Origin of the sequence: Formivibrio citricus (genome assembly GCF_900115065.1) — a bacterium.
Lineage (GTDB): Bacteria > Pseudomonadota > Gammaproteobacteria > Burkholderiales > Chitinibacteraceae > Formivibrio > Formivibrio citricus.
This window is the reverse complement of record NZ_FOVE01000001.1, coordinates 230687-287706: the sequence shown is the minus strand read 5'-3', so window position 1 is coordinate 287706 and position 57020 is coordinate 230687. Positions and strand designations below refer to the sequence as shown.

At 55.6% G+C, this 57020-nt stretch carries 50 protein-coding genes and 1 pseudogene (1 of these 51 cut by a window edge); 10 read left to right on the top strand and 41 right to left on the bottom strand.

Annotated elements, in window-relative coordinates; translation table 11 throughout:
* The 6 genes from BMZ36_RS01180 to BMZ36_RS01155 form a co-directional block, all read left to right on the top strand.
* The coding region (locus BMZ36_RS01180; RefSeq protein ID WP_091189940.1) for a chemotaxis protein CheW at positions 1-393 on the top strand (393 nt) is incomplete at its 5' end.
* Positions 368-979 (top strand): hypothetical protein, encoded by a 612-nt coding sequence (locus BMZ36_RS01175; protein ID WP_091189937.1) that lies wholly within the window; start codon positions 368-370, stop codon positions 977-979. The genes BMZ36_RS01180 and BMZ36_RS01175, both read left to right, overlap by 26 nt.
* Positions 980-1035: 56 nt before the next feature.
* Positions 1036-1632 carry a hypothetical protein gene (locus BMZ36_RS01170; protein ID WP_091189935.1) on the top strand — a complete coding sequence of 199 codons (597 nt, stop codon included), beginning with the start codon at positions 1036-1038 and terminating at the stop codon, positions 1630-1632.
* An 88-nt stretch (positions 1633-1720) separates the two neighbouring features.
* Positions 1721-2335, top strand: coding sequence for an outer membrane lipoprotein periplasmic chaperone LolA (gene lolA / locus BMZ36_RS01165; protein ID WP_245747737.1), 615 nt, complete (start codon positions 1721-1723; stop codon positions 2333-2335).
* The gene (locus BMZ36_RS01160) at positions 2319-3653 is read left to right on the top strand and encodes a replication-associated recombination protein A (RefSeq protein ID WP_091189933.1); all 1335 of its coding nucleotides are present in this window, start codon (positions 2319-2321) and stop codon (positions 3651-3653) included. The genes lolA and BMZ36_RS01160 overlap by 17 nt, the downstream gene beginning before the upstream one ends.
* On the top strand, positions 3650-4552 hold the full coding sequence (locus tag BMZ36_RS01155; protein WP_091189930.1) for a homocysteine S-methyltransferase family protein: 903 nt from the start codon (positions 3650-3652) through the stop codon (positions 4550-4552). Before BMZ36_RS01160 ends, BMZ36_RS01155 begins: the two co-directional genes overlap by 4 nt.
* A gap of 135 nt (positions 4553-4687) precedes the next feature.
* On the opposite strand, the gene BMZ36_RS01150 is transcribed toward BMZ36_RS01155, so the two are convergent.
* From BMZ36_RS01150 to fliW, 4 genes are all read right to left on the bottom strand, one after another.
* The gene (locus BMZ36_RS01150; protein ID WP_143085940.1) at positions 4688-5194 is read right to left on the bottom strand and encodes a hypothetical protein; all 507 of its coding nucleotides are present in this window, start codon (positions 5192-5194) and stop codon (positions 4688-4690) included.
* Positions 5194-6525, bottom strand: a complete 1332-nt coding sequence (gene tilS, locus BMZ36_RS01145) for a tRNA lysidine(34) synthetase TilS (protein ID WP_091189925.1) — start codon at positions 6523-6525, stop codon at positions 5194-5196. Before tilS ends, BMZ36_RS01150 begins: the two co-directional genes overlap by 1 nt.
* Positions 6497-7462, bottom strand: coding sequence for an acetyl-CoA carboxylase carboxyltransferase subunit alpha (locus tag BMZ36_RS01140; RefSeq protein WP_091190001.1), 966 nt, complete (start codon positions 7460-7462; stop codon positions 6497-6499). The genes tilS and BMZ36_RS01140 overlap by 29 nt, the downstream gene beginning before the upstream one ends.
* A gap of 179 nt (positions 7463-7641) precedes the next feature.
* Positions 7642-8061 (bottom strand): flagellar assembly protein FliW, encoded by a 420-nt coding sequence (fliW, locus tag BMZ36_RS01135; RefSeq protein ID WP_091189923.1) that lies wholly within the window; start codon positions 8059-8061, stop codon positions 7642-7644.
* A 180-nt stretch (positions 8062-8241) separates the two neighbouring features.
* On the opposite strand from fliW, the gene flgM reads away from it, so the two are divergent.
* Together flgM and BMZ36_RS01125 are read left to right on the top strand one after the other, a co-directional pair.
* Positions 8242-8529 carry a flagellar biosynthesis anti-sigma factor FlgM gene (gene flgM, locus BMZ36_RS01130; RefSeq protein ID WP_091189921.1) on the top strand — a complete coding sequence of 96 codons (288 nt, stop codon included), beginning with the start codon at positions 8242-8244 and terminating at the stop codon, positions 8527-8529.
* A gap of 15 nt (positions 8530-8544) precedes the next feature.
* A complete protein-coding gene (locus BMZ36_RS01125) occupies positions 8545-9000 on the top strand; it encodes a flagella synthesis protein FlgN (RefSeq protein ID WP_177187725.1) in 456 nt (151 codons plus the stop codon).
* A gap of 51 nt (positions 9001-9051) precedes the next feature.
* On the opposite strand, the gene BMZ36_RS01120 is transcribed toward BMZ36_RS01125, so the two are convergent.
* From BMZ36_RS01120 to BMZ36_RS01010, 22 genes are all read right to left on the bottom strand, one after another.
* Positions 9052-9612: a C40 family peptidase gene (locus BMZ36_RS01120; protein WP_245747736.1), complete on the bottom strand. Its 561-nt coding sequence runs from the start codon at positions 9610-9612 to the stop codon at positions 9052-9054.
* A gap of 14 nt (positions 9613-9626) precedes the next feature.
* Entirely contained in the window at positions 9627-9980 is a 354-nt protein-coding gene (locus tag BMZ36_RS01115; protein ID WP_245747735.1) for an EscU/YscU/HrcU family type III secretion system export apparatus switch protein, read from the bottom strand.
* Positions 9958-11064: a flagellar hook-length control protein FliK gene (gene fliK, locus BMZ36_RS01110; RefSeq protein ID WP_143085939.1), complete on the bottom strand. Its 1107-nt coding sequence runs from the start codon at positions 11062-11064 to the stop codon at positions 9958-9960. The genes BMZ36_RS01115 and fliK overlap by 23 nt, the downstream gene beginning before the upstream one ends.
* Positions 11065-11074: 10 nt before the next feature.
* Complete coding sequence (locus tag BMZ36_RS01105; RefSeq protein ID WP_091189908.1) at positions 11075-11494, bottom strand: DUF2802 domain-containing protein; 420 nt, start codon at positions 11492-11494, stop codon at positions 11075-11077.
* A 42-nt stretch (positions 11495-11536) separates the two neighbouring features.
* Entirely contained in the window at positions 11537-11857 is a 321-nt protein-coding gene (locus BMZ36_RS01100; protein WP_091189905.1) for a flagellar protein FliT, read from the bottom strand.
* A complete protein-coding gene (fliS, locus tag BMZ36_RS01095) occupies positions 11844-12308 on the bottom strand; it encodes a flagellar export chaperone FliS (protein ID WP_091189902.1) in 465 nt (154 codons plus the stop codon). The genes BMZ36_RS01100 and fliS overlap by 14 nt, the downstream gene beginning before the upstream one ends.
* 18 nt (positions 12309-12326) lie before the next feature.
* Positions 12327-14354, bottom strand: coding sequence for a flagellar filament capping protein FliD (fliD, locus tag BMZ36_RS01090; RefSeq protein ID WP_091189998.1), 2028 nt, complete (start codon positions 14352-14354; stop codon positions 12327-12329).
* A 43-nt stretch (positions 14355-14397) separates the two neighbouring features.
* Positions 14398-14784: a flagellar protein FlaG gene (locus tag BMZ36_RS01085; protein WP_091189900.1), complete on the bottom strand. Its 387-nt coding sequence runs from the start codon at positions 14782-14784 to the stop codon at positions 14398-14400.
* A gap of 82 nt (positions 14785-14866) precedes the next feature.
* Complete coding sequence (locus BMZ36_RS14775) at positions 14867-16393, bottom strand: flagellin N-terminal helical domain-containing protein (RefSeq protein ID WP_091189896.1); 1527 nt, start codon at positions 16391-16393, stop codon at positions 14867-14869.
* A 698-nt stretch (positions 16394-17091) separates the two neighbouring features.
* Positions 17092-21798 (bottom strand): glycosyltransferase, encoded by a 4707-nt coding sequence (locus tag BMZ36_RS01070; RefSeq protein WP_091189885.1) that lies wholly within the window; start codon positions 21796-21798, stop codon positions 17092-17094.
* A complete protein-coding gene (locus tag BMZ36_RS01065; RefSeq protein WP_091189881.1) occupies positions 21795-23051 on the bottom strand; it encodes a class I SAM-dependent methyltransferase in 1257 nt (418 codons plus the stop codon). Before BMZ36_RS01065 ends, BMZ36_RS01070 begins: the two co-directional genes overlap by 4 nt.
* A 9-nt stretch (positions 23052-23060) precedes the next feature.
* The gene (locus BMZ36_RS01060) at positions 23061-23609 is read right to left on the bottom strand and encodes a GNAT family N-acetyltransferase (protein WP_091189878.1); all 549 of its coding nucleotides are present in this window, start codon (positions 23607-23609) and stop codon (positions 23061-23063) included.
* Positions 23606-24892: a DegT/DnrJ/EryC1/StrS family aminotransferase gene (locus tag BMZ36_RS01055; RefSeq protein ID WP_091189875.1), complete on the bottom strand. Its 1287-nt coding sequence runs from the start codon at positions 24890-24892 to the stop codon at positions 23606-23608. Before BMZ36_RS01055 ends, BMZ36_RS01060 begins: the two co-directional genes overlap by 4 nt.
* Positions 24893-24896: 4 nt before the next feature.
* Complete coding sequence (locus BMZ36_RS01050) at positions 24897-25940, bottom strand: UDP-N-acetyl glucosamine 2-epimerase (protein ID WP_143085938.1); 1044 nt, start codon at positions 25938-25940, stop codon at positions 24897-24899.
* Entirely contained in the window at positions 25937-26938 is a 1002-nt protein-coding gene (locus tag BMZ36_RS01045; RefSeq protein WP_091189869.1) for a Gfo/Idh/MocA family protein, read from the bottom strand. The genes BMZ36_RS01050 and BMZ36_RS01045 overlap by 4 nt, the downstream gene beginning before the upstream one ends.
* Positions 26935-27987 carry a pseudaminic acid synthase gene (gene pseI / locus BMZ36_RS01040; protein WP_091189866.1) on the bottom strand — a complete coding sequence of 351 codons (1053 nt, stop codon included), beginning with the start codon at positions 27985-27987 and terminating at the stop codon, positions 26935-26937. Before pseI ends, BMZ36_RS01045 begins: the two co-directional genes overlap by 4 nt.
* Before the next feature lie 2 nt (positions 27988-27989).
* Positions 27990-28637: a formyltransferase family protein gene (locus BMZ36_RS01035; RefSeq protein ID WP_091189863.1), complete on the bottom strand. Its 648-nt coding sequence runs from the start codon at positions 28635-28637 to the stop codon at positions 27990-27992.
* The gene (gene pseG, locus BMZ36_RS01030; protein WP_177187724.1) at positions 28637-29653 is read right to left on the bottom strand and encodes a UDP-2,4-diacetamido-2,4,6-trideoxy-beta-L-altropyranose hydrolase; all 1017 of its coding nucleotides are present in this window, start codon (positions 29651-29653) and stop codon (positions 28637-28639) included. Before pseG ends, BMZ36_RS01035 begins: the two co-directional genes overlap by 1 nt.
* Positions 29653-30354: a pseudaminic acid cytidylyltransferase gene (gene pseF / locus BMZ36_RS01025; RefSeq protein ID WP_091189858.1), complete on the bottom strand. Its 702-nt coding sequence runs from the start codon at positions 30352-30354 to the stop codon at positions 29653-29655. Before pseF ends, pseG begins: the two co-directional genes overlap by 1 nt.
* A gap of 2 nt (positions 30355-30356) precedes the next feature.
* Positions 30357-31523 (bottom strand): UDP-4-amino-4,6-dideoxy-N-acetyl-beta-L-altrosamine transaminase, encoded by a 1167-nt coding sequence (pseC, locus tag BMZ36_RS01020; protein ID WP_091189855.1) that lies wholly within the window; start codon positions 31521-31523, stop codon positions 30357-30359.
* A 90-nt stretch (positions 31524-31613) separates the two neighbouring features.
* Complete coding sequence (locus tag BMZ36_RS01015; protein ID WP_091189851.1) at positions 31614-33050, bottom strand: tetratricopeptide repeat-containing glycosyltransferase family protein; 1437 nt, start codon at positions 33048-33050, stop codon at positions 31614-31616.
* 10 nt (positions 33051-33060) lie between these two features.
* A complete protein-coding gene (locus BMZ36_RS01010) occupies positions 33061-33828 on the bottom strand; it encodes an S-methyl-5'-thioinosine phosphorylase (protein ID WP_091189846.1) in 768 nt (255 codons plus the stop codon).
* Between the two features lie 175 nt (positions 33829-34003).
* Here BMZ36_RS01010 and BMZ36_RS01005 point away from each other — a divergent pair, with 175 nt between their 5' ends.
* Both BMZ36_RS01005 and gltA read left to right on the top strand, forming a co-directional pair.
* Complete coding sequence (locus tag BMZ36_RS01005; RefSeq protein WP_091189842.1) at positions 34004-36856, top strand: DUF2135 domain-containing protein; 2853 nt, start codon at positions 34004-34006, stop codon at positions 36854-36856.
* 320 nt (positions 36857-37176) lie between these two features.
* On the top strand, positions 37177-38478 hold the full coding sequence (gene gltA / locus BMZ36_RS01000) for a citrate synthase (protein ID WP_091189839.1): 1302 nt from the start codon (positions 37177-37179) through the stop codon (positions 38476-38478).
* A 203-nt stretch (positions 38479-38681) separates the two neighbouring features.
* Here gltA and BMZ36_RS00995 read toward each other — a convergent pair whose 3' ends face one another.
* The 15 genes and pseudogenes from BMZ36_RS00995 to BMZ36_RS00925 form a co-directional block, all read right to left on the bottom strand.
* A complete protein-coding gene (locus tag BMZ36_RS00995; protein ID WP_091189835.1) occupies positions 38682-41045 on the bottom strand; it encodes an ATP-binding protein in 2364 nt (787 codons plus the stop codon).
* Positions 41042-42163 carry an ABC transporter substrate-binding protein gene (locus BMZ36_RS00990; RefSeq protein WP_091189832.1) on the bottom strand — a complete coding sequence of 374 codons (1122 nt, stop codon included), beginning with the start codon at positions 42161-42163 and terminating at the stop codon, positions 41042-41044. The genes BMZ36_RS00995 and BMZ36_RS00990 overlap by 4 nt, the downstream gene beginning before the upstream one ends.
* The gene (locus BMZ36_RS00985) at positions 42160-44385 is read right to left on the bottom strand and encodes an EAL domain-containing protein (RefSeq protein WP_091189828.1); all 2226 of its coding nucleotides are present in this window, start codon (positions 44383-44385) and stop codon (positions 42160-42162) included. Before BMZ36_RS00985 ends, BMZ36_RS00990 begins: the two co-directional genes overlap by 4 nt.
* Positions 44386-44452: 67 nt before the next feature.
* Positions 44453-46090 (bottom strand): methyl-accepting chemotaxis protein, encoded by a 1638-nt coding sequence (locus BMZ36_RS00980; RefSeq protein WP_177187722.1) that lies wholly within the window; start codon positions 46088-46090, stop codon positions 44453-44455.
* Positions 46083-46781, bottom strand: coding sequence for a cache domain-containing protein (locus BMZ36_RS00975; RefSeq protein WP_143085937.1), 699 nt, complete (start codon positions 46779-46781; stop codon positions 46083-46085). The genes BMZ36_RS00980 and BMZ36_RS00975 overlap by 8 nt, the downstream gene beginning before the upstream one ends.
* 309 nt (positions 46782-47090) lie before the next feature.
* Positions 47091-47484 (bottom strand): annotated as a pseudogene (gene tnpA / locus BMZ36_RS00970) (IS200/IS605 family transposase).
* Positions 47485-47746: 262 nt separating this feature from the next.
* Entirely contained in the window at positions 47747-48265 is a 519-nt protein-coding gene (locus tag BMZ36_RS00965) for a hypothetical protein (RefSeq protein ID WP_091189821.1), read from the bottom strand.
* Positions 48266-48320: 55 nt separating this feature from the next.
* Positions 48321-48653: a CC/Se motif family (seleno)protein gene (locus BMZ36_RS00960; protein ID WP_091189818.1), complete on the bottom strand. Its 333-nt coding sequence runs from the start codon at positions 48651-48653 to the stop codon at positions 48321-48323.
* A 129-nt stretch (positions 48654-48782) separates the two neighbouring features.
* A complete protein-coding gene (locus tag BMZ36_RS00955; protein WP_091189815.1) occupies positions 48783-50570 on the bottom strand; it encodes a carbon starvation CstA family protein in 1788 nt (595 codons plus the stop codon).
* A gap of 265 nt (positions 50571-50835) precedes the next feature.
* Positions 50836-51552 carry a two-component system response regulator BtsR gene (gene btsR / locus BMZ36_RS00950; protein ID WP_091189995.1) on the bottom strand — a complete coding sequence of 239 codons (717 nt, stop codon included), beginning with the start codon at positions 51550-51552 and terminating at the stop codon, positions 50836-50838.
* A gap of 2 nt (positions 51553-51554) precedes the next feature.
* The gene (locus tag BMZ36_RS00945) at positions 51555-53243 is read right to left on the bottom strand and encodes a sensor histidine kinase (protein WP_091189813.1); all 1689 of its coding nucleotides are present in this window, start codon (positions 53241-53243) and stop codon (positions 51555-51557) included.
* 179 nt (positions 53244-53422) lie between these two features.
* Entirely contained in the window at positions 53423-54601 is a 1179-nt protein-coding gene (locus BMZ36_RS00940) for an O-succinylhomoserine sulfhydrylase (RefSeq protein ID WP_091189811.1), read from the bottom strand.
* A 246-nt stretch (positions 54602-54847) separates the two neighbouring features.
* Positions 54848-56392, bottom strand: a complete 1545-nt coding sequence (gene purF, locus BMZ36_RS00935) for an amidophosphoribosyltransferase (RefSeq protein WP_091189809.1) — start codon at positions 56390-56392, stop codon at positions 54848-54850.
* A gap of 26 nt (positions 56393-56418) precedes the next feature.
* Positions 56419-56910 carry a CvpA family protein gene (locus BMZ36_RS00930; protein WP_091189808.1) on the bottom strand — a complete coding sequence of 164 codons (492 nt, stop codon included), beginning with the start codon at positions 56908-56910 and terminating at the stop codon, positions 56419-56421.
* Positions 56907-57020, bottom strand: partial view of an SPOR domain-containing protein gene (locus BMZ36_RS00925; RefSeq protein ID WP_177187721.1) — the end only. It continues 669 nt past the right edge of the window; the window shows 114 of its 783 coding nt (coding positions 670-783); its start codon lies off the right edge, out of view; its stop codon occupies positions 56907-56909. The genes BMZ36_RS00930 and BMZ36_RS00925 overlap by 4 nt, the downstream gene beginning before the upstream one ends.

Genomic DNA, 57020 nt, shown 5'->3' with positions numbered 1-57020 from the left:
GGCATTACCGAGATCCCGCTCACGCCGCCCTATATTCGCGGCGTGATCAACCTGCGCGGTGCCGTGGTGCCGGTGCTGGATCTGGCGGTACGCTTCGACAAACCGCTCTCGCAGGTTTCCAAGCACACCTGCATCGTGATCGTGGAGTTGGAGCAGAACGAGCAGCAGCTCGATGTCGGGCTGGTCGTCGATGCCGTCTCGGAAGTCATCGACATCCCGGCCCAAGCCATCGCGCCCCCTCCCCGTCTCGGTGCACGCATCCGCACCGATTTCATGACCGGCATCGCCAACCTTGATCAGCACTTCGTGATCCTGCTCGATCTCGGCAACATCCTTTCCCTCGAAGAACTCGCCAGCGTGGCCCAATATGAACAAGCGGCAAGAACAGGGTGAAGCCAAACGCGGCGCCTACCTAGACCCGCGCTTTCGACTACCGCTCATCAGCCTGATGCCCGGTGAATTTCAGGCCGGGCGAGGCGAAACGGGATTTACAACGCTACTCGGCTCCTGCGTAGCGGCTTGCATCTGGGATCAAGATACAGGTATCGGCGGCATGAACCATTTCTTGCTACCGGACAGCGGCGATATCGATCCAACCCATGCTGGCTGGGCCAAAGCTGCGCGTTATGGCGATCACGCCATGGAATTACTCATCAACAAACTAATCGCGTTGGGGGCCAGGCGTGAACACCTCTGTGCCAAGCTTTTCGGTGGCGGCGCAGTACTGGCTGGCAGCACCAGCCTGATTGGCGAACGCAATGCCGAGTTTGCCCGACGCTATCTGGAGATCGAAGGAATCCAGGTCATGGCCCAAGATCTTGGCGGACCACTCGCCAGGCAGGCCTACTTCTTTCCCGCCAATGGTGAAGCATTTGTCCGGCGCATCACGGGAACCAACCGCGATCTTGTCATGCGCGAAATTGCCTTCGCCAAACAACTACAACAAGAAGAGACACAAGGCTCGGTGTTTTTGTTTTAAACTTCGCGCAGTTTCTTGTAATCTTCCAGAGCCCGGTTCCCAGGAAAAATCACCGCATGATGTCTCCGACATCCGGAAAAAGCCCGGACAAATTCCATCCATCCCCCCCCTTGGTCAATCTCATGCCGGGGGAATGTGGCGTCTCGAAAGGGGAACAGGCCTTTGTCACCCTGCTGGGCTCGTGTGTGGCTGTCTGCATTCACGACAAACTGCACGGCATCGGCGGGATGAACCATTTTCTGCTCCCGGCCGGCGGCAGCATCGATCCGATGCAAGCTGCATGGGACAAGACCGCGCGCTATGGCGATTACGCGATGGAATTGCTGATCAACCGCGCAATGGCCTTGGGCGCAGAAAGACGCCACCTGGTGGCCAAGGTATTCGGCGGTGCCGCCATGTTAAGCAACGTTGCCAGCACAGTGGGCGCCCGCAACGCGGAATTCGCCCTCAACTACCTGCACGTGGAAAACATCCCCATTACGGCGCAGGATCTGGGCGGGGCCTGTGCCCGCAAAGTGTGTTTCTATCCTGACAGCGGCAAAGTGGTGCTCCGCCGCATCAAGACCACGAGCCAGACGCTGCTCGTACGCGAACAGGCTTTTGCGAAAAAAATCCAGGAAGACGACGCGCAAGGCGAGATTATTTTCTTCTGATTGCCAACTCGCCATATTTGCTCCCGTTTCTCATTGTCCGTCCAGCCGACAGCGCATAAACTTTCCCTTTTTGGCTGCGAAAATTCCGATGCGCTTCTGCCGACTTTTTCTTCCCCTGTTCTTGTTGCTTTGCGCGTTGCCGGCCCATGCCGACACCGTAACCGACCTTCAAGCCCTGCTCGGCAGCCTGCGTACCATGCAGGGCGAGTTCACCCAGACCGTGGTCAACCGTTCCGGCAAGACCCAGACCTCCAACGGCAGCTTTGCCATCCAGCGCCCCGGCAAGTTCCGCTGGCACTACCGCAAGCCCTATGAACAACTGATCGTGGGCGACGGCAAGGATGTCTGGCTTCACGATCCCGACCTCAACCAGGTGACGGTCAAGCAGATCGACAAGGCGCTCGACAGCAGCCCGGCTGCGCTGCTTTCCGGAGACAACCATCTCGAAAAGCGCTATCGGATGAAAGCGCTGCAGTCGCGCGACAATCTGAATTGGGTCGAAGCCATCCCCAGGCAGGGAGACAATAACTTCAACCGCGTGCGTATCGGCTTTTCCGGCAAGGAAATCCGTCGCATGGAACTGGAAGACAGCTTTGGCCAGACCACGCGCATCGAATTTCGCATGATAGTTGTCAACAGCAAACCGGATGCAGCCTTGTTCCGTTTCACTCCCCCCAAGGGCGCCGATGTCGTCCGGCAGTGACCTTTTCGGCGCGCCGCCGGCTCACGAGCCGCTGGCAGAACGCCTGCGCCCGAAAACGATCGGAGAAGTCGTCGGCCAGCGCCAACTGCTCGCTCCGGGCAAGCCCCTGCAATTGGCGCTCGCCAGCGGCCAGCCGCATTCGATGATCCTGTGGGGGCCGCCCGGTGTAGGCAAAACCACACTGGCGCGCCTTTTCGCCCATGCTTTCGAGGCCGAATTCATCCCGCTTTCGGCCGTGTTTTCCGGGGTCAAGGACATCCGCGCCGCGATGGACACAGCCGAGCACAACCGCCAGCGCGGCCGACGCACAATCCTGTTCGTCGACGAAGTGCACCGCTTCAACAAGGCCCAGCAAGATGCCTTCCTGCCCTTTGTCGAATCGGGGCTCGTGACCTTCATCGGTGCCACCACCGAAAACCCCTCGTTTGAATGCAACGCGGCGCTGTTATCCCGCGCGCAGGTCTACGTGCTGCAACCGCTCGCTGCCGACGACCTGAAAAGCCTGATCGAACGGGCACGCACCGAATGCTATCCCGCGCTGCAATTCGACGAGGCCGCTCTGGATACGCTGGTTGGTTACGCCGACGGCGATGCGCGACGGCTCCTGAACCTCGTCGAACAAAGCGCCAACGCAGCCGAAGCTGCCGGTACCGACACCATCAATGCAAATTTCCTCAACGAAGCGCTCACACTCAACGCACGCCGCTTCGACAAGGGCGGCGATGCGTTCTACGACCAGATTTCCGCCCTGCACAAATCGGTGCGCGGCTCCAGCCCGGACGGCGCGCTCTACTGGCTGTGCCGCATGCTCGACGGCGGCGCCGACCCGCGCTATCTCGCACGGCGCATCGTGCGCATGGCATGGGAAGACATCGGACTCGCCGACCCGCGCGCGATGCAGATCACCAACGATGCAGCCGAAACCTACGAGCGCCTGGGCAGTCCCGAAGGCGAACTCGCCCTGGCGCAAGCCGTGATCTACCTCGCCGTCGCACCCAAATCCAACGCCGGCTACAACGCCTACAACGCCGCGCGCGCCTTCGTCGCCAAGGACCAATCGCGCAGCGTACCCGTACACCTGAGAAACGCCCCAACCAAGCTGATGAAGGAACTCGGCTACGGCAAGGCTTACCGCTACGCGCACGACGAACCCGAGGCTTACGCCGCGGGCGAAACCTACCTGCCCGAAGGGCTGGAAAACCTGAAATTCTACGAACCCGTGCCGCGCGGCCTTGAAGGCAAGATCGGTGAAAAACTCAAACATCTGGCCGATCTCGACCGGGAATGGCTCAAAAACCAAGACAGGAAAAAATCATGAAGCAAGCCATCACGATTCTTGACGGCGGCACCGGCCGCGAGCTCAAACGCATCGGTGCCCCCTTCCGCCAGCCGGAATGGTCGGCGCTCGCGCTGATCAAAGCGCCGGAATACGTCGCCCAAGCCCATCGCAACTTCATCGAAGCCGGCGCCGATATCATCACTACCAACAGCTATGCCGTGGTGCCGTTCCATATTGGCGAAGAACGCTTTGCCAGCGACGGTCGCCGGCTCATCGAAATCGCCGGTCAGCTCGCGCGTCAGGCGGCCGATGCAGCACCTCATCCAGTCAGGGTCGCGGGCTCGCTGCCGCCGGTATTCGGCTCCTACCGCGCCGACCTTTTCGACGCAGGCCGGGTGCAGGACATCCTCTCGGTGCTGGTGCAAGGATTGCGCCCGTATATTGACCACTGGCAAGCCGAAACGCTGAGTTCGATTGCGGAAGCGCAAGCCGTGCGCACCGCCATCGGCAACGACGGCAAACCGCTGTGGATTTCCTTCACGCTCGATGACGAGGATGCAAACCCGGCCACGCCGCGCCTGCGCTCAGGCGAAACTGTGGCCGATGCCGTACGAGCCGTAGCCGCCCTCGGTGCCGCAGCCATCCTGTTCAATTGCAGCCAACCGGAAGTCATGGCCGCCGCCGTCGCCACCGCACGCCAGACACTGGCAGAAATCGGTGCAGACTTGCAGATCGGCGTCTATGCCAACGCCTTCCCGCCGCAACGCAAGGATGCCGAAGCCAATGCCGATCTGGACGAAATCCGCGCCGACCTGACCGCACCGGGCTACCTCAAGTTCGCCCAAGACTGGGTGGCATGCGGAGCAAGCATCGTGGGTGGCTGCTGCGGAATCGGCCCGGAACACATTGCAGCGCTGAAAGCCGCATTCAGGCCATAACAAACAACTGGCCACCTCCAACTTTGTAGAATTTGAAGAGCGAAAGCAGGATTTCCTGCCCCGCTCCTCCTCCATCAACCCTGCCGAGGTGGCAACAGTCAGACTTGCGCGCAAACCAATGACAAGAGGGGCGCCTCAGTAAGAGATGTACTTGATCTCATTCCTGCCCTGCATCAGCGGCAAGGCTATTTTGCATTCTTCCAAGACTTCGTGATTGAGCCCGCCGATTGAGACCGGGTCGCCGTTGAGCTCGACCCGGTAATAGAGCCCGTTGATTTCGTCATGATTCGCGAGGGAAATGCACTGACTGAAGCTCAATTTTTTGAGCTCAACGAAAAAACAGCCTTGCGGCAGATTGTCGCAGGGGGCCGGGCCAAGCCGGATATAATCGAGCGCCAGCCATCCATCGTCAAACCAGCCATTGGTTGCTGCGGTTTTGTTCTCCAGCCCCGCATACCGCGTTGCGGGATCGTGGGCCTTGTAATGTTCCCGGATACTGCCAGTCAAGGTCAGCAACTCTTCTGGATTGGAGATGATAGCCCGATACAGATCGAAAGCGCTTTTGCCATGCATGGCTACTTCTGCCACCTGCAGCACTGGAATGGCACAGGCAGTCAGCAAGCAAAGAAAAGCTGCCGTCATCAATCCGCGCACCAACTCGCTCTCCACCCATCGCAGGAAAATGCTTCAGCCACACCCAAGCCGGGAACGGCGGCGAGTTGCCCGTCAAGCCAAAGCAAAGGCGTCGTATCCCGCAGCCATGGCGCAATACCAGCCTCTTGCCACAAGTGCTTGACCAGTCGACTCGGACCACCAGGATGAAGGCGCAACCGCTCCCCGCCAGCACGCGGCCGCAATTCGATATTGGCCGAGACAAGACAGGATTCCGCGATCCCTCCCTGCTCTACCTTTTGCCAGTTCAAGCGCCCATGCCAAGACGGCACCGCCAAGGTTTGCCCTTCTCGCCATGTAATGGAAACCACCGGCCCCGCCTCTTGGTGAGCTGACGTAATGAACAGGTAATTGCGGTAGCGGCGAACCGCCCGGTCGCGCCAGACGAATACAGGTTCGGCATCCCTGCCGGAGCTCTCCATCATGCGCAGCAGATCATCGAATGCACGGGAATCCAGAACCAGATTTTCCTGACCGAGCCAATGCCGCAGCGCGTTGCGTTTGCGGGCAACAGACAGGTGCGCGGCACATGACAAATCAAACCCGCCCTCAGCCACGCAACGCGTCAAATCCAACTCTGCCAATTCCGCCAGCAAACCGGCGCTTTCCGCCGCATGGGCTGCGGCACGGGGCAGAGTTTGATTCAGGCCAGGAAATACAACAGCCAATTCCGGCAGGATGCGATGACGCAGAAAATTGCGGTCATAGGCGGTATCGGCATTGCTTTCGTCTTCGATCCAGCGCAAGGAATGAGTGCGGGCGTAATCCAGCAAGGTTTGGCGCGATTCATCCAGCAATGGGCGCACCAAGCGTGCGCCGCTATCCAAAAACCGGGAATGCGGCATGGCGGCCAAGCCATTCAGGCCGCTGCCGCGCAACAGATTGAAAAGAACCGTTTCGGACTGGTCGTCGCGGTGATGAGCAAGCAGCAAGGCATCGCATGCCTGCTGTTCGAACACCGCATACCGGGCCTGCCGGGCCGCAGCTTCGACACCACGGCCATCCTTCGCCACACTCACCTGTTCGACCAGGCAATCAACACCCAGCGCAGCCGCCGTTTCCTGCGCAAAAGCAGCCCAAGTATCGGCATTTTGAGAAAGACCATGATGGACATGCATCGCGTGGAGCGCAAAACCATGTTGTTCGCGCAAGCCGGCAAGCAGATGAAGGAGGACGACGGAATCAAGTCCACCGGAAAAACCGACGCACAGACGGGCATCAGGAGACAGATCAAGAAAGCGGGCAAGGCATTGCCTCACCCGCTCAGGAAGATCAAGCGGTTTCTTCCTTGAATTTGCCATAGCTCATCAGCCGCTCGAAACGGGCATCAAGCAATTCGTCGGTAGATTTTTCATGCAAGGATTTAAGCGCGTCGGCAATCGACTTCTTCATGGTCAGCATCATTTGCTGTGGATTGCGGTGTGCGCCGCCCAGCGGTTCGGTAATGACCTTGTCGATCAAACCCAGCGTTTTTAGGCGGTTGGCCGTAATGCCCAGCGCCTCAGCAGCCTCGTTAGCCCGCTCCGCTGTCTTGAACAGGATGGACGCGCACCCTTCCGGCGAAATGACCGAGTAGGTGGAATACTGCAGCATCTGCACTACGTCGCCCACGGCAATCGCCAGCGCCCCGCCCGAGCCGCCTTCGCCGATAATCGTACAGATAACCGGCACCCGTAGTTTGGCCATTTCGTACAGGTTGCGGCCGATTGCCTCCGACTGGCCACGCTCCTCAGCGCCGATGCCGGGGTAGGCTCCAGGCGTATCGATAAAAGTGATAACCGGCAGGTTGAATTTCTCGGCCAGTTTCATCATGCGTAACGCCTTGCGGTAACCCTCAGGGCGAGGCATGCCGAAATTACGGTACTGCCGCTCCTTGGTATCGCGCCCTTTCTGGTGCCCGATCACCACCACGCTCTGGCCATTGAAACGCGCGACTCCCCCAACGATAGCTGTATCATCGGCAAACGCACGATCCCCGTGCAGTTCTTCAAAATCGGTGAAGATGTCGCGAATATAGTCCAGCGTATAGGGACGTTGCGGATGGCGCGCCACCTGAGAAATCTGCCAAGGAGAAAGCTTGGCATAGATGCTCTTGGTCAGATCCTGGCTTTTCTTTTCCAGATGACTGATTTCGACAGAAATATCGACTGCGGTATCGTCCTGAACAAACCTCAATTCCTCTATCTTGTTTTCCAGATCGGCAATCGGCTGTTCGAAATCAAGGAAAGTCGTTTTCATGCACTGCTGCTCCATACTGCGCCAGATGCGCTACGCCGGCAATGAACCATGCGCGGATACAAACCTTAGGTTGTAACCGGTATGCACAGCCCAAGCCGGCGCGGTTGGCAAAATCAGGCAGATCATACAGTATGGCGCGGCAAGCGCAAAACCATCCTGTCCACCAGGACGCAATCAGTTCAGACGTTCCTGAATACGACGTCTGCCCTTACCCCCGTTTTCTGCAAAGCCCTGCGAGTGCGCAGATTGAGCACGAACGGTGCTTGGGTATTGGCCTCGATTCCGGAGCTACCTTCTTCCTTGCGTCGAAGAACCAGCAAAAGCTTGGCCTCATCGCCATCCTGCATGTCAATTTCGGCACATTCTTCATCAGACAACGTAATCTGGTAATTCAACCCCAAAATTTCGGAGTCGATCACATTAAAGAATACCGCCATGTCATCCAGCGACTGCAGCCACATCACCTGAGGGTTGGGTTTATCCTCATGCAGCAACTTGAAACGCTTGCAAGCCGGCAAACCGGGCAAGCCGGACGGAAAAGAAATCACGGTTTCCGGGTCGACCTGAATCTCGCCGAAGGGGGTGTTGTAAGTTTCCATATCTACTCCTTGTGGCACCAGACTTCAGCATAAACAAAGCGCCGCCAAACCCCAACCACAAACCGCAAAAAAACTTGCCGCCAAGGCTCAAGAAGCCCGCGCCACGGCCGATAAACACGTTATACTGCGAATGTATAGCGCGTGCATGCACTCGACGGTATCAGGAACCGGAGCCATACCATGAAGATCGACAACTCGGCCAAACCTCTTGCAGGGTCAGTCGCACGTCCCGCCTCAGGACGCGCCTCCGCCAGCAAAACCTCTGACAGCGCCCAACAAGAAAGCGTCAGCATCAACCCTTTGGCAGCAAAGCTTCAGGCCATGGAGGCCGGCAGCGCAACCGCAACCTTCGATGCCGACAAAGTTTCTGCTATTCGCCAGGCTATTGCTGAAGGGAAATTCTCCATCCGGGCCGACGCTATCGCCGACAAACTCGTCGCCAGCGTCCAGGAACTACTGCAGGAGTAACCATCAATGGTGGACATGGCGCTTCATTCTGCACTAAAGGATGAACTCGCCTGCCTGGAGCAGGTTGTTGCGCTTCTGAAGAAAGAGCAGGAGGTTCTCGCGAGCGCACGCATCGACCAGCTCTCGGATATCACAAACAACAAGACCAGACTGGTTGCCGAACTGGAAAACTTCAGCGCTGTACGCCTCGCTTTGATGCAAACCCACAATATCCCGGACGATGGCAGCGCCATCGCCGGATGGCTTGCCACCCATGCCCCCTCTTCGCTTGATCTCTGGAAAACCCTGATCGATTTGGCACGACAAGCAGCCGCCTACAACCGAAGCAACGGTCAGCTACTCTCCGGCCGCGAAGAAGCCAACCGTAACCTGATGCGCATCCTGCTGGCCGAGCAAGACGCAGAAACAGGGTACAGCGCCGACGGCCGCATTTCGCACAGCTCCACACGCCGCCCGCTCGACCGCGCCTGACACGGCGACCACCTTCGCGGATTTCATCCGCCCCTACCACTTACAAAATCCCTACCGGGCATTCATTGCCAGCAAAGTCCGCCCCCCCTCATAGCGCTGGGCAAAATACGGGGTCGCCAGCGACTCCACGCGGATTTTCCCGCGAGAGGACGGTGCATGCACGAACTTGTTGTCCCCCAGATAGATTCCCACATGGGAATATGAAAAACCGCGCGTATTGAAAAAGACCAAGTCTCCGGCCTGCAACTTCTCACGCCCAACAGGTTGCGATATCTGCGCCAGCGCCGCAGCGTTATGGGGAAGATCAAGCCCCGCAGCTTCCTTGTAAATGAAACGCACCATGCCGCTACAATCCAGCCCGGCCTCCGGATTGCTTCCGCCGAACTGGTATCCCACATCCAGCAGCCCCAAGGCGAACATCACCACCTCGCGGGCGGCGCCTTCGGCCTCTATTCTGGAAAGTGAAACAGGTTTCCCCTGCTTCGAACCCACTGCCGCTTTCGATTGCTTTACCGTCGAAGAGGTGCCGCAAGCATTCAATAAAAAGGGCAGCAAAATAAAGCCCATGGTTAAAAACCGCCGCATGATCGCTCCAGCATTTTGTTTCAACATATCCTGATCGCACTTCAGTTACCCGGAGGTTTTCCAGGGACTTCGAGCTGGGATGTCAACAGCGCGTCCAGATCGGGCGCGACAGCCTCTCCTCCTTGTTCCAGCAGATAAATGAACGCCAGCAATTCGGCGACAGCACGGTACAACTGCGGAGGAATATGCTGGTCAAGATCGACCTGCATCAACAAGGAAACCAGTTCTGGCGATTCATGCACGAACACGCCCGCATCACGAGCCCGCTCGACAATCCGCTCGGCCAGCAGACCCTGACCCTTGGCAACGACACGCGGTGCACCGTGGCCTTCCTGATAAGCCAGCGCAACCGCTTTCTGCCGATTGGCGTTTTTAGTTCCCGGTTTCATCGACATGATGATGCACCTGACTCATGACCAGCAGCAAACCCGCCGCCTCAAACCGGCCAGCCAGTATGGACTGACTGCGCTGCAGCAAGGAAACCGTATTCTCGTTACTTGCCTCAAAGCGCAACGTGAATTGACCTCCGCGCAACGTCGCCACCACGCCTACCTCGCCAAGACGAGGCAAGTTCATGTCCAGACGGGTTTGCCAGGTACGCTGCGGCTCCCCCTCTGACTGGCCAGCTTCGCGCTCGTTTTCCACTTCCAGTTGCCATTGAAGCGTCTGCCCCGGCCAAGCCTGGCCTTGCCATACCAATGGATGGCTTTCCAGCAACTGCACTTGTTGTTGGACAATATGCCTTACCGTTTGCTCCGGTTGCCCCTGCAATTGCGCCGGCTGAGGCATCACCTCAGCCTTAAGCGTTTCTCCCCCTTTTTCCTGCAAAGCGAAGGAAGCCGTATTCCCGAACTGCGCTACCTGCATTTGCTTCGCGGCATTCGTTACCTGCGCCGCATCGAGCGCTTTACGCTCTGCGAATTGGGCTTGGGGTTCGCGCAGCAAGGATTGCAGGGGGCGCTCTCCATTAACCCATTCAGCCTGGTGCGATTCATAGAAAAGCCCACTCTCAGCCAAGCGCGAAGCTAATTGTGATGCCAGCTTTTCAGGGTGAGGGATGTCTTCGAACAGGGGGGCAGACTGTTGAACCGTCGCAGCCTTGTTGCCGACCTGCTGTTGACCGACGAGATCGCCCAACAGCCGTGCCGTCTGGCTCAGCGCCACGCCTGCCGGTTGATTTTTGATTTCCGTTTGCAGCGACTGGGAAAGCAAGAAGGTCAGGCGCGGTTCCTTGCCTGCAACGACCAACTCCAGTTGCTCGCCGGGCTGGGTATTGCGTGGCAGATTGAGATCCAGCAACTGATCCTTGATCAAGACGGCAAAGCGGCCATTGGGCAATTGGTCCGTAACCGTCGCTTGGACGCGCTCGCCCACCGTCAGCAACAGTTGATCGGGGGTTGGTTTTGCAACCTCGATCACCCCTTGCTGGGTGCGCAGGTAGTTCTGAACCAGACTCACTGCGGGGTTGCTGGGAAGCATGATGGCCTGCTCAGGTTTGGGAACGGTAAAGCGCAACGATCAAATCAGCTTCCCCGCGCGAAATACCGCAGCCGGCAGCGACTTGATCGGCATCCGCACCCGACTGGGCCATGCGAATGGCCAGGTTATACGGCGTTGCATCTTCATGAAGAGCTTCTGAAACAAACCCGGTCTGAACCTCTTCTTCCTGCGGCTCGTGCCGTATCTGCTGAATTTGGAGAGATGCGAGGCGCACCTTCAAGCTTTCCATCTCTTGGCGCAGCGCGGCAATCTCTTCCGCCTGTGACTCGAGCTGCCGGCGAAATTGTGCTTCCCGGGGTTTGCCTTGTGAAGACTTGCGCAAGAACAGCAGCAACTCTGCTGCATAGAAAAGAACCAGAATCAGGCCAAGATAAAGAAGCTGTGGCCAAGTAATGACAATGCCGTCCATTGATTGCCCCTTCCGTTTCCCGGAGCACACGGGACACGGCAATTACATGCGGTACGCCTTTCCAAGTTTATTCTCGTTGTGCAGGCTGTGCAGCTCGCCAGCAAGCACGCCTTTGCGAGCTTCGGAGCACTGAACCAGCTCATCCTGAAGAATTTTCAACTCTTCCAGGATTCCTGCCAACTGTTTTTGCTGCGAGAGGGAAAGACTTGCCCAATCCACTGCCTGCAATTGCGTCACGCAAGCCATGTATTCGGGCAACGCTTCCGTGAACGCATCCCAATTTTCCGAACGCGCCAATTCCAGCAACCCGGAAACCAGCGAACGCGCGCCCTCGTAGGCAGAAAAACTATCAGACGCGCCCATAGCTCAACGGCTGCTCATCGCGCTGGACATTGCCCGGGGCCGGTTGCGCTGCAACTTGCTTGGCCGGGTCAATGCTCTCCCAAGCTTCCTTCAGATCTGTCAGCAAACGCAGCACCGTATCCAGCTTGGCTTCATCATTGCGAAGATTGCCTTCCAGCAATTCACGGGCCATAAAATCGTAAAGTGCATCCAGATTCTCTGCCAGCTCGCCGCCTTTTTCCTTGTCCAGGGAAAGGCGCAAGCCCTCTTCGATGATGGCGATTGCCTTTGAAACGGCAGCTCCCTTTCCGGCTACCGCGCCACTTTGCATATGCAGCTTGGCGAGATTCACCGCCTTGATGGCTCCTTCATAGAGCATGATAATCAGCCGGTGAGGAGAAGCAGCTTCTACTGCTGCATTCAGGCTGTTCTGGTTATAGGCATTCAGCGCCTTGCGAGCTGCGATGCTCATTCATATCTCCTTGCCTAATCAACCAGAGCTATAGCCCGACAAACTTGCCAAGCTGGCAAGCTGCTGGGTTAAATAGCTACTGGTCGATTTCATTGTGGCAACCGTCGTATCCAGTGCCGTGAATTGCTTTCGATAACGCGCTTCAGTATCTTCCAAACGGGTTTGCAAGCGTTCCATTTGCGAATCGATCTGCTTCACGCTGGCATTCAAGCCATCGACACGCGCGGCAATCGGGCCGGAGGTCGAAAGCAGGCTATCCAGCGTTTTGTTGAGCTGATAGGCGAAACCGCGATTGAAAGCTATCGTACCGCGATATCCGGTCGTTGTCCCCTGCACCGTTAGCTTCAACCCCGTCGCAGCACCTTCAGTCGAAGTCAATGTTTGACCACTGCCGGTAGCGGCTGTTCCGCCAATCGTACCGGCCACATCCAAGCCATCCGTACCTGCGCCCATGCTCAAGCCAAGCGTCGAGGTTGTATTGGTATCGAGCGAGGTAATCTCGACCTTCGAGGCCGAGCCGTAACGATTCGATACGACTTCAAGACGGTTCGAGGTGGAATTCCATGTCACGGCCACCGTCACACTGGATGCCTTGAGCGCAGAATCGCCGTTGATCTTGGACTGCAATTCCGCAGCCAGTTGCGCGCCGGTGTAAGAACCTTGCGACAGGGTAATACTGTTGGACTGCACGCCGTCTATTTCGAATTTCAGGCTGTCATTGTCAGAATCGACGGTCACGGGCACGGTAATCGCCGCGCCATTGAGCGTTCCTTTGGTAGCAAGCTGGGTGAGATTGACCGTGTAGTTACCGATTGTGGTGTTGTCGCCAGCACCGGCATAAGTAATGCCCGCATCCGTGGGAACACCGTTCGCGGAGAAAAGGCTCGCCACATCAGCCGCGTTATTCTTGACTGCCGTGCTCAACTTGGCCGTATCCACAGCCAGCGTGCCATCCTTCTGGAAAGTCACCCCCACTTGGGACAAGCGGGTGTAGGTACCACCACCAGACAACACACCGTTGAGCGTACCGCGCAATTGCGTCTGGATGGACTTCAGCGCAAATTCACCCTGCAAGGCACCAGCATCGGCGACCTTGGTATCCTTGTTGTAGGAGTAGTGCCCCAAATCCTTGATGTTGGCATTCAGGGTATTGTAAGCCTTGACGAAATCCTGTACCGCCTTGGTTACGGTGTTGGTATCGCGCGAGATGGAGATGGTGACCGGTGAATCGGTTTCCGTTTTTTTCAACAGATTGAGCGTCATGCCGGAAATGACATCCGTCACCGTATTGCTCGACTTGGTAATCGACATGCCATCCAGCGTGAACAGGGCATTTTTTGCCGCCACCACCTGAGAAATATTGGAAGTACCGCCAGTCGAGGCATCGTAAATCAGTTCGGACAAGCCGCTGTTGTCAGTATTGTTGCCATCGTCATCGGTGGCTGTAATCCGCAAGCTGCTGGATTCACCTGTGGAACTTGACGTCAACACCAGACGGTTGCCGCTGCCATCGTTGACAATCGAAGCCGATACGCCCGCATCTGCCGCATTAATGGCATCGCGCACACCGGACAACGTATTCTGCGAAGAGCTGATGGTGATTGTTGCTGCCGGCTTGTCGGCGTTGGCGGTAAACACGCCAGCGCTATAAGTGCCGAACTGAATCGACAACGTTCCCGTTCCGATTTCGTCGGTCGTATTGGTATACGCTGCAGATTTCAACTTGTGCGCCGCAGCCAGTTGCGCCACTTCCAGGCTATAGGAACCTGTCTGTGCCGTGCTGCTTGCAGAAACCGTGGCAATCGTGGAATCGCTGACACTGGCCGTGGCCTGCTGGAATTTGGACGAATCGGTCAGCGACTGAACACTGGATTGAAACGTTGACAAGGCACTCTTCAGCGAACCCAAAGCGGAAACCTTGGCCTGAATCTTGGCCTCTTTGGTTACCAACTTGGTCAACGGCTGCTGCTCGACCTGCATCAACTTGCTAACCAGGCTTTCCAAATCCAGACCGGAACCTGCGCCTAACGAAGAAACCGTGGCCATGACCACACCTCCCGGGACCGCAGCCGCGATCCACTGACAAAATTCAAGCTTGTTCGCGCAACAAAATGCCCTGCAACTTATCCAGCCATTTGGAAATCTGCACCACTTCTTCGGTGGGAATCTGACGGATCACTTCCCGGGATTCCGTATCGACCACCTTGACAATCTTGATATCGGTGTCTTCATCCACGGAAAACTCCAACCCGCGATTCATGCCGGACACCATTTCATTGACCTTGGCCACAGCTTCTTTCACTTCCTCATCCTGCGGTGCGGAAGAAGTAGCCTGTACGGCCTGTTGAGTTGCAGTCTCCACCGGTTTGGCTGAATAGGCTGCCAAGGTTTCCGGGGCCGATTTTCCAGCCGCATGGTTCGTTGCCGATGCCACAGGCAAACTCGCAGCCACCGCTGTCGTTTGTTGAATCTGCATGATCAGTCCCTCCTTGGAGTAGCGCCCCGGCAGGCTGTTGCCTGGCCGGGGCTGACTGTTACTTTACCATTCTACTGCCAATTTAGCCTTGCAGCAGACTCAGCACCTGGTTCGGCAGCGAGTTGGCTTGCGCCAGCATCGCCGTACCGGCCTGTTGCAGAATTTGCCCCTTGGTCATATTGGCGGTTTCTGCCGCGTAGTCGGTATCCAAGATACGGCTGCGCGCTGCGCTCATGTTTTCCGAAGTCGTCTGCAGGTTGCTGATCGTTGCTTCGAAGCGGCTTTGCAGGGCACCGAACTTGGCGCGCTGGCCGCTGATCGCAGCTATGGCGCTATCAACGATACGCAGGGCGTTGGTGGCGTTGGCCACGGTCGTTACATCCAGCCCGCTCACTGCGGACAGAGTCGAACCCGAAGCCGTCGTTCCAGAGGCTGCTACACCTGCCGCAACTGCGCCGGCACCGAATGCGAAACCTGAAGCCTGAACCGAGTAGGATTTATCGGAATCCAGCGTCAACTGCCCGCCAATCCGCATGCCGGTACCGCTCGTACTGTAGGCGCCGGACAATTGCATTGTCGACCCGCCAGACACCGCGATGGAACCGCCAGCAGCAGAACCGTTATCCACCAGGTAAACATCGGAACCATCAGCACTGGTCAACTGGATGTTCGCGTTGTTGTTAACCAGCTTGGCGGTAATCCCGGTCTGACCGGACTTGTCGTTGAACGCCGCAACAGCCGCATTCAAGTCATTATTGCTAACCGTAAAGCTGATCGTAGCCGAGCCATTCCCCGTCACCGCCAAGGAATAAGAGAAGCCGTTCGCCAGAGTAAGAATCGACTCGTTCTTGGCATCCGCCTTGATACCCGTACCTGCAGCATTGATCTTGGTGGCAACATCCTTGGCTGAGTCGTTACCATCTACAGCAACCGTTGCTGAAGTAATGGCCCCATTCAGCACCAAGCTACCTGCCGTGCTACCGGTAACAACCGTACCTGAGGACGAAGCGGTGGCAAGCGCGCTGATAATCCCAGATTGGGTAGTACCACCGGTTGACATCGTTGAGGCATTTGTCGTCGCGTTACCCAACTGATAGGAACCATACTGACTGGTACGGAAGTTAGCCGTCGTAGCGGTAATGGTCTGGTTGGCATTGGCGCCGACTTGGTACGTTGCCGAGCCAAACGAACCATCAAGCAGTTTCTGGCCGTTGAATTCGGTGGTTTGCGAGAAGCGATCCAGCTCGGAAACAAGCTGCGTCACTTCGGAATTGATAGCCTGACGATCAGTCAGGGAGTTCGTAGCGTTGGCCGACTGAACAGCCAGTTCACGAACACGCTGCAGCAAATCGCTCATCTGCGACAGCGCACCTTCGCCGGTTTGCGCCAGGGAAACCCCGTCGTTGGCATTGCGCTTAGCCTGATCCAAGCCCTTGATTTGCGAAGTAAAACGCTCGGAAATAGCCAAGCCAGCAGCATCATCCTTGGCGCTATTGATGCGCAAACCCGAGGAGAGACGCTGGAGAGAGGTGTTCAAGCTGCTCTGAGACTTGCTCAGATTACGCTGCGCCGTTAACGACGGTACGTTTGTATTGATAACTGATGCCATGATCTTCTCCTTGGGAGAGTTGAATTATCCAGACCGGCACAAAGCCAGTTTCCTACTTTATATCGTCTGCACCTGGAATAACTTTAGGGCAGATTTTTCAAAAATCCCGGCGCAGTTACAAAACTCCACGCTTGTCCGCTATTTCGGCCTGCCAGCCGAAAACTTTAGACTTGATTGTGGGGGAGAAAACATCCCTGTCGGAGTGAATCCGTACATGGACTCCCCCCGACTTGCAAGCATTTCACGTTTTTGACTGTAGCCTCGACTGCACACGTATATCCGGACTCTGGGGAGGGCTTACTTGCCCGTGTCATAATGGGCCGTTCGCGCGTCCGGTCCTGATCGCCCTAGCGTGCTCAAAGGCACTGCGGATTCGCAAGGTTTTCCAGACACCGGTTCGACCTGTTTGCCATCAACATTTCATGCTTCGCAATCTCGAAGACTGTTGCTTTTTGATCAACCCGTCAGAGACAGGGCTAGCTTGCCTGGTCACGGCTCAGGCAAGGGAATGCCCCCCCTCCCGAAACGGCATCTGAGTGCCAGACTGGAAGTGTCAGCGACCAGTCGGCCATATTTTTGAACGCCCACCTCGGCGCAGGGCCGGGGTCCTGTGGGCTTGCCGCAGTTTCGTCGCAGGATACCGCTCTGCGGCGATATGACGACAAAAATTCAAACTCATCCTGGCCGGACCAAGTAAATCAATCCAGCCATGCCCTCACCCATTCATCCAGCTTGTTCTCCAACAGCCAATGCTTGATCACGTGCTCGCGCAGGCTATCGCCCATGCGCGCGCATTCATCCAAATCTGACACATGTTCGCGGATGGTTTTGGTCCAGAGCGTTGGATCGTTTCGCAGCCGGGTGACAGGGAAATCGCCCTGGTACGGCAGGATGTCGGTACAGATGACCGGGTAACCCAGAATGCCGTATTCGAGCAGGCGCAGGTTGCTCTTGGCTTCGTTGAACGGGTGAATTTCGAGCGGGGCAATCGCCAGATCGAGATTCAGCGAAGCGAGCTTTTGCGGATATTGATCGATCGGGATGCCCGGATGGTATTCCTTGACATAAGGCCGAATGGCATCCGGGCACAGGCCGAAGAAGATCCAGTCCACTTCATTGGCCAGCTCCTTGACTACGTCCACGATCAGCTCCAGATCGCCGGTGTGGCTCACCCCCCCACCCCAGCCGACACGCGGCTTGCGCGAGGTGCGGCGCTGCGGTTTGAGATCAAGCCACTTGGCGCCATAGACCGTGTTGTTGACTACACGCACGTCGTCGATCATATGGCGGTACTGTTCGGCCAGGTAATCGGTGGTGACGATGAAGCGGTCGCATAGCGACAGGGATTCGGCCAGCCAATCGCCCACTTCCTTGGGAATACCCGCGCCATGCACGTTTTTCTTGGGCAGGTTGGTGATCAGGTCATCCAGCTCGAACACAATTTTGCAGGGATGGATTTCCTTGTAGCGCTTGAGCAAATCGCGCTGTCCCGGCATGAACTGGCGCTGCAGGTACCAGGTATCGACCTCGAAGCGCGCCATTTCCGCCGGCATGAAATAGCCAAAGCTGTAACTCCCCTCAATCTTGCCCGCCAGCGTGGCTGCGGACATGGGCTCGATTACGCGATAGTGGCCGCACCCCATATTGTCGCCGGTGTGGGCCAAAATGCGCGGCAACGGCCTCCAGGTCAGCGGATTCCAGGTCAGCGCCTTGCGCTGTTCCAGATTGCAGCCTTTCTCGCGCAGGGAAAGATTAGGGTTGTAAAACGGGTCACGTGCCAGCGCCGGCAGATTGAGGCGCAGGAAATCGGTCTGGTTGGCAACGATACGCTCCTGCAAGCCCGCGGACAGGCTTTCATCCCGCATGGTCGCACCGGCGTCGTGCATCAGCGACGCGTGCGGCGTCCAGAGGATGCGATGGCCAACCTGGCGCATGCGCAGGCAGAATTCGACATCAGCATAGGCCACATCGTAGCGCGTATCGAAACCGCCGACGGCCTCGTAGGCATCGCGCCGCACCAGCATGCACGAGGCCGAAACAGCCGTAACCTCTTGCACGGTATGCGCGCGACCAAGGTAACCGGGGTCTTCGTGGGAGAGGTTGAAGAACGGCGTTTCCGCGGCACCTTCCAGCCCCAACACGAAACCGGCTTGCTGGACCTTGCCATCGGGGAACAGAAGGCGCGCACCGACCGCGCCGATTCCCGGCTGGGAAAGCTGGCTCACAAGCTCGGTCAGCCAGCCTTTATCGAGCGGGGCCGTGTCGTTGTTGAGCAGTAGCAGGTATTCGCCGCGCGCTTCGCTTGCGGCCAGATTGTTGATGTCGGCGTAATTGAAATCGCCCGGGTAGTTGTAGACCCGCAGCGATTCGCTATCGAGCGCAATCAACTGGTCGAGATAGGCGCGGGCTTGCGGCGTCTGGCTCTGGTGATCGACGATCAACACTTCATAGTTGCCGTAATCGGTACCGTCCAGAATGCCTTCCAGACAGCGCTGCAACTGTCCCGGCTTCTCGCGGGTCGGGATCAGGATCGAAACCAGCGGCCGGCTATCCAGCGCATATTTCACCCGGTAGCTGCCCGGCAGCAGGCCGGATTCGACTTGCGCCTTGACCTGACTGCGCGCCAGATGGGCCCTGACCGCAGCCATGCCGCTATCCACCAGCAACTGGGTCGGCAAATCGTCGTAACGTTGCAGGTGTGCGCGATGGAACAACACTTCCGCCACATGGCCGATGGCCTTGGCGCCGCCCTGTTCGTACACCCTCAGCATGCGGTCGTAGATTTCGTTGCCGGGATAAGTGGCATCGAAACTGCCCGGTGCCTGAGCGGCGCACTTGAAGAGCACGAAACTGCCCGCATATGGCAGGCTGCGCAGATAATCGATGCTGAAATCCGGCTTGAACAGGGCATTGCCGGCATTGCCGTAGGCATCCAGCGCGTCTTCGTCGCCGTAGACGGCCTGCCAGTCGGGATGGGTGTGCAGCGCCTCGCTCACGAACAACAAGGCATGCCGCGCAACCTGATCCCCAGCCGACACCACGCCGCACCAGTCGGCATCGGTTTCGGCAAAGACACTGTTGATCTCCGCGAAAAGTTCACCCCTCGTTTGCCACCATTCCAGTTGCCCTTCTGCCAAACCGGCCGGAGCAGGCTGATCGGATAGCACCGTCAAGCGCACGTTGTAGTAGTACTGCTCCGAGAACGAGCGGATGGTTTGCAGCAGCGCTTCGCCGGGCAGATTGTGGGCCATGATTGCGAAGTGGTAGCGGGGATGATGCGGCCACTGCGCCATGCGCAGTTCGAACTGGTTGGCCTCGACCGGGCTCAGCGAGTGATCCTGCAGGTAGCGGGCGTAGGCGCGCTGCTTGCTGTCATGCACAGGCGCCTGTGCCTGCTCGTCCGCGGGCTCGGCCACCATCCAGAACTGCAGGCTGCACAGCTCGCCCAGTTCGTCGATGCTGACATCCTTGAGCACCATCTTGCCGGTATCGATCGTGGCCGGGCAAACGTCCTTGTACTGGTGGTAAAGATCGCGCAGGCGGTCGTCGATACCCCACACGTTGTGCGCCACGCGATAGCCGGTTTCCTGGAAGAAACGCACCATTTCGGCATAGGTAAAAAAGCGGATGTGGGTAATGTCGAGCAAGCCCCATGAATCGTAGCGCCAATTGCCACGCGCCAAGTCTTCCATCAGCGCCAGGTTGCGCACGTTCGGGATGCTGACGATCACTTGCGCCTTGGGCGAGAGATACGGGCGCAGCCGGGTCATGACCTGCCAAGGGTTGTACATGTGCTCCAATACGTCAGCGAGAATCACCACGTCGACGCTGCCCTTGGCGATGCCTTCGAGTTCGAGATCGAAATCCTCGAACTTGCCGACCAGTACCCGGTCGAGCCGGTTGGCAGCCATGCGCGCTGCAGCCCGGTTCAATTCAAAGCCCCAGACCTGGCAACCGGCAAAACGCTGTTTGACCAGCGCACCCGTGCCGCCCGCCGCACAGCCGATATCGAGCGCGATTTTCGGTTCGCAGGTAATCATGTCCACGAGATGCGATTTGGCAACGTCGTGATAGCCGCTGGCATCCATGTCCTCGACATCGAGGAATTGCTGCCAGAGGTATTTCTTTTCCTGGATCGGGCGCATCAGGCGCTGCATCAGCTCGCCCACGCGCTCGGATGCCTTGCCGTCCACGCCAAGATTGTAGCGCGGCGCGGCGGCCAGCAATTGCTGACGCTGTTCGGCAGCATGGTCGGGATCGGTCAGCAACCGGGCAATTGCCTGGGCAAGCTGGCGCCCTTCAACCTCGATCACACCGGACTGGGCATCGAAGCTGGGGCCAAGACGCAAGCCGAACCAGTTCATCAAGTTGATAGTCGGGGTGCCCGCCATCATCGATTCGACTTCGATATTGGAATCTGCACCGATTACGATATCGGAGCCGCAAACCCAATCCTCGGTATCGGCAGTGGCATAGAGATAATCACCTTCCTCCAACCCGGCAGCCTGCGCCACCTCATCGTAATTGGCATCCGCGCCGCGCCCCTTGACCACGAAATTGGCCTTAAGCCCGGATCGCTGCAGTTCGGCCACGGCTTCAAAGAACTGAGTCAGCGTGCGCTCGAAGACCTTCGGATCGGCCGTTGCCGTCAGGTAATGTGCCCACGTCGTGGCGAACACCACGATTGGCGCATCTTTCTGCAACTTGTAACGCTGGTCGAGCCGGCTGCGACAGGCGGGCCGATCTGACATCCACGCGGGATAGTGGTCCCAAGCCGGGTTGCCGGTCAGGAAGCAGCGCTTGGGATCGACATCGACATCCAGATAGCTTTCCAGCCCGCGCTGGCCGTACACCGCGACATAATCGGCGAACAGTGCGCCATGCACGGTAAAGGGTTTGGCCAATGCAACACCATGCATGACCTGCAACGAGGGAACTTGATTGCGCCGGGCACAAATCGCGGCGGTCTTGCCCTGCACGGTCACATCCTCGCTCAAGACCACGAGCCGTATATCGTATTGCTCGGCGGCGACAGACAGCATTTCGACGATATGGGCCAGACCCGGTACTTCGGCATGCGCCCGCCCCTTGAGCACCGCAGCCAACTGGGCATCATCGGCATCCAGCACACCGGCTTTTTCTTTCCAGCCAGCCGATTCGAAGTAATGATCCAGGTCGGTCAGCGCCGTGTTGACTTCCCGGTGGGCCGATTCGTGTGCCTCCTGCCCGAGCAGGGATTCCAGCGCCACGACCTTGCCGCCGAGTTGTTCGATCTGCGCCAGGAAATTCGGATCGCAGTGGCCTGCCGGCGTCAGAATGACCGCTCCGGGTTCACGCAGACAAAAGGCCGTGAGGGCGCGCTGGAAACGCGGCCACAAGAAGGAAACGATGGCACTCTGCTTCATGCAGACTCCCCTTTGTTGAAAATGCCAAGGTAATCAGTGAGGATATCGCGCATCAGCGGATAATCCAGTCCGGGGCCAATCGGCACGCCTTTCAGCGCAAAGCGGTTGTCGAACCCGTCGGCTTCGCGCCACTGGCTCGCCAATGCCAAGGAGTATTGATCGATCTGTTCCTGCAACCGCCAGTCGGCGAACATCCGGCGAATTTCATCTGGCAGCCAATCGTCGAAGGATTGCTCCGGTGCATGCGCACCGATACCGGCCAGCAACTGGTACAAAAGGTAGGCACAACGCGGGTGACGTGCCTGCATGCGAATACCCTGACTGATCTTCTGCGGAGACACACCCAATGCCCGCTCAACCTGCCCTTCAGCCAGTGCACGGTTGCGCAATTCCTGACCGGCCAGCCATGCGGCGTTGCGCTCAGGATCGGGCGTCGCATCCAGAATCACCATGAAGCGGCCCGTAGCCGCCGTCGTCAGCCGCCAGACGATTTCCTGCTCCAGCCAGAGCGCAAAATCGAACAGTTTCTGGTCCGTCGTCATCCAGCCCAGGAGGCGATTCCACCAGTGCTTGCGCTCCAGATCGGCCAACCAATGATTGGCGGTCGAGACCACGAAGCCGCCGACCGGAACGATGTCGACCACGGAGAAACCGTGCGTATCGGCCCAGGCAAGAATGTCGCGCGCACGCGCCATCGACATGTAGCTGCCGTATTGGCCTTCCGCTTCGCCTGCGCGGGCAATCTTTTCGGCCGGTTCGCCCGCGCCGTAGACCGCTTCAAGATGATCAAGCGAGTGGATATCGAACATCAGGCGGCCGCCGGGTTTGACCACACGCTGCCACTCATCGAGGATTTTGTCCCAGTGCGGAAAATGCACCACCACGTTGAGCGAAAGCACGAAATCAAAGCTCGCATCCGGAACAGGCAGATTGGCGACATCGCCCGTCGTCAGAGTGATGGGTGTCTCACCCGCTTGGCGACGCGTTTCGTCGAGCATGGCCTGCGAGCTATCCACCCCCGTGACCTGCATACCCCGTCGAGCCAAGGGCAGCGAACCGCGCCCAGTTCCGATGCCGACATCCAGCACGGTCGGCCCCGTGGCATAACGGGCGATCAATGCCATTTCCAATTGGTGCTTCAACTGGTTAGTGCCGGTATTTTCGAACATGCGGTTGGCATACCATGCCACCATGTCCGGATTTTTCCAGGCATCGGTCTTCCAGTCGATGAGACCCTTGAGTTCTTCGCTCATCGCTCCCCCTTATTGTTTGTATTCGTTCTTGAGTAAGCCGAATTCGACCACATCGACGAACTGACCATCCTTGAAGACAGCCTCGCGACGGCGGCCTTCTTCGCTCATTCCCAGTTTTTTAGCCAGCGCAATCATGCCGGCGTTGTCTGCAAAGGTGCCGCAATGGATACGGTGCAGGTTCATCGCGGTAAAGCCATGCGTCAGCACCAGCTTTGCAGCTTCAAAGCCAATTCCGGTGCCCCAGCAACTGCGCTCTCCGAGCAGGATGGCAAATTCAGCCGATCGCCCCAAGCGATCCCATTTCTGCAGTGCGATATTGCCCACATGCTGCTGCCCTTCGCGCAGCACAATGGCAAGCGTCAACTGGTCCCGATGAGCAACAAGACTACGGATATAATCGCGCGCCGCATCACGGCTATACGGCAGCACATGATGGGAATTGCCCGAACAAATTTCTTGGTCATTCAGCCAGGAAGGATAAGGGCCATCGGCATCCTCTGACTCCAGCGGTCGCAGATAGAGGCGATCGGCTGCTAGAAAAGTTTGCGCTGCGCTCATGAAGCCTCCGTCAATTCTTTGATATGCCCTATCACCTTTTCAAAGGCGGTGGCAATGTCATCGATATCCTGATCATTCAGTCCAGCGTGGATGTAATCGGCATAAACCAATTTTTCAAAATGCATGGTTTCGGTTACCGGGCACAGACCGCGACGGTAATCAAGCGTTCCCTGATAACTTGGATAGGTAAACGGAAAGCCGTTTTTCCCAAAGCCGATACGCTGCTGATACATCGGCTGCAGATACAAAGGCTCTACGTATCCCTCGCCAACCGGCAAGCCTTCTGCTCGCAACGCAGCGACAAAACGCGAACGGGAAACACCATGCAGCGCAGCATCGTACTGGATGGCATAAACGTAATAGCCGTGTTCGATTTCTCCCATCGACTTGGGCGGGATCAGCCCCGGCAAACGTAAGAGCCGCTCGGTCAGACGAGCGGCATTGCGTTGGCGCGGCGCCACCAATTTATCCAGTTTCTTGAGTTGTTCAAACGCAATCGCAGCCTCAATCTCGGTCATCCGGTAGTTGAAACCGATCATATTGACGATATCGGTCTCGCCCTTGGTCTTGACCACGGTTTCGGCATGGTTACGGATCAGGCGCATACGGTCGGCAAGTCGCGGATCATTGGTCACCGCCACACCGCCCTCGCCGCAGTGAATAGTCTTGTGGTAATTCAGGCTGAACACACCGATATGCCCAAGCGTACCAGCCCAACGGCCTTTGTATTTTGCGCCAGGCGCCTGCGCGGTATCCTCAATCACGATCAGGTTGTGCTGGCGCGCCAGTTCCATGATCGGATCCATGTCTGCCGGGTGACCGAAAATATCGACCACGATGATGGCGCGGGTACGCGGTGTGATCTTGGGGGCAATCGTTTCAGCGGAAATACAGTAACTGTCTGGATCAATATCGGCAAATACCGGGATGCCTCCGTACACCACCGCCGCCGCAGCGGAAGCACTCATGGTATAGGGCGAGACAATCACTTCATCGCCCGGCCCGACGCCTGCAGCACCGACTGCAGCATAGAGCCCGGACGTTGCCGAATTCATGGAAACAGCATGTGCAACGTCGAAATGCTTCTCCCAAGCCCGCTCAAGCAACTGCACCCGCTCCCCGCCATAGAAGTCTGCCGACCAAGTACCGAGGAATTTGGACAGAATCGCACCATCCAGCACCCCATTGACCGCACGACGTTCTTCTTCACCCAGGGTATTGTAGGCTGGCAAGGGTTGGGTGCGTACGGGTTCTCCGCCCAGTAAAGCGAGTTCACTTTTCATCTGTCTATTCCTTTTTGCTCGCAACCAGCTCTTCCAGTTGCGTAATTAATCGATTACATGAATGCCCGTCCACAGGAGGCGGTTCTACCACAGATATCCCGTCCAGCAACGCTCCCAGCACATTGACCAGTGCTTCACGGCGATAAACACCCTTGCTCCAGCCAAAACGGTTGGAAGGAAGCGGATCGGTTTTTTGCCCACCGGGCTGATAGCTCAACACCTTGCATCCCAGATAGCATGCTTCCAGTAACAACATGGAGTGAATCCCTATCACGACATCGGCTGCCCGCAGTAAATCATGAGGTGCCAGCGCCATTTCCAGTCGAGTATCCGGCCAAGCCTGGCCCAGACTGGTAAAATCAACAGCGTCCTCGCGGGGGTGCAAACGTACCAGCAAGGCTATTGGGCGTTTCATCTCAGCCAAGACAGCTTCGACCTCTCGCAATACTGCCCGCTCATCAATACCGCCAGTCCGTCCGAGCATCCTGTCCATTTCACACAAAGGCTGGGAGACAAAAACCGCCAGTGATCGGGATTCATCTACACCACATAACCGGCGCATCCGGATTCGTTCATCTGGTGACAAGGGAGCACGTTGCGCCAAGGTCTCCAGCAGTGGCTGCCCCGTGACCACAATGCGCTCTGACGGCAAGCCATCGGCAACCATTTCCCGCTTGGCCCACTCATCCGGCGCGGCGATTTGCGAAGGTAGCACCAGTTCATGCGCCGCATTCAGAAAACGCGCTCGATAGTTGGTCCAGAAATCAATAAAAGCCAGTGACGGGATGCCCTGTTGCTCTGCCTTTTCCCACCACGTCTGCTCAAACATTTCCGGGTTGACCGAGGTTCCTGTCAGCAGGACATCGACGCCGTCCAGTTCAACCGACTTTGCAGCTGCAACCTGCCACCCCTTGGCACGCCAAAGCGTTTCTGCCTGCGCATAAGCATGCAGATGAACGGCATGCCCGGTTTGCTGCAAGAGTTGAATCACGGGAACCAGCGCGTTGGCACCACCCGGATCCCCTGCCACCACGGCGACGCGCATCACGATGCAACCTTTTGTACGGATCGACTGGACAGCGATCTGACCGCAGCTTCTGCAGCGCACAGGGCCGCCAAACCGTCGGCACCGTCACAGACGGGTAACGTCCCTTGATCCAGCGCCACAAGCAGATCTTCCACCGCGTGTAAAAGCAGATCGTGCATGCCGAACTCATCAACCCGCTCAAGACGCGGCAAACGATAGCCGCTGTAATACGGGCTATTGTCCACTCGGTACCACTCAATACGGTGGCCACTTTCAGCCAACCGGATACGACCCAACTCTCCCACGATATCCATCTCAAACAAGGAAAACGCGCGATGATCCAAGCCCGCAAGCTGTGCGATCACCCCGCTTTCAGTGCGCACTTGCACATGCGGTGTCGGGTCGCCTTCATGGCTGGCCGCTCCACTCGCTGTGGCGCGAATTTCAACCAGTGGGCCGAAGAACCAGCGCAGTAAATCCAGCCAATGGCTGCCATTGTGGCGAATACCCTTGCTGTAATAGCCCTGAACCGCTTGAATCGCGCCCAGTTTTCCACCCTGGATTGCATCCCTGACCGCGCGATGTGCCGGACAATAGCGACGTGAATAATTGACAGCCAGCATCACCTTGCGTTTTTCCGCCAGCGCCAGCAATGCCCGTCCCTCCTGAACCGTCAACGCCAGCGGCTTTTCAAGCAATACCGCCCGAGCCGAAGCGGAAGCCAGTGCAAGTCTGGCGACCTCGGCATGAACGGCATCCGGCGCCGCGATGCTAATGATATCGACCTTTTCCTCTGCCAGTAGTTTGGTGGAATCCGCATAACGCCGCGATAGCGGGATGCCATAGCGCTCGCCACAGGCATCGCGTTTCACCGCATCGGGATCAGCAACAGCCCACAGTTCGACGCCGGATGCTGCATGGTAAGCCGCTGCATGGGTGTAGATACCGATCTTGTCAGAATCATTGTCGAACTCGCATCCGATACGGCCGCAACCGATGAGCGCAGCTCGTCGCATCATGCCAGCAAGGTCCAGTCAAATGCCGTGCCGCGCTTGACATCACGACTGGCTGTACGCCCCAGCACCACATCAAGATTTTTGGGCGGCAAGCCCAGTCCCGGCCGGATCGCCCGCACGTTTTCAGCGGTAAAGACTTCACCCGCAGCGACATCCTGCACCACATAGAGAGAGCGTCGGAAGATCATGGACTTCTGCTCGGCCTTGGTGATGCCATAGCTGACCTGCCCGAGCGATTGCCAGGCACGTTCGGTTTCTGTCACCAGCGTCGCCATTTCTTCCGGCTCCAGCGAAAAAGTCGAATCCACACCGCCATCGGCGCGGCGCAACGTGAAGTGTTTCTCCAGCACGGTTGCCCCGAGCGCTACGGCAGCGATGGCTGCGCCGACGCCCATCGTATGATCGGAAAGCCCGACTTCACAGCCGAACAGTTCACGCAGATGCGGAATGGTGCGCACATGGGTATTCTCCGGCGTGGCCGGATATGTACTGGTGCATTTGAGTAGAACGATATCCTTGCAACCCGCAGCACGGGCGGTGCGTACCGTTTCATCCAGATCGGCTACCGTCGCCATGCCAGTTGAGATGATCATTGGCTTGCCTGTGGAGGCAATCGTGCGAATCAGGGGCAAATCGGTATTTTCAAAAGATGCCACTTTGTAGCAAGGCACATCCAGTGTTTCCAAAAAATCCACTGCCGTATCGTCGAACGGTGTGGAAAAACACAGCATGCCCAAGCTCTTGGCGCGATCCATGATTGGCTTGTGCCACTCCCAAGGCGTATGCGCCTCTTCATACAGCTTGTAGAGCGAAGTACCGGTCCAGAGGCTGTCTGGATCGCCGATATGGAACTCCCGCTCATCCAGATCCAGCGTCATGGTATCTGCCGTGTAGGTTTGCAGCTTCAATGCATGCGCACCAGCCTTGGCTGCGGCATCGACGATCTCCAGAGCACGATCCAATGACTGGTTGTGATTGCCGGACATTTCGGCGATCACGAAAGGGGGGGCATCCTGCCCGATGCGGCGATGGCCAATATAAAAAGCACTCATGGCTATTTCTCTTCAGCTTTTTTCAAAACAATATGGTAACGGTGGCCTTGCCAGTCGAAGAACGCCGGATAGCGTTCCGGATCCGCCACACGCAGTAAATTGAACTGGTCTGCAAGGCTTTTTTCCGGATCGATCCGGCTGTCTTCCGGCGTACGGCGGCGGTAAAAACTGCCCTCACCGCTTTGTGTCCGAGGGGATGAAGACTCACAATTTTCCAGAGCCCAATCCATCAGAGCAATTTCACAATCGAACAGTTTGGCATTGATTTCATCAGCAAGCTCGTGCCCTTCCAGGCAAAAAACCTGCTGCACCCAGATGTCGCCGCTATCAAGTGCATCTTCAGCATTGAGCATGGTCAGCGTAATCTCGCGCTTGCCTTCCAGCACCTGCCAGATATGCGGCGACATGCCTCGCCCTTGCGGCAAGGGACTGGCATGCAACACCAGGGCATACCGGTAACGATTGCGTATTTCTGCGCGAATTATTTCTTGGCAGGACACCAGAAAGAGAAAATCGCCACCGCGCAACTGGCTTGAATGCCCCAGAATGGCAATATCGTGCGCAGCCTGTCTGGCACGCCAGGATTCCAGCAAAGGGCGCACCGGATGTCGCGGATCCGTACAGAGCACATCAACCTGATAACGATGCATTACGCACACCCTTCCATCAAAAAATCAGCCACTCGCCGCACACCATATCCATCCACGCACGCCATGCTTTTTGCGCACAAGCAAGAGCGCATCGCATCATCCTGACACAACATTCGAATAGCGTGAATCCACTGCTCAGCCTGCAAACCAGAGGCGCGCCCCAGATATATTTGTGCGCCGGTCCGGGCAAAGGAATCGCTCAAGGCTTCCTGATTGTCGCTCACCGCAGCCACGATCGAAGGCAACCCCAAACACGCCCGCTCCCAAGTCGTAGCGCCACCCGCACCCACAAAAAGATCACACGTCTGCATCAGTTCCGGCATGTAATCAATATCAGCATGAACAGTCAACGCCGCATGCGTCTCACCCAAGCGACGAATTTCTGCCAGTTGCGGGCAGAGTCCCCCCACAACGGCATGCCAGTGCAAATCCGGAAGCGCCAGAACAAACTCCGGCAACAACTTCAGGGTTTCTCCCGTGGGATCGCTCCCTCCGAAACTGACCAGCACATTCTGCACGGCGCCAGACGGATTTCGTTGCATCCTAAATTGAACAAACCGTTCCGCTAGCAGCGCATAAGATGGGCCAAGCAGCATGTGGCACAACGGTGAAACCAAACTCTGATAACGCGCCGCCGGATCATGATGCAGATTCTGGTCAAGCAAACCATCGCAATCATGCTTACGGTCCGCCTGGTCGTCGATCACCAAAATCCGCCCCGCATAGGGACGCTGGCACGCCTCCCAATCCGCATCGCAACCGTAATGATCAATGATCAACCAATCCGGACGGATCGCCGCCAGTCTGCGTGCGGTGGATTCGGGGGTATTGTCAGGCAGCAGCAGGCATTCATGCCCGCGCAGGCAAATGCGATCGGCCAAAGCGCCGATCGTATCCTGAGTCAAAAAAATGATCTGTGCACCACGACCTGCAAGCTCATCTGCCAGCGTCAGACAGCGCATTACATGACCACTGCCGATCTTTGCGGAGGCATCTGCCCGGATCGCCACGCGCATCAAGCGGCCCCGCCAGCCTTCCATGCCTGGAACAACAGTTCTGCACGACGCCAGTCTTCTTCAGTATCAATGTCCTGCACCAAATGGCGCGGCAAGATAATCGGCAGCGAGGCTGGGGCAAAGAACGGCGCTCGATCCAGCCAGGCACGGGTCCGACCCCAGTAGAATTGCCCGGCATCATGGAAGGCTTCTTCAAGATCTTGCGATCGGGTATTCCGAAACTCGGGATGCAAGGCCTCGACCCCACCGTCCGGGCGAATCCGGATAGCCCGCTGAATCGGAAAGGGGAATGAGGTCACGGTAAAGGCATAATCGGCATCCGCCTTCGACTGCAAAATCTCCAGCCCTTGACGGACGTAGCGCGCCTGAACCATGGGGGCCGTGGCATAGATGCAGCAGGCATATTCCACCGGGATGCCATTATCCAGACACCACAGCACGGCATGCCGGATAACATCGACGGTAATGGCATGATCATCGGAAAGGATTTCCGGACGCATAAACGGTACGTCCGCACCGGCCGCGCGCGCCACCTCGGCGATTTCCGGATCATCAGTCGAAACCATAATCCGGTCAAAAACACCTGACTCTTTCGCGGCACCAATTGAATACGCGATCATGGGTTTGCCAAGAAACGGTTTGATGTTTTTCCGTGGGATACGCTTGCTTCCTCCCCGTGCAGGAATAATGGCTACTTTCATGTTCAACCTCTCAAACCTTTCAATACCTGCTCAATCACATAATCCTGATCCTCGTCACTCAGTCCTGCATAGAGCGGCAAGGAAATGGCCCGTTCGTAGTAGTCCTCCGCATACGGGAAATCGCCCCGCCTGAACCCTAAACGTCCGAAATCAGGCTGGGTATGCACCGGAATATAGTGGACATTGACGCCGATCCCCGCTGCACGCAAGGCATTGAACAAAGGACGACGCTGTTCTGGGCGCAAAGTCTGAATGATAAATAGATGCCATGCCGGATCTGTACTTTCAATCACGGATTGCAACTGAATCGGCGCATCGGCAAAAGCCTTCTGGTAACGCGCGACCAGTTCACGACGCCGCGCCACAAAACCATCCAACCGGATCATCTGACTTTCACCCAACGCAGCCTGCATATCAGTCATCCGGTAATTGAACCCGAGCGCCACCTGCTGGTAATACCACGCTCCTTCATTTTCACCCTCCATCAGATCAGGATCGCGGGTAATGCCATGGCTGCGCAACAACAGCAACTGACGATACAATTTCTCGTCATTAGTCACCACCATACCACCCTCTCCGGTCGTGATGATTTTGACCGGGTGAAAACTGAATACCGCCGCATCACTGAAAGAACAAGCCCCCACGGGTAGCCCTCGATAACTGCCTCCAATCGCGTGCGAGGCATCCTCCAGAAGTCGGAAACCATAGCGATCCGCCAACTGGCGGATATTGGCCATATCACAGGATTGCCCAGCAAAATGAACGGGGATGAGCAATTGCGGCAAGCGGCCCGCTCGCTCAGCCTCTGCTAGTTTCTTGGCAAGTTTGTCAACAGAAAGATTCAATGTATCCGGATCGATATCGACAAAATCGATCACCGCACCACAATAGCGCGCACAATTGGCACTGGCGACAAAGGTATTAGGCGAAGTCCATACCCGGTCACCAGGCTTGATACCCATGGCGAGACAGGCAATATGCAATGCCGCAGTCGCGTTGCATACGGCCACTGCATAACGAGCTCCACACCGTGCGGCGACAGCCGCCTCGAAACGGGCAATCGCGGGACCTTGCGTCAACCAGTCGGAGCGCAATACAGCCTCAACTGCGGCAATATCGGCATCATCTATGGACTGATGGCCATATGGGATAGATCGCTTTGTTTTCATGTTTTCCAAGTGTTTCGTTTTCTTAAATTATCACGCCACCTAAAATACCACCCCTAAACAGGCTGGTCTGTTCATGACTATTGAATTCAATCATTTTAAAGCGGCCTCAATCTGCGCCAGCACGCCGCTCCAGTCACCCGGTTTTTGCTGACGGAAAATCTGCATCGAAGGATACCACGGGCTGTCATGGCATTCCGTCAGCCAGAAATTGCCACTGTCGAATTTGAGCATCAGCCACACCGGCTTGCCCAGCGCGCCGGCCAGATGCGCCACGGCGGTATCGACTGTAATGACAAGATCCAGTTCTTCAATGGCCGCGGCGGTTTCCGCGAGATCGGTCAAGCGCGGCGCCAGATCGACCATCCAAGCCGGGGCCGGCTCATCCTTCTGCAAGCTGTACCAACGGATATTCCCGACTTCCGCCAGCGTATCCAGCAATTCCGTATCGATGCTCTTGCGCTGCTGCTCGCGCCCGGCTCCGTATTTTCCGGAACGCCACACCAGGCCGACCTTGTGCCGAGGCTCGCCGGAAAACACATTTTGCCAGCGGGCTCGCGCCTCATCGGGTGCCTTCAGGTATGAAACGAACGACGGCACCGTATACAAAGTGGTGCCAAACACGAAAGGCAGGCTCATCAGCGGACATTGCAGATCGGCCGCATGGGAGCTGCCGTCGACCGCGCGCACGATGACCTGCGGAAATGAATCCTGGAATAACCGGACCAGCGGCGCATCGCATTCCAGCACCACTTCGGCAAAGCCCGTCGCCAGAACCTGCGGCAGGTAGCGCACCATCTGCAGGCTGTCGCCCAGCCCCTGCTCCGCCCACAGCAACAACTTGCGCCCCAGCCCCGGTTCGCCCTGCCAGCGCGGCAGGTGTCCATGCCGCTGCAGTTGTTCGCCACCGGCAAAGGTATGCCAGCGCTGTTCGTACAACTCGAAGCCGCGAGCATAATCGCCGCGGATCAGGCAAACCACGCTCAAATTGCCCAGCGCCTGCGCGAAACCTGGGCGCAAGGCGAACGCGCGCTCGAAACTGGCAGCGGCCTCGTCGAAACGCGCCAGTTCCTTGAGGATATTGCCGTGGTTGTAGAGCACCTCCGGCGAATCGGGGCTGGCTGCCATGGCTTGTTCAGAATGAAGCAGGGCTTCTTCAGCGCACCCCGTATCCAGCAATGCCGCTGCGAGATTGTTGCGCGCCTCGACATAGCCGGGCTTGATCTCCAGCGCGGCGCGGTAGCAGTTGATTGCTTCTTCCTGTATCCCCCTGTCGCGCAGGATGAAGCCGAGGGTGTTGTAGCCTCTGGCAAAACGCGGATCGTGCCCCAGCGCCTCGCTCACGAGCTTGAGCCCCAGTTCGGATTTGCCCGACTGGTGCGCCAGCAAGCCCAGGAGGTGCAGGACATCCACATCCTTTGGCGCCTGTTCCAGCACCTGCTGATAAGCCGCAGCCGCCTCGGCCAGTCTCCCGGCCTGATGATGGGCGACGGCCTGATTCTTCAGCTCTGCCAGTTTTTCCCCGCTCATGATATTCACGTCAATTGCCCATGGTCATATGACAAGGCGTGCACGCGCCGCTCATGCATTCCAGAATCTTGTGCACTTTCTTCATGGCTGCCGCAAAGGCATCGTTGGCGGCATCCAGATGGATTTCCGTTGCGCTGTCATGCTTGCCGGCAGCCCAGTTGGAGACCACGGCCAGCATGGCATAGGGCACGCCGAGTTCGCGGGCCAGCGCCGCTTCCGGCATGCCGGTCATGCCGACCATGTCGCCGCCATCGTTCTCGATGCGCTTGATCTCGGCTTTGGTTTCCAGGCGAGGTCCCTGCGTACAGGCATATACCCCGCCGTCGCGCGCGCAGTTGGCCACGCCTCGCACGGCACGCAGAATTTCCTCGCGCAGATCCGGGCTGAAAGGCAGGGTAAAGTCGACATGGGTCACGGGCCTGTCCGCACCCTCGAAATAGGTATGCTTGCGCGCCCAGGAGTAATCGATGATCTGGTCGGGAATCACCACCGTACCGGGCGGCAGGTCTTCGCGAATTCCGCCCACCGAGGCCACGGCAACAATGCCACGCACTTTCTGCTGCGCCAGCGCCCAGATATTGGCGCGATAGTTGATTTCATGCGGCGGGATGGTGTGGCCGTAACCGTGACGTGCAATGAACACGACTTCGTTGCCGTTGATTTCGCCAAAGGTCAATGCGCCGGAAGGATCGCCATACGGGGTGCGGACAACCTCGCGGCGGGTGATGTTGAGATTGGCCAGTTGGGTCAGGCCGGTTCCGCCGATGATGGCGAGCATGGAAACACCTCGATCTTGATACTTTACTTGAAGTTGAATCTTAGGCTCTGCGCAACTTGCCGTCCATCCCAAGCTCATCCATCAAAACAGAACTCGCCAGCCAGCACAAAGCAAGCACAGGACACATATTCATGGCTTATCATGAGATTCAACCAACCAGCGCGCGGGGCGCATCATGTTCAAACGTCTGCTTGCACTGTCCGGCTTCCTGCTGACACTGGTCCTGCCCACCTCTTTTGCCAGCACGCCGCCCCTGCTCGAAACCATCGGCGCGGAACGCCCCGTCCAGCTCAAGGCAGTGAAAGTGCAAGGCAAGCTCGCGGGGCTGTTGGCGCACACCACGTACGAGCTGACCTTTTACAACCCCAATGCGCGGCAACTGGAAGGCCAGTTGCGCTTGCCGCTGCTGGACGGCCAACAGGTCAGCGGGTTTGCGCTCGATTTCGGCAAGGATTTCCGCCCGGCCGTTCCGGTCGAAAAAGCCAAGGGGCGGCAGATTTTTGAAGAGACCGTGCGCCAGCGCGTCGATCCGGCCTTGCTGGAATCCACCGGCGGCAACCAATTTCGCCTGCGCGTCTACCCCATTCCGCCGCAAGGCGAACGCCGCGTCCAGATTATGGTCAGCGAGATCCTGCGCCCCGGTCCGCAAGGCTTGCGTTACCGCCTGCCCTTGCAATTTGCCAAGGGTGTCGCCGATTTTCGCCTGAACGTTGAGGCACAAGGTCTGCAAAGTGCACCTGTCCCGGTCAATTCGATCGCCCCCCTCACTTTCCGTCGCGAAGGTGACATATTCCGCGTCCAGAGCGGAAATCGCGCGCTCAATCCGCAGGGCGAGCTGGTTCTTGCGCTCAAGCCGGACAGCAAACCGCAGGTCTACACCCAAACCTTTGACGGCGACACCTACTTCCTGGCCGCCGAGCCGGCGGGATCGCGGAACATGAAACCCAGAGCCATTCCCAAGGTTGTCGGCCTGCTGTGGGACAGCTCCGGTTCGGGCGCCGCGCGCAAACTCGACAGCGAACTCGCCTTGCTGGACCGTTACTTCAAGGCGCTGGGCAATGGCGAAGTACGGTTGCAGCGTTTGCGCGACCAGCCCGAGGCCGTCGAGGTTCACCGCATCGTGAACGGCAACTGGAGCAGCCTGCGCAAGGCATTGCAGAACACGCAATACGACGGCGCAACCCGTTTCGATTTCGCCGTCCAGCCCGAAGTGCGCGAATACCTGCTGTTCAGCGACGGGCAAACCAATTACGGCGAGGATCGTTTCCCGGCCCTCAAACCCGGCACGGCAGCCAATTCTCCCAAACTGTTCGCCATCAATTCGGCCTCCGGTGCTGATACGGATCGACTTGCAGCGCTCGCCGCCCGTCATGGGGGCTGGCTCGTCAACCTTTCCGGTTCGGTCGACGAAGCGGCCAAGGCGCTGCTCAACGAAGGCGCGAAGTGGAATGACGAGCCGCAAGGCGAAGGCGTGGACCAAATTGTTATCGCCAGCCAGCGCGCGGAAAACGGCCAGTTGCTGGTTGCCGGCCGCCTGACTGCATCGCAAGGCAAACTGCACGGAGAAATCGCTGCCGGCTCCGGATCGAAAACCGCCATCAACCTGACCATCCGCAAACAAGCCAACGATACGCCCGGAATCGCCCAGCACTGGGCAACCCTGCGCATGGCGCAACTCAATGGCGAATATCGCTTTAACCGTGGCGAAATTCGCCGCCTGGGTTTGCGTTTCGGCCTACCGAGCCGCGAAACCTCGCTGATCGTGCTCGACCGGGTAGAAGACTACGTGCGCCACGACATCGTTCCGCCCGCATCGCTGCGCGACGAATTCGAGCGCCAAAGAGCCCGCAAGCGGCAACAAATCGATAGCCGCCGCCAGAAGCAGATCGAATCGGTCGTGGCCCAATTCAAGGCCAGGATTGCCTGGTGGGAAAAAGACTTCCCCAAGGATGAACCACCCAAGAAATCTTCTGCCCCGAAAAAAGCAGCCAGAGCAGAAAGCGCAATGGCAGAGCAAAGAATGGCCGACGAAGCCCCCCGCCCTGCCCCGATGGCGATGCGGGCGCCTGCCCCGTCCATGGCCAAGAGCGCAGGTGCCCCGGCGCGTGACGACCAAGCGGCACAGATCGGCATCACGCTCAAAAAGTGGACGGCGGACACACCCTATCTCAAGCGCCTGCAAGCCACCGAAACCGCCGATCTCTATCGGGCCTATCTGGATGAAAAACCGAGCTGGGCCAACAGTTCGGCGTTCTATCTGGACGTGGCCGACCACTTCATGGAACGCGGGCAAAAAGCGCTGGCCCTGCGCATTCTCTCCAACCTCGCGGAAATGGATCTGGAAAACCGCCACATCCTGCGCCTGCTGGCCTATCGGCTATTGCAGATGAAGGAAGCCAAACTGGCCATCCCGGTCTTACAGGAAGTACAGCGCCTGTCTGAAGAAGAGCCGCAATCCTTCCGCGACCTGGGTTTGGCCTACGCCGCCGCCGGTGAGCCGCAAAAGGCCATCGGCCAGCTCAACGAAGTCATCGTTCGCCCTTGGGACGGGCGCTTCGCCGAAATCGAACTCATCGCAGTCGGGGAGCTCAATGCCATTGCAGCCAAACATCCCGAACTCGATACAAGCAAGATCGACCCGCGCCTGTTGCGCAACCTGCCGCTCGATCTGCGCGTGGTACTGACTTGGGATGCGGACAACAGCGACATGGATCTCTGGGTCACCGATCCCAACGGCGAAAAATGCTACTACGGACACCGGAATACCTATCAGGGCGGGCACATGTCGCGCGATTTCACCGGCGGTTACGGGCCGGAAGAGTTCCTGCTCAAGAAAGCCAAGCCCGGCAAGTACAAGATTGAAGCCAACTTCTATGGCAATCGACAGCAAATCGTTGCCGGCGCCACCACCCTGCAACTCAACCTGTTCACGCACTTCGGAACAGTGCGGCAGAAACAGGAATCCGTCAGCCTGCGCCTGAAAGGCAGCCGGGAAACCGTGTTTGTCGGGGAATTTGAAGTCAAATAATTGATCCTAAATTATTCACCACAGAGGCACGGAGAGCATAGAGAAAAACAAACACGAGCCATGCAAACTTGAGGTTCGATTTTCTCCCTGTCTCTGTGACTCTGTGGTGAAACAGGTGCTGTTCATTCCAAGCGCGTTCCGCCGCTCGTCACCACCCCCTCCTTACATCAAAAATTACCAAAAACATCTTGCACTGCAGTACGGAACGCCTGATAAAATCAATAAACAAATTTAAATCTATTTAAATTTTTAGCCGCACGAGCTCGCGCCATGTGAGTCCTTGATGCCCATCATCGTACCCAGACGCCAGGGAGACGCCCATGATCCAGCCCAACCATGCCACCTTGACCTACAAGGACAAGGTTTATGAACTGCCCATCGTCGCCGGCACCATCGGCCCGGAGGCTATCGACATCCGCAGCCTGTATGGCAATACCGGCGCGTTCACCTTCGACCCGGGCTACATGTCGACGGCATCTTGCTCCTCGGCGATCACCTACATCGACGGCGACAAGGGCGAACTGCTCTATCGCGGCTACCCCATCGAGCAACTGGCCACGCACTGTGACTACCTGGAAACCTGCTACCTGATCAAGAACGGCGAGTTGCCGACCGCGACGCAGTACGACGATTACGTGACCACCGTGAAGCGCCATACCATGGTGCACGAGCAGCTCATGCGCCTGTACCAGGGCTTCCGCCGCGATGCGCATCCGATGGCGATTCTGGTCGGGGTGGTCGGGGCGTTGTCGGCCTACTATCAGGATTCGCTCGACATCACCAATCCGGAGCACCGCTTACTGGCGGCGACACGGCTGGTGGCGAAGATGCCGACCATCGTGGCGATGGCCTACAAGTACACGGTGGGCCAGCCGTTCATGTATCCGCGCAATGAACTGAATTACGCGGAGAACTTCCTGCACATGATGTTTGCCACACCCTGCGGGCCGTATACGCCGAATCCGGTACTGGCACGGGCGCTGGATCGCATCCTGATCCTGCATGCGGATCATGAACAGAACGCTTCGACTTCGACGGTGCGCCTGTCGGGGTCGTCGGGGGCCAATCCGTATGCCTGTATCGCTTCGGGCATTGCCTGCCTGTGGGGGCCGGCGCATGGCGGGGCCAACGAGGCGTGTCTGAACATGCTGTTCGACATCCAACGCCAGGGCGGGGTCGAGAAGATCGGGGAATTCATCAAGCAGGTGAAGGACAAGAATTCCAATACCAAACTGATGGGGTTCGGGCACCGGGTCTACAAGAACTTCGATCCGCGCGCCACCTTGATGCGCGAAACCTGCCATGAGGTGCTGAACGAGTTGGGCTTGCAGAACGATCCCTTGTTCAAGCTGGCGCTGGAACTGGAACGCATTGCGCTGGAAGACGACTACTTCGTGAGCCGCAAGCTGTATCCGAACGTGGATTTCTATTCCGGCATCGTGCAGAAAGCCATCGGCATCCCCGTTTCGCTCTTCACCGGCATCTTCGCCATGGCCCGCACCATCGGCTGGATCGCGCAGTGGAACGAGATGATCCACGATCCGGAGCAGAAGATCGGCCGGCCACGGCAGTTGTATGTGGGGGCGCAGCGGCGAAATGTTGTGACCAAGGATATGCGTTAAGCTTTTTTCTGCATCGATCCTCCTGTCGACACAAAAACAAGAGCGGGGCTGCAACCCCGCTCTTGTCCTGTATTGAGAACCGAAAAAGCGGGCCATTGAGAGGAATGATACCGCGACACTCGGCCACCATACGCACAGCACACCCGCAAACTTCGGGGGAGTCCTTGACTGTTTATTCATGCTCCGACGTCGGTTCTATCTTCTCAAGAATTAGAGCCTTCATCAGACCCAGGACGGTTCAGCTTTTGGCGCACCACGGGGATAAATATATCGAAGCGAGTTCCATTGTCTGGCGAGCTTTCGACCTTGATACTCCCTCCAAGTATGCCTGTGACAGCATTATGCACAATATGCAAACCAAGACCTGAACCGCCCTGACCAAATTTGGTGGTAAAAAATGGATCAAAAATGTGCGAAAGGATTTCATCGTTCATCCCCTTCCCATCATCGCTAAAAATAATGTGCACCCAGTTATCATTGGCAATCGAGGCACTGATGCGAATCAGGCCATGATCCCGCCCTTCAAAGCCATGAAGAACGGCATTGTTGATTAAATTGGTCAGCACTTGCTCAAGAGCACCTGGCTCGTTTTCAAGTTCAATATTGCTGGGAATGTCGGTTTCTACGATGTAAGGCGTACGCTTTAGCGTCGGGTGCAGAATTGTTAAAACTTCATTTACCGTTTCAGACAGAATAAACAACCGGCACTGTGCGCTGGTCTGATCTACGGCCAAGCGCTTAAAGCTGTTGATTAAACCGGCTCCACGCTCCAGGTTGCGCACTATGATGTCACTTGCAGTCTCAGCTGTAGTCAAAAAACCATTTAAATCTGAACGCTTTAGTCCAATGGAAAGTCTTTCGCGAAATTCGCGAAACTGGTCGCGAAAAGTAGTCGCAGCCATCAAGCCATTGCCAATTGGCGTATTTAGTTCGTGCGCGACGCCGGCGACAAGACGTCCTAGCGCTGCCAGCTTTTCCGAGCGAACCAATTCTTCCTGCGTAGTGGTTAAATGTTCGAGAGTTTTTCCCAGTTCAAGGTTGGCTTGTTGAAGATCTTCCGTACGTCGGCGTACTCGCTCTTCCAGTTCTGTGTTGAGCTCACGAATTTCCTGTTCAATAAGCCGACGCTCAGTGATATCTTCGAGCACCATAATCACGAAGCGCTGCCCCCCAGTATCTATCAGCCGTCCAGAAATTCGACAAAGCAACTGGCTACCGTCAGCCCGGCGCATCCATAATTCCTGACCATCTACCTTACCTACACGTTCTTGCTCAGCGAGAAACCGTTGACGATCTTCATTGCTCTGCCAAAAACCGAATTGACTGCCGTTAAGACCAATGACTTCTTCCCGAGTACGGCCAAATTGTCTTGTCCAAACTTCATTGACAGCGACAAAACTATAATCGCGATCGGGATCTGCAACCAACATGGCCACCGGAGAGGCATTGAAAATCGCTATCAATTCCCGTTCGCTGTTTTCAAGTTGACGTGCAGCGTCTTCAACATTTTTTTGGCGCTCCTGAATGGCTCTAGCCATACCCTCCATATCACCTGCCAACATATCAAGCTCGACAATACTGGATTCAATATGTGTCGCCCCGAAGTTACCATTCGCGAGTTGATGGGTGCGATCAAGCAAGTGGCGCAGCGGACGAGTCACTTGCGTAGCATAAAAAACAGCCAGAAACAGACCAATAAGCAGCGATGCAGTGCAGGTTCCGACCACCAAGAACACAGTCGCACGAAAGGCCGGATTATCCATACCTGCAGGGATGCCAATTAAAAATGCCCACTTGAGATGGGAAGAAACCGCGTAGCCCACATGTTGCGTCAGGCCAAGAAACTCACTTTTTTCTGGAGTATCTCTGTTACTCAGCGCGGCCTGAACGGCTGGGTGGCCAGCCCGGTTATCAAAGTGACGCCCGCCACCGAGGAGATTGTCTGCGATCCATTCGCCACGCGAATCGACCACCAATATTGAGTGAGGATTGCGTTGACCGATCGTGCGAATCGTATCGGTCAAGACTTGCGGCGCAATTTCGCCAATGATCATGTGTTTGCCAGACGGAATGGCAACACCGATAGCAATACCTCCGGTAATTGAGGAAAGATACTTGTCGCTCCAAGTAATTTGCCCGGATTCTTTTGCCACCCTGAATAGACGGTTAGTGGAAAAATCACCAGCACTGGAAATGCTACGAGCCTTTCGGCGAGCAGGCGTAAGACCTATACCCTCAATGCGGCCATTTTCATCAATGACATAAACGGCTTCGAGCTGTTTTCCATCGCCGATAATTGCGTCCAGATGCTCCTCTGGAATTTTCTCAAGCAGAGGCCCACCCACAGTAAGCGCTGAAGCCAGTTGCAGTTGGGTCTCGATACCACTCAAGTAGTACTCGAGTAAATAGGAAAGCTCCTGCGCTTCGCGAAAAGCGTTCGCACGACTCTCAGCAGAAATTTGGGGAAGTCGAAAGACGAGCGTGCCAACTCCCGCCAACACAAAAGTGGTCAACGTACTAAATGTGAGCAGCAGAACAAGGGAAGTCCGTAGGGACCATTTTTTCACTGGACAACCGCCTCGACGATAAATTGTTGATTACGGACGGCCGTGACAGCAGAAGGCCGATTGGCGTCACCAAAACGGTCAAAGACAATCGGACATTGCGTGCCAGGGAAAGGCCCTAAAGTTAGCAGTGCCTCTCGCAATTTCATCCCCCTCGACTTGCGACTCATGGCATCAAGTACGGTGCGGGCCGAATCATAAGCCGCAGCAGCGCCAAAACCCGGGGGCTCACGGAAACGTTTTTCATAGGCCTTTGCAAAACTAATGTAAGCAGGAGTTTTGTCGTCACGATTAAAATACTGACTCACATACACGCCCTCTATCGAGCGTCCTCCGAGTTCAAGAAAATCCTCAGTTCCGGCCCAACCCGAGCCAATCAATGGTATTTCTTTCGAGTACCGTCTAGCAATTTGCACGAGCTGAATGGTATCAACAGAGTTCGCAATAAATAGCAAGGCATCTGGTTTACTCTCCAACAATTTTTTTATAATCATATTTAGATCAGTATCGACACCCGCATCAAAAGCAATTGTTCGTGTGATTACTCCCCCTCGGGTAGTAAAAACAGTACTGAAATCTTTCAGATATCCCTCGGTGTATAATCGATTGGACGTCTTCTCATAGGCTACTGCAATGCGACGACGCCCTTTCTTCTCAAAATGAAAATCGGCATCGCGCTTCGCATGAACACTGGTCGGCGAAGACAGACGAAATAGCCAATCATCGTGCCCGACTAATTCGTCGGCGGTCGCAGTCGGGCTAACCAGAACAACTTGCAGGCGGTTGGCAACCGGCCACATGGCCAGAGTCATCCCACTGGTCATCCCGCCAATGACAGCATCAACTTTTTCCGCCGCAAGCTCTTCAATAGCGCGGATTGCCGCCTGCGTGTCTTGGGCATCGTCGCGCACCAGCAATTCAACGGGTTTTCCGTTCAGGCCGCCATTGGTGTTCATTTCTTCAACAGCCAGCAAAACGCCGTTGCGGCCAGACATGCCGTAATCTGCACCGCGTCCGGTCAGAGTCCCAACAAAACCAATCTTGACTGGCTGGGGCTGATTGCAGCCGAAAACACAAAAAGATAATAATAAAATCATTATACGCAGGGCACTTAATATCATTGATTATCCAGCCATGGAAGCAATTCAGAAAGAGTCATTCCCCTTGCATATAGAAATCCCTGCGCCTCGTCACACCCGATTTGCCGAAGAACCTCGACCTGGCGTCCCGTCTCAACACCTTCAGCAATAACTTTCATATTGAGTTGATGGCCAAGCAGCACAACCATTTGCGGGATATTAAAGTTATTAATATCAGAAGCAAGTGACAAAATAAAAGATCGATCAATCTTCAAGCGATTAACTGGCAAACGTCCAAGATACGAAAGGGATGAATACCCCGTACCAAAATCATCAATTGCAATAGAAATACCCATACCACGCAAGACATTAATTTTTTTCTCTACAAAAGAATAACCCAGCACCGCCACTGATTCAGTAATTTCCAACTCAAGCATTTCGGGATTAACACCACTATCGCATAGTGCGGCATTAACTTCTTCTACAAAATTTGCTTGGCGAAGTTGGTTGGTTGATACATTAACAGCCATACGGATATCGGTATATCCTCTATCTTGAATATGGCGGACGGCATGTAGTGCTGTACGTAGAGCCCACATCCCAAGATTGATAATCAAGCCAGACTGCTCTGCGACCGAGACAAAAAGCTCGGGAGAAATGAACTTTTCCTCTGCCGTGCACCAACGCATCAGAGCCTCAACACCAACCACCTTTTTTGTATTCAAATCAATTTGTGGCTGATAAACAAGATAAAGCATTTCTTGCTTTAACGCCTGCCTTAAGTCCTGTAGCAATTGCACACGTTCTCGAGATGCAGCAGCAACGTCAGGCGAATACCAGGCAAACTGCCCCAAACCACACTCTTTTGCTCTCTTAATAGCAATAGAAGCATTTTTCAGCAATGTTGCGCCATCATCTCCTGACTTAGCATGTACAAACCCGGCAGACATGCTTACAGGCCTCTCTACACCTTCAATATTGAAACTTGGATTAAGAAGCGGTTGCATACTTTCCGGATTTACCTCAACTGCGTCACCGAAAATAGCAAACGTATCATTGCTAATACGCGCTATAACAGCACCTCCACCGAAACGCCTCTCCAAACGCCTGGCAATTGCATCAAGCAACAGATCGCCGTAGTGGTATCCAAACATATCATTTATTTCAGCAAACTGGTCCACATCAAGCAGCGCAACAACCTGAGGAACTCTGCCTTCCGCCAAGGCTCGTTCAATGGCCTCAATAAAATAACTTCGGTTGGGCAAATTGAGAATTGGGTCGATATAGGCCAAATCGCGCAACTTCTCGACCAGTTTGACATTATCGCCACAGATGGCGATGTTGGTACAAAAGACTTCAAGCAAGTGATGGTCAATCTCTCGCAAAGGTATATTGCTGTCTATGAAAGCAGCAAAATCACACAAATTGTGCCCGGCAAAAAAAAGTACCATGTGGTCTTCTTCAACCAGATTGCGATGTTCGCTCAGGCAACGAGCAAGGCTATTTTTGATCCGTGGTTCGTCAATGTCAGCCAAACGATGTCCAATCAGAGCAGAGAACATGCCAGTGGCTGCTAATACAGTGCACTGATCTAAAGTGGCGTTATTTTCTGCACAGGCACAGACCATCCCTTCCGGCTTGACACCGACAAGCGCCGCCATTTGCATAATGACACCGGAGGAAAAATTTTTGACTCCCTTTTCCATAATAAGTTGATTACTTGCCAAAACAATTTGTTCAAGCCCCTTTCGACTGGCATCCAAGCGAAGGAGTTGATCAAAAGAACGCACGGCCGCCGTCAAAGTAGTATAAAGCTTGGAACGTGTCAGCTCATTCTTTGTCTTGTAATCGTTAATATCATAGCGACGAATAGTTTCAATTTCTGGAGCATAACCTGGCTGGCCAGTACGTAGCACTATACGAGGATTTGCAAGGCCGAGCTCATCCCGGATAACGCCTACCGCAACCAACCCTGCATTTTCTGACTCCATTACAACATCAAGAAGAATGACAGCAATATCATTTTTTTGACGCAGAATATCAAGTGCCTCTTTAGCACTATAGGCATGCAAAAAATTCAGGGGGCGATCAAGAATAAACACACCATTCAACGCAAATTCAGTAGCCTGATGAACATCTTCATCATCGTCAACTATCAAAATATGCCATGGCTCAGCAGACTCCCTTTGCAATCCTTTTGCGATCTCATCTTCAAACTTGAGAAGCTCATCACCTTCATCGAAAAAACCATCTACGCCACTCATGACTTTCTCCAAATTGAGAAATTGCGGCGATTAAATGCAAATCAAATTAACATCCATCGCGACACAATTAAACCCTGAAGCGGCTTATTTGCCTATCCAACTCATCTGATATATCTACAAGCTCACCCGATGCAATGTTGGAAATTTGCTGAATTTTCATATGTGTCTGCTCAACCATATGCGCTATTTCTTCTACGCGTTGAGCAATACTTGTAGAAGCAAGACTTTGTTCCTTCATGGCCTCCGCAACCTCATTGGTACGCGACAGTGCAGCATCCGCCCCGCATTTGATCGCCTTCAATGTGTGGGCGGCGTCTCCTGCCAGCCGTGATCCTTCTGCAACCTGAGGCAGCGCAGATTGCATAATTCCTGTGACAGTCAACATTTCTTGCTGTATTGCACCAACCATGGCCTCTATTTCTACCGTAGCACATGATGTACGTTCAGCAAGCTTTCGTACCTCATCGGCAACCACAGCAAATCCACGTCCCTGCTCGCCAGCACGTGCTGCCTCGATTGCTGCATTTAATGCCAGAAGGTTGGTCTGCCCTGCAATTTCTTTGATAACAGAGGTAATTGTCCCTATTTTTGTCGCTCGATCTTCAAGAACAGATACTCGATCTGCAGCATCACGCACCGTTTCTGATAAATAATTAATTCCATCCATGGTGCTGAATACCAGAGTTTGTCCTTTTTCTGCCAACCGAACGGTTTCTTCTGAAGATTTTTTGGTTTCTCTGGCAGAATCGGAAATATGGTGAATACTTACAGTCATTTCTTGAATAGTTGAAGCAATTGCAGAAGTAGAATCAACCTGCGACTTAGCGGATTGCACAACTTCTTGCGACACCCCGGAAATTCTGTTTGCACCGCCGCGCATGCGATCCCCTCCAACCCGGATATCACTCACCATTTTTCGAATAGACTCTTGCGCAACCCCAAATGATGCAAGCATACTGTTTGGCCAAGCATTTTCAAAATCAGAAGTAAGATCACCCTGTGCTGCCTTATTCATAATTTCTATTCCAACATGAGGCTCACCACCTATTTGCCTTAATATGCTTTTTGCAATTATCCATATAATGCAACCCATAACAAACAATACAACCAAAAACACACCAGCAGCAAACAGCAAATCATTGCGATATTGTAGATCTATATCGTCCATCCATGCACCCGTACCGACAAACCACCCCCAAGGCTCAAAACTCATCACAAACTGCAGTTTTGGGACTGCGGCCTCACCCTGCTTCCTGGGGAACATGGAATTAACGTACGCCGAATTATTTCCTTGAAGAGAATCTATTAGGTCCTTAACCGGGTATCTACCATTTGCATCGCGCAGAGCATTTGCGACATTGGTACCAATCAAATCCTTTCTTATGTGCTGAAGATTAACGCCATCCATTTTATAAACATAAAGATATTCTGTTTTGCCGTCATTACCGCCGTAGCGAATTCGCCCAATGTCAGCCAAGGCGGCTTTCTGGGCAAGATCACTACTCATTCCTAAAGATTCTTGATTCTTATAATAATCAAGAACATTGTACGCGGATTCTGTAATAGCGCGAATCATTGCCTTGCGCCCTTCAATCAGCGCATTTCGCTGCTGGATAGCGGCAGCCGCCAGCAACACCAAGACCGAGACCCCTGCACAAACAAGGATCAATACCATTTTTGTTTTTAAATTAATTCTGTCAAGCATTTTCACCCCCGCTTTTATCAACATTCAAAGAATCAAGCCTGGTTTGGCTAACAGAAACAACCCACTTCCATACAACAACGACCGAAACACACAAACCAACAAATGAAAATGCAAACACTAAAATCCAGTAATACATATCACGCTGCTTTTCAACATCATCCATCCACACACCTGTGCCAACAAACCAATCCCAAGGTTCAAAACGCATCACATATTGAAGTTTTACGACTGGTCTCCAATCGTTTTCGCGCGGAAACATGGATTCAACATATGCACTTTTCTTATCCTGCAGCGCATTAATAAGATCTTTTACAGGATAATTGCCATTGGCATCACGCAACATCGCCGCAACATTTGTACCTATCAGTTCTTTTCTTACATGATGAAGATTTACACCATCCATCCGATACACATAAAGATACTCTGTCCTGGCATCATCCCCTCCGTAACGAATTCGCGATATTTCGTCCAGGGCACGCCTCTGGGCCTCCACGCGCGGCAAGCCAACGGACTCTTGACCGTAATAATATGCAATAATATTATAAGCAGATTCAGAAGCAACTCGAATGGATGCCTTGCGTTCAGAAACTATGCTGTCATGGCGCAATTTCGCAAATGCAGCCAACAAAGAAATCACCACAAGCACAAAAACAGCTACTTTAAATAGCCTTGTTTTAAACACACAAAACATGACCGCCCCCAATTTTGCAGTTTTAATTTAAACAACACTCAAAAAACACCTAAAATCATGTAGAAAAAACAGAAACAGGATCAACAAAGGCGACTGGCAGGTTTATGTACAAACAGCATGTATTAACAACAGAAAACAACAACACAAACAAATTTACATTTCAGTAACCACCCTCCGAAAAAGTCGGCGGGCTTCATTATGTGAACCGTTCAAAGCGGCTGGCAGGGTCGCTAACGCGACCCCTTTCTTTGCACCGCCCACTGGCGGCATGCTTCAATGGAGATTGAACCGATCCAGAAACTCATCTTCCTATTCCTGATCCCGGATGTTGCGGCGTACCACTTCTTCGTCTTGATCAACCGTCGAAACAAAATAATCACGAGCCCTGAAGTGCAGCCCAACCAAATTTCTCTGGCACTCCGCGTACACCCGTACAAGATGGATTGCACTCTTGCCCTTGATGTAGCCCACCACCTGCGATACCGCATACTTCGGCTGGATCGCAATCTGCATTGTGCGCATGATCTGGCATCAGGTGCCCTTCCAGTATCTGGCTTTCTTTTTGCAGAGCCAGTCGACAAAACACTACACCCAGATGCGGGCACAATGTTTCATATAATGACTTCCTCCGGCATTTCGGGATGAATACCATCTGGCATTTGCACTCCCACCGGCTGTGACTTAGGCTTTCGTAATCATTCAGCGTGAAACTCCTTTTGAGTGTGCTTGGCAGCTCACTTCCGGAGTCTCACTAATGGACGCCCGTAAACGTAAAACTTTTACTGTCTCCCTGACAAAGCCGGGGAGGATTTACAAATTGGTTTAAACTTGTCAAAAATTTACGCCACCGCCATCAATTTGCATCCATCGCATTTATCCATCAATCAACAAGGCTAATTTCCATATTAGCCACCAGCGCAAACAAACCACGCCCCCGGAACGTAGTTTGTTTGCCAATTACATATTTATTCAAAACAAATATCGCCGGCCCCAAATTCTCCGGTAACAACACTTGCAAGCTCAGGCGTTCTCTCCAACAACACCCCCCATAAATCCGCATCCAAACAATTGGTCAGATACAAATATCGGCAAGCCTTGCACAACTTGCTTCTATTCCAACCACCGGTTGAAAACGCCTGCTCAATCAACGATTTGCCTGCAATTTCCTCTACAACGCTGCTCCATACTTCCCCTTGGTGCACAAATCCAAGATGCCCTTCCAGCTCCAGAAAACCGATTGGATTTTTGGCACTCCAGCGATCAGACAGCAGTTCATGCAGGCTATTAATAGCTTCATCGTTTATTTCAAACTGATCTTTGTACGGCAAGTGCCAAACTGCCGTTTTGCTTTGGCTTGGATAAACCCCCGCAAACCAGGCATATGCGTAGGCTGGCGTGATATTGCATTGTGATTTTGAATTGGAAAACAGCGACAAAATATGAAACCGCTGCTGCAGGAAAAGCATTTTTTTGACTTCATTCATGGCGCACCTCTCTTGTGGTTAGCAACGCAAGAACTGTTAAAGCAAACCTACAACCTCATACCAACTTCCAACCATCCATATAAAGCCATTCAATTCCCATAATTTTCTTGCTGCGAATAGCCAGAGGGCGATTCAAATTCAGGCACTTTGGCACATACACAACAACACCCTGTATGGACTGCATCGTGTATTCAGACATTTGCTGCGGGACGCCAAACACAACACTGGGACATTCCGTGACTTCTATGCAACAACCATTGATTGATGGCGGAATACCGATCGTGACGGGCATTTGCTTTTTTTCGATCAGTGCAAGCGCATCTCCGGAAAGACTAAGCATCTCCATCACCTCTTTTATAAAAACATCGCCAATCAAAAATGCAGCCAAACCTTAGCCACCCATTCTGGCAATGCAACCCGTTTCATAAAATTGACATGTAAATTTACTTGGGGATAGATTTCTGCGCTCCGGCAAGAGCAAGGATTAACTTGCTCTTGCCGGCGTACATCAATCAAATCAGACTTGCTGGGCGGCCAAATCACCGCTCAATCTTTTACGGATCATGTCGAGCCACTTCTTGGAGGCATCAACCATGACGATGATTGCCAATCCCATCATGATCGACGAGAGAATCGTGTTGAGATAGTTATGCGTCGGCAGGTACTGGTTGACGATAATCCAGTAACCGGCTGTCAGCACCGAGGTAAACAGATATACCAGCGGCACAAAAGTCACCAAGCCGTACCAGACATTGCTGCTGCGACGCAGGATCAGGCTGGTGCCCAAGGCCAATGCAATGGATGCCAGCAACTGGTTCGACACGCCGAACAACGGCCAGACGGAGGAAATATCGCCACCGAACAGCAGGTAACCCCAGAGGAAGGTCACAAAAACGCTGGACCCGATCACACCCGGCTTCCAGTCGTTATCCTTGAGCTTCGGGATAGCCTGGCCGAAGAAATCCTGCACGATGTAACGGGCTACGCGGGTGCCGGCATCGATCGCGGTCAGGATGAACACGGCTTCGAACAGGATGGCGAAGTTGTACCAGTAGGACATCAGGTGCTTCATGCCCGGCAGACTGGAGAAGATCGAAGCCATGCCGACCGCCAGCGTGACTGCTCCGCCGGTACGACCTGCGAGGTCCATGCCGACCATTTGGGACAACATCTGCAGATCGACTACGGTCATGCCGAGCTTCTGGAACACGGCCGGGGTGGAGTTGATGGCAAAGTAGTCACCCGGATGCAGGGCACAGGCCGCGATCAGCGCCATGAAGGCCACGAAAGTTTCCATCAGCATGCCGCCGAAACCGACCAGCAGGATATCCTTTTCGTTGTCGATCATCTTCGGCGTGGTACCGGAACCGATCAGGGCATGGAAGCCGGAAATCGCGCCGCAAGCAATGGTGATTGAAACGAACGGCCAGACCGGTCCCTTGATGATCGGGCCACCACCGTAGATAAAGTCTGTCACAGCCGGCATGTGCATCATCGGATTTACAAAGATGATGCCCAGAGCCAAAGCGCCGATCGTACCGATCTTCATGTAGGAAGACAGGTAATCGCGCGGAGCAAGCAGGAACCAGACCGGCAGGGCCGCTGCGAAGAAGGCATAGATCGGCAGAGCCAGCTTCACGCCGGTTTCGCTCAAATCAAAGAAGTTGCCGATTGCAGTACCCTTGATGTACGGACCAAATGCCACAACCAGCAGGATAAGCGCCATCCCAAGAACTGTGGCATGGGTCAGCTTGTCCGGGCGAGCCCTCATGATCGTACCCACGAGCATGGCAATGGGAATAGTCATGAAAACGGTGAAGGTGCCCCACGGGTTGTGCTTGAGCGCATGCACCACAACCAGCGACAAACCGGCCATCGTGATGGTAATGGTAAACAGAATTGCCAACCCAACAGCGATACCGGCAACCGGGCCGATTTCCGCCTTGGCGATTTCCGACAGCGACTGGCCCTTATGGCGAACAGAGGCGAACAGGATCACCATGTCATGCACGGCGCCACCGATTACGGCGCCTACCAGCAACCAGATCGTGCCCGGCAGGAAACCGAACTGCGCCGCCAGGATCGGACCGACCAGCGGCCCGGCAGCCGCAATCGCAGCAAAATGGTGGCCAAATGCCACCCACTTGTTCATCGGAACATAGTCCGATCCGTTATTGAACTCATGCGCTGGCGTTACTCGGCTACTATCCAGCGCAAGCACCTTCGCCGCAACAAATCCGCCATATAACCGGTACGCAATGACCAGAATACAGCTGACGGCGATGATCAATGTCAAAGCATTCATGATCCGCTCACTCCTTTAAAAAATAGAATTGAAAAACCCGTTTCCGGATTCTCGATTACCAATCTATTCTTTTGTGTTAGCCCAGAGTGGATAAAATCGCCAGCGGCCTAGAGGGGAATTAAGAGGTTTAAATCAACGACTGAGCGGCGGGGATGAATCTGTTCTGCCGCCTCAGAAGCTGTTCAAGTCTGTTGCAAGAAGGTAAAGCGCTCTGCAGGGGCCCTGATCATGGCCTCGCTACAAGACCATGAACGCGCTCCAAGACTCAGGGAATATGCAGGTATTCTTTAAGTTCACGCAGGTAGCGCCGGCTTACCGGAACCTTCCTGCCGGAGCGGGTAACAATCTCGGCCCCGCCGTTTTCCTGCAGCACGATCTCGCCGATATGCTCGGGGTTGACCAGATACTGCCGATGGCAGCGCAGCAGCGGTGTTTTTTCTTCCAGCGTCTTGAGCGTCAGTTCGGTCTGCCCGGTCTGGGCGGCACAAACGACCTGCACTCCGGACAACTCACTGTGGATGAACTCGACCTCTTCGATACGCATCAGGATGATGCGGTTACGTGCATAGCAGGGTATCTGGCGAATCTGGGCGGGCGGAACAAATGCGGGATGCGGCGTTTGGGTCTTGCCGGAACGCAGCCACTCCAGCGTCTTGGCCAAGCGTACCGGATCGACGGGTTTGAGCAGGTAGTCGGTCGCGTGCTCCTCGAACGCATTGAGCGCGTACTCATCGTAAGCGGTCACGAATACGACGCGCGGCATGCTGGCCTTGTCGAGCATGGACAGCATTTCCAGCCCGCTTATGCGCGGCATCTGGATATCGAGGAACACAACATCCGGATGCAAACGGTTGATGGCTGCCAAGCCTTCGATGGCATTGGCCGCTTCGTCCACGATCTCGATATCCGGTTCGGCCTGCAACAAGGCGCGCAGTTCTTCACGCGCAGGGGCTTCATCATCGATGATGAGTACATTCAACACGGTCAAACCTCCTCGATCGGCAAGCGAATGGTCACTCGGGTCAACTGTTCCGGCTCGCATTCTACCGTTACGCCATATTGTTCGCCGTGGCGAATCTTGATGCGGCGATCCACGATGTTCATCCCCAAGCCATCGTTGCTTTCCGCCGGACGATACAAGCCGGCATTGTCCTCAACCCACAGACATAAATCGCCGGCTTCGCGCACGGCTCCGATACGTACCTGTCCCGGCTCCAGCATCTGCGAGATGCCGTATTTGATGGCGTTCTCGACGATCGGCTGCAAGGTAAAAGCCGGCAGACGCACGTTGAGCAGATCATCGGGCACTTCCATCTGCACATCAAGCCGACCGGCAAAACGCGCCTGTTCGATCTGCAGATAGGCATCCACATGCTCGATCTCGTCCTTGAGATTCACTTCATTGCCCGGCCGCTTCAGGCTTTTGCGGAAAAAGGTGGAGAGATACTGCACCAGTTGCCGCGCCTCGTCAGGGTCGCGCCGGATCACAGCTGCCAGGGTATTGAGCGCGTTGAACAGGAAATGCGGGTTGATCTGTGCCTGCAACAACTTGATTTCGGACTGCGCCAGCAACTGCTTCTGCTCTTCAAGCTTGCCGGACAAAATCTGATTGGACAACAGGCGGGCAATACCTTCGCCCAGCGTGCGGTTGAGATTCGAAAAAAGCTTGTGCTTGGGTTCGTAGAGCTTGATCGTGCCGATAACGCTGTTATTTTCGCCGCGCAACGGAATCACCAGCGACGACCCCAGCTTGCAGTTTTTCGAGATTGAGCACTGGTAAGGCACTTCGTTGCCATCGGCGTACACCACCTCGTTGCGAGCAATGGCTTCCAGCGTATGCGGGGAAGAGATTGGCGTTCCCGGTATGTGGTGGTCTGCGCCGATACCGATGAATGCCAGCAATTTCTCGCGATCGGTAATCGCCACTGCACCAACACCGGTTTCCTCCTGTACGATGCGCGCCACTTCGGCGCAACGCTGTTCGTCAAACCCCTGCAACAACGCGCCCACCGAGCGTTCTGCAATGCGCAAGGCCTTGGTGGAAAAAGCCACCGAGTATTTCTCTAACGTCGCTTTACGATCCAGGATCAGCCGCATGAACATTGCTGCACCAAAAGCATTGGTCAACATCATTGGCAAAGCAATATGCTTGACGAGCGTCAAGGCTTGCGAGTAAGGCTTGGCCACCAGCAGCAGGATGATCATCTGCAGGATTTCAGCCACCACTGTCACGACAAACACCAGCGAGGGTTTGAAAAGCAGGTCGACACGCCGGCGATGCAACAGGACGCTGTGCACCAATCCACCCAGCAATCCTTCGACCGTCGTCGAAATGGCGCAGGCCAGATCGGTAAAACCGCCCATCGTGTAGCGATGTACCCCGCCCGTCAGGCCGATGAAAAAACCGGTTACCGGTCCGCTCAGGAGCCCCCCCATGACGGCGCCGATGGCGCGGGTATTGGCAATCGCATCCTCGGTCTGCAAACCGAAATAGGTGCCCATGATGCAAAAGCCGGAGAACATCAGGTACGAAAGCACCTTGTGCGGCAATCGCACCGTGATTTGCATCAGGGGCATGAAAAGCGGGGTTTTGCTGAGCAGATAGGCGATGACCAGATAGACGCACATCTGCTGCAGCAGGGAGATCAGAAGGGTGAATGTACTGACGGGCATGCTGTTTTCCTTCTACTCCTTGTTAGAACCTGTTCACGATCTTGCTGCGAAACCGTGATCGGGGCTCATGTGCTGCTCGGAATCCTCATTTATCCGCATAAACTCCGGTTCCTGCGCTGCTCTTCACCCCGCTGACGGCTTCTCGCGACAGATCGTGAACAGGTTCTTAGCCGTACCGGTCACGGCAGACCGCGTGCCAAGTCCTTCACCAGATCGTCGATATGCTCCAGCCCTACCGCTACGCGGATCAGGCCTTCGTTGATGCCGGCGGCAGCGCGCGCTTCCGGCGTCAGGCGACCGTGCGTGGTCGTGGCCGGGTGGGTAATGGTAGAACGAACATCGCCCAGATTGGAAGTGCGCGAAATCAGTTGCACGCTGTCGATCACCTTCCACGCGGCCTCGCGCCCGCCCTTGACCTCGAACGACACCACGCCCCCGCCGGCCGATTGCTGGCGTTGGGCCAGCTCAAATTGCGGATGGCTGGCCAGTCCCGGGTAGAACACTTTCTCCACCCCCGGCTGCACTTCCAGCCATTGCGCCAGCTTCAGTGCATTCTCCGAGTGGGCTTTCATACGCAGCGGCAGGGTTTCCAACCCCTTGAGCAATACCCAGGCATTGAACGGGGCCAACGAAGGCCCGGCCGTACGCAAGAAGAGATAAACGGGATCAACCAAAACCTTGGAGCCACAGACCGCGCCCCCCAGCACCCGCCCCTGCCCGTCGAGGTACTTGGTCGCGGAATAAACGACCAGATCGGCACCGAAAGCAAGCGGACGCTGCAAGGCCGGGGTACAGAAACTGTTGTCCACCACCAGCATTGCACCGTGCTCATGGGCAATCGCCGCGAGCGAGGCAAGATCAGCGATATCGGTCAGCGGGTTGGACGGCGTTTCAACGAAAAACAGCCGGGTATTGGGACGCACCGCCGCACGCCAGGCCGAGGGATCGGTGGGCGAGACATAGCTGACCTCGACCCCAAAGCGGGTCAGGTAGGCATTGAACAACTGGATCGTCGCGCCGAACAACCCACTCGAGGCCAGGATATGGTCGCCGGCCTTGAGATGGGAAAGACACACCGCCAGAATCGCAGCCATGCCGGAGGCCGTACCCTGTGCGCGCTCCGCGCCATCCAGCGCAGCCAGGCGTTCCTCGAAAGCGGTCACGGTCGGGTTGCCGAACCGGGAATAAGTGTAGCCCGGCGCTTGTCCGGAGAACTTCAGCGCGGCATCCTCGGCATCGTCCACAAGAAAGCTGGAGGTGAGGAACAGGGCATCGGAATGCTCGCCGTACGGGGTCGGCCGGGTGCCGGCACGCAGGGCCACGGTTTCCGGGTGCAGGTCGTCGAATTCTTCGATCATCGTGTCGTCTCGCAATCTCGATTGTCTGAGTGCCTGTTCACAATCTTGCTGCGAAGCCGTGATCGGGGCTCATGCGCTGCTCAAAATCCTCATGTACTCCTTGTACACTCCGGTTTTTGCGCTGCTCTGCACCCCGCTGACGGCTTCTCGCGACAGATTGTGAACAGGTTCTGATAAAACAAACGGGAGCCTAGCTCCCGTTCGATCAAACCACAAATACTTAAGACATCCTAGCAAATAACCAAATCAAATCAGGTTCTGCTCGGCCACCCCGATATTGAGATCCAGCACCCGGCTGTCGCCATCGCCTTCCTTGAATTTCTTGGACAGCGGCGAAATACGCTTGGCTTCCAGCGCATCGAGATAGGCATCGGTCACGTCACCGGCAATGTACTTGCCATCGAAACAGGAGGTTTCGAACTCGGTGATGCGGCCGCCGCTGGCATCGCAACAGGCGGCAACCAATTGATCCAGATCCTGGTAGATCACGGCATCCGCTCCGATTTCATGGGCAATTTCCACATCGTTGCGGCCGGTTGCGATCAGTTCGCCACGGGTCGGCATGTCGATGCCGTAAACGTGCGGGAACTTGACGGGCGGAGCAGCCGAAGCGAGGTAAACCTTCTTTGCGCCCGCTTCGCGCGCCATCATGACGATTTCCTTGGAAGTGGTACCGCGCACGATCGAATCATCGACCAGCAGCACGTTCTTGCCCTGAAATTCAATGCCAATCGGGTTGAGTTTCTGGCGCACCGATTTCTTGCGGGTCGCCTGCCCCGGCATGATGAAGGTACGGCCGATATAGCGGTTCTTGATGAATCCCTCGCGGAAAGAAACGCCCAGATGGTTCGCAAGCTGCAATGCCGAGGAGCGGCTGGTGTCGGGAATCGGGATCACCACGTCGATGTCCATTTCCGGCAGCACGCGCGTGACCTTGTCGGCAAGGCGCTCGCCCATCTTCATGCGCGCTTCGTAGACCGAAATCCCGTCGATCACCGTATCCGGGCGGGCGAAATAGACATGCTCGAAAATGCACGGCACGAGTTTCGGGGTCGGATGACACTGGCGACAATGGAACTGGCCTTCGAAGGTAATGAACACGGCTTCGCCCGGTTCGACATCGCGCCACATCTTGAATCCCAGCGTATCCAGTGCCACCGATTCGGAGGAAACCAGATACTCGTGGCCAGCCAGGGTTTCATGACGCCCCATCACCAGCGGACGAATCCCGAACGGATCGCGGAAAGCCACCAAACCATAACCGGCGATGATCGCGACCACGCCGTAGGCACCCTTGACCCGCTGGTGCACAGCGGTAATGGCATCGAAAATGGTGTCCGGATCGAGCTGCGGGCCCTTGGTGCGGCTCGAAAGCTCGTGGGCGAAAACGTTGAGCAGTGCCTCGGAATCGGAGTTGGTATTGATGTGCCGCAAATCGGTGCGGTACATCTCGTCCTTGAGCTGCTTGTCGTTGGTCAGGTTGCCGTTGTGCGCCAGCACGATGCCGAACGGGCTGTTGACATAGAACGGCTGTGCCTCGGCCACGCTGGAAGCCGAGCCTGCCGTCGGGTAACGCACATGACCGATCCCGGCGTTGCCCATCAGCGAGCGCATGTTGCGGGTGCGGAACACGTCGCGTACCAGGCCTTGCCCTTTGTGCATGTGCAGGACATGCCCTTCCGCGGTAACGATACCGGCGGCATCCTGCCCGCGGTGCTGCAGCATCAGCAGCCCATCGTAAAGAAGCTGGTTGACCGGAGTTTGGGCGACTACACCGATAATGCCACACATAGCATCAGTACCTTTGTTGCAAAGAGTCAATCAAAATGGATGCGTTCAGCCAACGCAACCGGAAGCCACGGCTTAGCAAACAAAGCCGCCTCAACAAACATCGGGCTGAACATGGCATTACGCCAGTCAGCCCCCTGCGGCAAGCTGGTCATGCCAGCCACCAGCACCAAAGTCAAAACCAGCAAAACTCCGCGCGCCAGGCCAAAGCCGGCCCCCAGCAAACGATCCAGAGGCTTGAGCCCTGTCGCTTGCAGGAATTGGTTCAGCGTGATCCGCACAATCGCCGTCGCCAGCCACACTGCGCAAAATATAGCCAGAAACGCCGCCAAGTACCGGATTCCATCATTCGGCAAACCGGCCGGCATCCAGACCATGCCCTGGCCGGCATAATTGCTTGCCAACCAGAAAGACAACACCCATGCCCCCAGCGCCAGCACCTCCTGAACCAGCCCCCGCATCACTGAAAGCAGGATCGAAAGGCCGATGATGGCCAGCACGGTATAGTCGAAGTACGTCACTTGACCACTTTACCGTTTACACCGACGGATTCAGCCTTCTTCCGGTACGCCTCGGCCTTCGCCGCATCGGCTGCCGGCCCCACGCGGATGCGCGTCAGCTCGCCCTTGGA

What these genes read in the sequence shown, in the direction of transcription:
- BMZ36_RS01150 (WP_143085940.1), bottom strand. Translation starts at nt 5,194, where the DNA reads ATGACGGCAGCTTTTCTTTGCTTGCTGACTGCCTGTGCCATTCCAGTG.
- lolA (WP_245747737.1), top strand. Translation starts at nt 1,721, where the DNA reads ATGCGCTTCTGCCGACTTTTTCTTCCCCTGTTCTTGTTGCTTTGCGCG.
- BMZ36_RS01065 (WP_091189881.1), bottom strand. Translation starts at nt 23,051, where the DNA reads ATGAGCGAAGAACTCAAGGGTCTCATCGACTGGAAGACCGATGCCTGG.
- BMZ36_RS01155 (WP_091189930.1), top strand. Translation starts at nt 3,650, where the DNA reads ATGAAGCAAGCCATCACGATTCTTGACGGCGGCACCGGCCGCGAGCTC.
- fliW (WP_091189923.1), bottom strand. Translation starts at nt 8,061, where the DNA reads ATGGAAACTTACAACACCCCCTTCGGCGAGATTCAGGTCGACCCGGAA.
- tilS (WP_091189925.1), bottom strand. Translation starts at nt 6,525, where the DNA reads ATGGCAAATTCAAGGAAGAAACCGCTTGATCTTCCTGAGCGGGTGAGG.
- BMZ36_RS00965 (WP_091189821.1), bottom strand. Translation starts at nt 48,265, where the DNA reads ATGAATGAAGTCAAAAAAATGCTTTTCCTGCAGCAGCGGTTTCATATT.
- pseI (WP_091189866.1), bottom strand. Translation starts at nt 27,987, where the DNA reads ATGAGTGCTTTTTATATTGGCCATCGCCGCATCGGGCAGGATGCCCCC.
- fliK (WP_143085939.1), bottom strand. Translation starts at nt 11,064, where the DNA reads ATGCTTCCCAGCAACCCCGCAGTGAGTCTGGTTCAGAACTACCTGCGC.
- BMZ36_RS01140 (WP_091190001.1), bottom strand. Translation starts at nt 7,462, where the DNA reads ATGAAAACGACTTTCCTTGATTTCGAACAGCCGATTGCCGATCTGGAA.
- gltA (WP_091189839.1), top strand. Translation starts at nt 37,177, where the DNA reads ATGATCCAGCCCAACCATGCCACCTTGACCTACAAGGACAAGGTTTAT.
- BMZ36_RS01105 (WP_091189908.1), bottom strand. Translation starts at nt 11,494, where the DNA reads ATGGACGGCATTGTCATTACTTGGCCACAGCTTCTTTATCTTGGCCTG.
- BMZ36_RS00940 (WP_091189811.1), bottom strand. Translation starts at nt 54,601, where the DNA reads ATGATCGAAGAATTCGACGACCTGCACCCGGAAACCGTGGCCCTGCGT.
- BMZ36_RS01100 (WP_091189905.1), bottom strand. Translation starts at nt 11,857, where the DNA reads ATGGGCGCGTCTGATAGTTTTTCTGCCTACGAGGGCGCGCGTTCGCTG.
- BMZ36_RS01070 (WP_091189885.1), bottom strand. Translation starts at nt 21,798, where the DNA reads ATGAAGCAGAGTGCCATCGTTTCCTTCTTGTGGCCGCGTTTCCAGCGC.
- BMZ36_RS00990 (WP_091189832.1), bottom strand. Translation starts at nt 42,163, where the DNA reads ATGATATTAAGTGCCCTGCGTATAATGATTTTATTATTATCTTTTTGT.
- pseG (WP_177187724.1), bottom strand. Translation starts at nt 29,653, where the DNA reads ATGCGCGTGGCGATCCGGGCAGATGCCTCCGCAAAGATCGGCAGTGGT.
- purF (WP_091189809.1), bottom strand. Translation starts at nt 56,392, where the DNA reads ATGTGTGGCATTATCGGTGTAGTCGCCCAAACTCCGGTCAACCAGCTT.
- BMZ36_RS00980 (WP_177187722.1), bottom strand. Translation starts at nt 46,090, where the DNA reads ATGCTTGACAGAATTAATTTAAAAACAAAAATGGTATTGATCCTTGTT.
- BMZ36_RS00985 (WP_091189828.1), bottom strand. Translation starts at nt 44,385, where the DNA reads ATGAGTGGCGTAGATGGTTTTTTCGATGAAGGTGATGAGCTTCTCAAG.
- pseF (WP_091189858.1), bottom strand. Translation starts at nt 30,354, where the DNA reads ATGAAAGTAGCCATTATTCCTGCACGGGGAGGAAGCAAGCGTATCCCA.
- BMZ36_RS01160 (WP_091189933.1), top strand. Translation starts at nt 2,319, where the DNA reads ATGTCGTCCGGCAGTGACCTTTTCGGCGCGCCGCCGGCTCACGAGCCG.
- BMZ36_RS01055 (WP_091189875.1), bottom strand. Translation starts at nt 24,892, where the DNA reads ATGAAAAGTGAACTCGCTTTACTGGGCGGAGAACCCGTACGCACCCAA.
- BMZ36_RS01170 (WP_091189935.1), top strand. Translation starts at nt 1,036, where the DNA reads ATGATGTCTCCGACATCCGGAAAAAGCCCGGACAAATTCCATCCATCC.
- BMZ36_RS01015 (WP_091189851.1), bottom strand. Translation starts at nt 33,050, where the DNA reads ATGAGCGGGGAAAAACTGGCAGAGCTGAAGAATCAGGCCGTCGCCCAT.
- BMZ36_RS01060 (WP_091189878.1), bottom strand. Translation starts at nt 23,609, where the DNA reads ATGAGCGCAGCGCAAACTTTTCTAGCAGCCGATCGCCTCTATCTGCGA.
- BMZ36_RS14775 (WP_091189896.1), bottom strand. Translation starts at nt 16,393, where the DNA reads ATGGCATCAGTTATCAATACAAACGTACCGTCGTTAACGGCGCAGCGT.
- fliS (WP_091189902.1), bottom strand. Translation starts at nt 12,308, where the DNA reads ATGAGCATCGCAGCTCGCAAGGCGCTGAATGCCTATAACCAGAACAGC.
- BMZ36_RS01005 (WP_091189842.1), top strand. Translation starts at nt 34,004, where the DNA reads ATGTTCAAACGTCTGCTTGCACTGTCCGGCTTCCTGCTGACACTGGTC.
- flgM (WP_091189921.1), top strand. Translation starts at nt 8,242, where the DNA reads ATGAAGATCGACAACTCGGCCAAACCTCTTGCAGGGTCAGTCGCACGT.
- BMZ36_RS01175 (WP_091189937.1), top strand. Translation starts at nt 368, where the DNA reads ATGAACAAGCGGCAAGAACAGGGTGAAGCCAAACGCGGCGCCTACCTA.
- BMZ36_RS00975 (WP_143085937.1), bottom strand. Translation starts at nt 46,781, where the DNA reads ATGTTTTGTGTGTTTAAAACAAGGCTATTTAAAGTAGCTGTTTTTGTG.
- BMZ36_RS01115 (WP_245747735.1), bottom strand. Translation starts at nt 9,980, where the DNA reads ATGTCGATGAAACCGGGAACTAAAAACGCCAATCGGCAGAAAGCGGTT.
- BMZ36_RS01085 (WP_091189900.1), bottom strand. Translation starts at nt 14,784, where the DNA reads ATGCAGATTCAACAAACGACAGCGGTGGCTGCGAGTTTGCCTGTGGCA.
- BMZ36_RS01120 (WP_245747736.1), bottom strand. Translation starts at nt 9,612, where the DNA reads ATGTTGAAACAAAATGCTGGAGCGATCATGCGGCGGTTTTTAACCATG.
- BMZ36_RS00945 (WP_091189813.1), bottom strand. Translation starts at nt 53,243, where the DNA reads ATGCCCGTCAGTACATTCACCCTTCTGATCTCCCTGCTGCAGCAGATG.
- BMZ36_RS00955 (WP_091189815.1), bottom strand. Translation starts at nt 50,570, where the DNA reads ATGAATGCTTTGACATTGATCATCGCCGTCAGCTGTATTCTGGTCATT.
- BMZ36_RS01125 (WP_177187725.1), top strand. Translation starts at nt 8,545, where the DNA reads ATGGCGCTTCATTCTGCACTAAAGGATGAACTCGCCTGCCTGGAGCAG.
- BMZ36_RS01035 (WP_091189863.1), bottom strand. Translation starts at nt 28,637, where the DNA reads ATGCATCGTTATCAGGTTGATGTGCTCTGTACGGATCCGCGACATCCG.
- fliD (WP_091189998.1), bottom strand. Translation starts at nt 14,354, where the DNA reads ATGGCCACGGTTTCTTCGTTAGGCGCAGGTTCCGGTCTGGATTTGGAA.
- pseC (WP_091189855.1), bottom strand. Translation starts at nt 31,523, where the DNA reads ATGAAAACAAAGCGATCTATCCCATATGGCCATCAGTCCATAGATGAT.
- BMZ36_RS01010 (WP_091189846.1), bottom strand. Translation starts at nt 33,828, where the DNA reads ATGCTCGCCATCATCGGCGGAACCGGCCTGACCCAACTGGCCAATCTC.
- BMZ36_RS01045 (WP_091189869.1), bottom strand. Translation starts at nt 26,938, where the DNA reads ATGATGCGACGAGCTGCGCTCATCGGTTGCGGCCGTATCGGATGCGAG.